This window comes from Rhizobium sp. LARHSG275 (genome assembly GCF_052871115.1).
The window spans coordinates 55,705-97,154 of record NZ_JBIXJN010000025.1; the positions used below are offsets into that span (position 1 = coordinate 55,705).

Consider the following 41,450-nt stretch of genomic DNA (forward strand, 5'->3'; position numbering starts at 1 on the left):
GTCGACTGCCTATACGGTGGCGGTGATCTTTTCCGTGCTCGGTGCCGCCCTTCTCTACATGATCCCGAAACCGGAGCAGAAGACGACGGGCGAAACCAAGAGCTGGGCGATGATCCTCGGCGGCTTCAGCTTCATCCGCGCCGAAAAGGTGGTGCTCGGGGCGATCTCGCTCGATCTCTTCGCCGTGCTGCTCGGCGGGGCGACGGCGCTGATGCCGATTTTTGCGCGCGATATCCTCACCCTCGGTCCCTGGGGGCTCGGGCTGCTGCGCGCCGCACCGGGACTTGGCGCCATCGTCATGGCGATCTTCCTTGCCGCCTATCCGCTCAAACATCGTGCCGGCATCTACATGTTCATCGGCGTCGCCTTGTTCGGCGTCGGAACGATCATCTTCGGCGTCTCGACCAATACCGAGGTCTCGATCGCGGCGTTGGCGCTGATGGGGGCGGCCGACATGGTGTCGGTCTATGTGCGCGAGAGCCTGATTGCGCTCTGGACGCCGGACCAGCTGCGCGGCCGTGTCAATGCGGTCAACATGGTCTTCGTCGGCGCTTCGAACGAGCTCGGGGAATTCCGGGCGGGCACGATGGCGGCGATCTTCGGCGCGGTGCCGGCGGTCGTCATCGGCGGGATCGGAACGCTTGTCGTGGCGGCGATCTGGGCATCGAGTTTCCCCAAACTGCGTGGGATCGATACGCTGGACGCGCCCACTGTATCGTCGGAATCGATTTAGAAACCGGTTATGCGCGAAGAGCGATAGAGGACGCCGCCTTCGCGGTTTTTCCCTCGAAGACGATGTCGAGGAATTCGGTGAGCCAGGCTCTCAGCGGCGCATCGAACAGCATGCGGCCTTCGAGATGTTCGCGGCCCTGCTGGGCGTTCGGCAGGATGAAGCGATGGGCGCCATGCACCACCCAGCGATGCATCATCACCCGGGTCAGTTCGGCATGGAACTGCAGCCCCCAGGCGTTGCCGTCGTAGCGGAAGGCCTGGTTCGGATAGGCATCGCCTTCGGCGAGCAGATCGGCGCCGCGCGGCAGCTCGAACCCCTCGCGATGGAAATGATAGACCATCTTCGGCCAGTGCATCAGCAGGCGGCCCCTCTCCGTCGGGTGCAGCGGATACCAGCCGATCTCGGTCGAGCCATCGGCATTCGGCTGCACCTTGCCGCCGAGATGATGCACCAGCATCTGCGCGCCGAGGCAGATACCGAGGTAGGGGCGCTTTTCCCGGAGCGGAATGTCGATCCAGTCGATCTCCTTCTTGACGAAGTCATCGGGATCGTTGGCGCTCATCGGCCCGCCGAAGACGACGGCGCCGGCATGGTCTTCAAGTGTCGTCGGAAGCGGCTCGCCGAGAACCGGGCGACGGATATCGAGGCGGTAGCCCTTTTCGATGAGCAATTGGCCGACACGCCCGGGGCTCGACCGTTCCTGATGCAGGACGATGAGGATCGGGCGCCCGTCGCGGTTCGGGTTTTGCTCAGTCGGCATCATCTTGCGCAACCTGGACATCCGTCACCCTGGCGGCGGCCTCCTGCCGCTTCTGGATGCGCTCGCGCGAGGAGACGCCGAGCAGATCGGCGATACGCCAGATCACATGGTCTTCCATCTCGCTGCGTTCGCCATCGGCATAGACGATGTCCCAGAGGACGCCGATCAGCTCGAGGCGTTGCTCGGTATTGAGATGGCGTTTCAGGTCGGCGGTGAAGCGATAATAGTCGACGGCGGAGCTTTCGGCCTCGAGGCCGGCTGCTATCAGAGCATCGAGCTGCTTGCCGTCTAGCGCATACTGCTCCTTCAGGAGCTTGCGCAGCCGCTTCTTCTCGCTGGTTTTGATCTGACCGTCGGCCTCCATGACCTGCATGCAGAGCGCTGCCACTGCGATGCGCGGATCATCGGGGGCAAAACCTTTCTTCGGGTGGTCGGCGGTGAGATTCTGGAAGAATGCCTGAAAGCGTTCGAACATGCGGTTTTCGTTCCATTTCAGAAAAGGCGGAGCCGTGTCTTGGGTTCCGGTTCCACCCTGGGATCGCGAACGCCGGGATCATCCGGCAATCCGCCAAAGAAAGGTTTTGTCTCGCTCGGCGCCGGCGCTTTATCGCCCGCGGTCGGTTCGACTGGTTTCGGTTTGGCCGACGCCGGTGCAGGTGCCGGCGTGGGGCGCACAGCCTCGGCAATCGTCGCGGCGCTTTCCAGCTCGATGATGCGATGGTCGTTGACGGGACTTTCCGGCCTGACGTCACGCAGCGGCGGCAATGTCTTCAAAGCCGTTTCGATCGAGGCCGGCGCCGAACCGTCTTCGAGCGGACCCTCGATCTGGCCGAAGGGCGCCTTCCATTCGAAGGCGTCGAGGCGGCCGGTCACGGGCGATACCGGCAGCCACTTGTCGGACACGAAGCCGTCTGCCACCCAAGCCGGATCGCGCGGCGCCTTGAGCGCCTGAGCCAGCCAGTGGCGCACGCGGCCCTGGTCACCGGTCTCGGCTTCTTCGATGTCGGCCAAAAGCAGGTAGGCGGCTTCACGCGGCTGCATGCGGGCCGCCGCCTCCGCCTTGGCGCGGGCCTTGGCGAATTCCTGCGCGTCGAGGGCTGCCTGGGCGACGACGAGAAGGGATTCGACATTGTTCGGGCGCTGCCCTTCCAGCCGCTCGGCACGCTTCAGTCGGTCGAGCGTGGAATCGCCGCTGCGGGCCCTGACATAGGCTTGGCCGATCTCGGGATGAGGCGCCAATTTCCATGCCTGTTCGAGGATCGAGGCGGCCTTGCGCACGCCGCCTTCGCGAAACAGCGCCTTTGCGGCAATGAGGGCTGCCGGAATGAAATCAGCGGCAAGCTTCAGCGCCTGCAGGGCGTCGTCGCGGGCACCGGTCGGGTTGCTTTCCAGCTTCTCGCCGGCGCGTGCCGTCAGGAGGACGGCGTGCAGACGGTTGGCTTCGGCCTTTTCGACGACGCGGGCGGCCTTCTGCTGTTCGAGCAGGCGGATCGCATCGTCCCAACGGCCGGCCTGGCTGCGATATTCGAGCGTCGCCTGTGCGGCCCAGGGAAGATAGGGCGCGTTGTCGGCAGCCTTTTCGGCATATTGGCGGGCGGCCTCGTTGGCGCCGAGACGGCGGGCTTCGAGATAGAGACCGCGCAGACCGAGCTCGCGTGTCTCGGGATCGTTTGCCATGGCCTCGAATTTGGCGCGCGCCTCATCATGGCGGCCTTCGATCAGGGCGGCCTGAGCCTCGAGCAGGTTGATCAGCGGTTCCTGATCGGCGCGGATCAGGCCGTGCGAGCGGGCGGCCATCTTGCGGGCGAGCAGCGCATTGCCGGCGCCGGCGGCGATCAGGCCGGTCGACAGCGCCTGATAACCGCGGTCCCGCTTGCGGGCGCGGAAATAACGCGTGACCGAATGCGGTGAGGTCCAGACCAGCCGGATGAACCACCAGGCGATCATCACGGCTGCAATGAGAGCGATGATCGCGCTGGCGGCGACGATCAGCTTCGTCTGGTAGATCTGGCCCTCCCAGATCAGCGAGAGGTCGCCGGGACGATCGGCGAGCCAGGCGAAGCCAAGGGCGAGAAGCATTACGAAGATGGCGAAGACGACAAGGCGGATCAGCATGGTCTTATCCTTCCTTGCCGGTGCCGGAAACCGCTTTCGACAGCGCCCCGCCAACCAGTTCCTCGACGCGGATGCGCGCTTCGAGCGATTGCTTGAAGGCGGCGGACGCCTGCTTGCCGGAAGCGGGCAGGCTGTTCCATTCGGCGGAGGCGCCTGGCAGGTCGCCGCTCTTCACCTTCTCCTCCATGCGGGCGGCAATGGCTTCGACGCTTTCGCCCTCGATATTGCCGACGGGGCGGACGCTCACCAGCGACTTGGCGCTCGACATCAGCCGATCCGACCAGCTCTGGTTCGGGTCCGGCTGGTTGACGGCTTCAACAATCGCGGTGGCGACATCGGGAACCTCGCGCACCAGCTCGGTGCGTGAGGGAATGCCCGTCTCAGCAAAGGTTCTAAGGTCGGCGACGGCTGGATCGTCGGGTGCGACGCCGGCGAAGGTGTCGAGTTCGGCCCGGAACGGGCCACCGCGATCGATCGCCGCCTTCAGGGCGGCAGCCGCGATCGCCCGGGCAACGGCGACATCCTCGCGCGGCTCGTTCAGCTTCTTTTCGGCCTCTTCCAGGCGCTTCGTTATATCGGCGCCGTTCGTCGTCTGCTGCTCGGATGACTGGGCAAGCGTCGAGCGCAGCTGGTCGACCTGACCGGTCAGTTCCGCAATCTTCTGGTTGAGTGCCTCGAAATTGGCAGCATCGGCCGGCGCACCGGCTGCGGGGGCCTTGGCAGTCGCTTCCAGCGCAGCAACGCGTTTTGCAAGCTCGCCGTTATCCGCGCTCGCCGGATTGGCGGCAAGATTGGCGATGGTCTGTTTCAGGCCGTCGATCTGGCCGGCAAGATCGGCCGTCTCCGGCGATGTCGTCTGCGGCGCAGACGAGCCAGGGAGGTAACCGGCATACTGGATGGCGCCGGCGCCAAGCAGCGCCACGAGGCCGCCAACGATGCCGGCGGCAATGAGGCCGGAGGTGCCGGCGCTCTTCGGCGCAGGCTGTTCGGGAGGAGAGGTGAAGGACGGTTCTGGAGCTGCCGGTTCCTCCGGCGCATCCATCACAGGCTTCTCTTCATGCGACGCAGTCTCGGTTTCGGGCGGCAGGCCGTCATCCGCGGCGGCGGTGCCGTCGGCCTCGCCAGCATCATTGTCTAGCGGCTTTTCCGTATCGGCTGCAGAGGCGAATTCCTGTGAATCGAGGTCGATCGTGACCGGCTCGTCGGCGCTCTTTGAATGGCGTGGCGGGTTTCCCGATACCATGAGGTCCTCTTTATCCTGCATTGCAACGAAACTAGACAGTGATGCCAGTTAAGGGAAGAGGTTAGATCAAATTTGGGTGGTTAGAGCCTTTCCCGGTCAGATTGCAGCATTCTGTTGGCTCAAACGGAGTCGGATGATCGACCGGCCGGCGCGCGTCGTAGCCAAGCTCTACGGCCAAGCCGGCCGGTCGATCAGCCGGCCCGTTTCAGCCAACCCGAAGGGCCGGGCATCTTTCCGCCAGGATCAGAGGCGATCGGCTCGGACGTACCAAAAGGTATGCCCTTCGCCAATCGCCTCTGCCCTGACGAAAACCTGCTCCGGCAGAATGCTTCAAGCTGACCAGGAAAGGCTCTAAAGCCTCAAAGCAGCGACAAAAGGCTTTTCTCATCCGTCATCGGTGAAATCGTTACGGCTTTTTTCAGAGCCGCCGGTATGGCTTGCGCCACCGCTTCGCTGAGACAGAGAAGGCGGATTCCACTGTGTTTCGGCACGGCTGATCGCAGTTCCGGCACGCGAAAGAAATCCTCTGCCGTCTGGCGGGAATAGAAGAGGATGGCGTGCGGGTAACCGCTAGCGAAGATAGCGCCGATCTCGGTGGGATCGGGGACGGCCGGTTGCATACGGTAGCATTCAGTGACGGAAAAACGGATGCCGAGTTCGCGCAATCTTCCTTCGAAAGTCTCGGCGCGCGGGGTGCCAGCGAGGTAGAGCAGCGTGCCCGGTTTCTCCACCGCGACGAGATCGGCGAGATCGCGGCCATTGCCCTGGGATGAAGCGACCGATCGGAAGCCGAGGCTGCGCGCCTCTTCTGCTGTCGTTTCGCCGACCGCAAAAAGCGGGCGGGCAAGATGCGGACGAAGTTTCTCCCCGAGAGCGGAGAGGACCCTGATGGCCTCGGCGCTGGTCACCGCGATTGCGCCGCTGGTGGCTGCGAGCGCGGCTGCTGCTGCGGCGCTGTCGTGCAGCGGCTGACGCAGCGGCAGCAGCAGCGGCTCGTGGCCCATATCGCGTAATCGTTGTGCGGTTCTAGTCGCCGAGTGCGCGGGGCGGGTGACGAGCACACGCATGGCCGCTTCAGTGCCAGTCGTCGAAAAAGGCGCTGCCGGCCCTTGCGCGCACGTCCTGGCCGGCGCGGGTGCCGAGCGCTGCCGCATCGCGGCGGTGACCGTCGGTCGTCACCGCATGCTGGTTGCGGCCGTCGGGAGTGATGATGAGGCCGGAGAAGCGGATCAGGTCGCCTTCGCAGACGGCATAACCGCCGATCGGCGTGCGGCAGGAGCCGTCGAGGGCGGCAAGGAAGGCGCGTTCGCAGGAGACGGTGTCGAAGGTCGCGATATCGTTGACCGGCGCCAGCAGATCGTCAATCCCCGTATCGCCGATGCGGCTTTCGATGCAGATCGCTCCCTGCGCCGGCGCTGGCGGGAAGGTGTCGGGATCGAGGATATCGGTCAGCACATCGACCTTGCCGAGGCGTTTCAGGCCGGCAAGCGCCAGCAGGGTCGCATCAACCTCGCCCTCCTCGAGCTTGCGCAGGCGCGTTTCGACAAGGCCGCGGAAGGTGACGACATTGATATCCGGCCGCATGCGGCGGATCAGTGCCTGGCGGCGGAGCGAGGATGAACCGACGGTGGCGCCATGCGGCAGGTCGATCAGTTTGCGCGCAGTGCGGCCGATGACGGCGTCGCGGATATCCTCACGCGGCAGGTAGGCGGAGAGATAAAGCCCCTCGGGCAGTTTCGTCGCCATGTCCTTGGTGGAATGCACGGCGAAATCGAGCTCGCCGGCGGCAAGCTTCTGTTCAAGTTCCTCGGTGAACAGGCCCTTGCCGCCGATATCGGCCAGCGACCGGTCGGTGATGCGGTCGCCCTTGGTCGAGAGAACGACGATCTCGAACATGTCCTCGGGCAGTTTATGCGCCGCCATCAGCCTGTCGCGGGCCTCATGCGCCTGGGCAAGCGCCAGCGGGCTGCCGCGCGTGCCGATCCGGAAAGGTTTTGTTTGCATCGGCTCTATTCCGTTGTTACCGGAGTTCTCGTAAACGGGTTTCCATCCCATCGCAATCAACGAACAGGCCTTATGGTTCCCTTTCTGCGCATCCTTGGCATCGAAACGAGCTGCGACGAGACCGCCGCGGCGGTCGTCGAGCGCGATGCGGAGGGGCATTCCAACGTGCTGTCGGATGTCGTGCTTTCCCAACTCGACGAGCATAGCGCCTATGGCGGCGTGGTGCCTGAGATCGCCGCCCGCGCCCATGTCGAAGCGCTGGACGAGCTGATCGAGGAGGCGCTGAAGCGCGCCAATGTGTCGCTCAACGATGTCGACGCCATCGCCGCCACGTCGGGGCCGGGGCTGATCGGCGGGTTGCTGGTGGGGCTGATGACCGGCAAGGCGATCGCCAGAGCCGCCGGCAAGCCGCTCTATGCGATCAACCATCTCGAAGGCCATGCACTGACGGCGCGGCTGACGGACGGGCTCTCCTTTCCCTATCTGATGCTGCTCGTCTCCGGCGGCCATACCCAGCTCATCCTGGTGCGGGGCGTCGGGCAGTATGAGCGCTGGGGCACGACGATCGACGATGCGCTGGGCGAAGCCTTTGACAAGACGGCAAAGCTGCTCGGCCTGCCCTATCCCGGCGGCCCGGCGGTGGAGCGGATGGCGCGGGACGGCAATCCCGGTCGCTTCGACTTTCCGCGGCCGCTGGTCGGCGAGGCAAGGCTCGATTTTTCCTTCTCCGGCCTGAAGACGGCGGTGCGGCAGGCGGCGCAGGATATCGCGCCGCTCAGCGATCAGGACGTGGCTGACATTTGCGCCTCGTTCCAGAAGGCGGTTTCGCGGACGCTGAAAGACCGCATCGGCCGTGGCCTGCAGCGGTTCAAGACGGAATTTCCCGCGACATCGCGAGCGACTGGCCCAGCGACTGGCGAACAGCCGGCGCTGGTCGTTGCCGGCGGTGTCGCCGCCAATCTCGAACTGCGCGGCACAATGCAGGCGCTGTGCGACAAGAATGGTTTCCGCTTCATTGCACCGCCGCTGCACCTCTGTACCGACAATGCCGTGATGATCGCCTGGGCGGGGCTGGAGCGGATGGCGACCGGCGCCGCGCCGGATACGCTCGACGTCCAGCCGCGCTCGCGCTGGCCGCTCGATTCCAATGCGGAAACGCTGATCGGTTTCGGAAAACGAGGGGCCAAGGCATGAGCGAAACCATCGCCGTCGTCGGATCAGGGGCTTTCGGCACGGCGCTTGCGGCCGTCATCGCCCTTGCCGGCCGCAGCGCCGTGACACTCGTCGGGCGCGATCCGTCACTGATTGCCGATCTGAAGGCCGAACGGCTGCATGATGCGGCGCTGCCCGGCATTCTCCTGCCCGATACGCTGGAATTTTCCGCCGAGGCGGATGCAATCACTGGTGCCTCCATCGTGCTTTTTGCGATGCCGTCGCAGGCGCAGGCCGATGCGGCGCGGCAATACGGCCCCTACCTTGCCAAGGATGCCGTAGTCGTCACCTGCGCCAAGGGCATCGAACGAGCGACGGGCAATCTTCTGACCGACATGCTGGAACGGGAACTGCCGGACCATTCCGTCGCCGTGCTCTCGGGCCCGGGTTTTGCTGCCGATATCGCCAAGGGCCTGCCGACGGCGATGGCGATTGCGGCAGCCGACATGGAGACCGCGGAGCGCCTCGCTCAGGCCATATCGGGCCGGACCTTCCGGCTCTACGCTTCCAACGACCGGATCGGCGTGCAGCTTGGCGGCGCGCTGAAGAATGTGCTGGCGATCGCCTGCGGCATTGTCGAAGGCCGCGGCATCGGCGATTCCGCGCGTGCGGCGCTGATTGCGCGCGGGCTTGCGGAAATGTCGCGTTTCGTCGTCGCCAAGGGCGGGCAGGCGGACACGGTGCGCGGGCTTTCCGGCCTCGGCGATCTGGTGCTAACGGCGACGAGCCATCAATCGCGAAACCTGCGCTTCGGCATCGCACTCGGGCGCGGCGAAAAGACCGATCCCCTGCATGGCGCGCTGGTGGAAGGCGCGTTTGCTGCCTCCGTTGCCTCGCGGCTTGCGGCGGAATTGAAGGTCAGCATGCCGATCACCGATGCCGTTTCCGCCATCATCGACGGCAAGCTCGATATATCAGAGGCGATAGAGCAGCTGATGACGCGTCCGATCACCACCGAATAGGAGACAGACATGCTTTTCGCCCTTCTCTGCAAGGACAAACCGGGACACTTGAACGTGCGCATGGATACGCGCCCGACGCATATCGAGCATCTGAACAGGCTGAATGCCGAGGGCACGCTGAAGATCGCCGGCCCGTTTCTCGATGACGACGGCAAACCCTGCGGCAGCCTGATCGTCGTCGAAGCGGAATCGAAAGAGGCGGCGCTTGCGCTTGCCGATGCCGACCCTTACGCCAAAGCCGGACTATTCGAAAGCGTTGACGTCAAGGCCTACAACTGGGTCTTCAACAAACCGGAGGCGTGACATGGCGCACTGGCTCTATAAATCCGAACCCGCCTCCTGGTCCTGGGAGCAGCAGAAGGCTGCCGGCGAAAAGGGCACGGAATGGACCGGCGTCCGCAACTATCTGGCGCGCAACAATATGCGGGCGATGCTGATCGGCGACAAAGGCTTCTTCTATCATTCCAATGACGGGCTGGAGATCGTCGGCATCGTCGAAGTCTGCGCCCTGTCGCATCCCGATTCTTCCGCCAAGGGCGATCCGAAGTGGGATTGCGTCGATATCCGCGCCGTCATGGACATGCCGAAGCCGGTGACGTTGAAGGACGTCAAGGCGAGCGAGAAGCTCGCCAAGATGGCGCTCGTCACCTCGATGCGGCTTTCGGTGCAGCCGGTCACCGAGGAAGAATATCTCGAAGTCTGCCGGATGGGCGGGCTGGACAATCCGCCGCGTTGAAGACCGATCCGCAAGCTTTCATCCGCGCCAATACCAGCCTGATGCCGCCGCCGCATGTGCCGGAGATTTCGCTCTATCTGGCAAGCGAGGCGCATGAGCTCTGGCTGAAGACGGAGGAGGAGCTGGAGGCAATCGGCCTGCCGCCGCCCTTCTGGGCTTTTGCCTGGGCGGGCGGCCAGGGACTGGCGCGCTACATCCTCGATCATCCCGAGACCGTGCGCGGCAAGCGCGTGCTCGATTTCGCCAGCGGTTCCGGCCTTGTCGGCATCGCGGCTGTGATGGCCGGTGCCCGGGAGGTCATGGCTAGCGATATCGATCCCTGGGCGGAGGCGGCAGTCCGGTTGAATGCCGAGGCGAATCGCGTCTCGCTCGGATTTATCGGCGCCGATCTGATCGGGAAGGCGGTCGATGCGGATATCGTACTTGCCGGCGACGTCTTCTACGATCGCGCTTTCGCCGATGCGCTCGTTCCCTGGTTCGCCAAGCTGGCAGCCGACGGCAATCGGGTGCTGATCGGAGACCCCGGACGCAGTTACCTGCCGCGGGATCGGTTGGAATTCTGCGCGGTTTATGAGGTGCCGGTAACGCGGGCGCTGGAGGACAGCGAAATCAAGAAGACGACAGTGTGGCGGTTCGCTTCCTAAGTTCGATCGACATTCAGGATTCGATCATTCGCAATCGCCCGGACCAAAAGACGTCAGCCGGCGATCAAGGCGGCCTCATACACCATCGTCGCGGCGGCAAGATCAGCCAACGCCGTTCCGACCGCTTTGTAGAGAGTGATCTCATCGTTGGACGTCCGCGCTGGAATATTCCGTCGACACAGTTCGTCAAGTGTCGCACGCACCGCATCTGCAGCAATGATGCCGGCCCTGATCGGCTGGACCAGATCGCCCGCTTCGTGAAGGGCTTCGTGCGTGTCGCTATAGACCGAGGAACGCCGAAGCGCCTCGTCATCGGCCTCGCGCATTGCCGGGGTGAAGCCGCCGATCAGGTCGACATGGGTGCCCGGCCGCAGCCATTCGCCGCGGATAAGCGGTGCTGTCGCCAGCGTCGCCGCGCTGACGATATCGGCTTGCCGCACTGCTGCTTCCAGATCCGTGACGGCAGCGGCCTGGAGCCCCTGTTGCCGGAGGTTCTGCGCCAGCCGTTCGGCGCTGGCGGGATCGATATCCCAGATATCGACATGCGCGATCGGCCGGACAGTGCGATAGGCATCAGGTATGAGGCTCGCGACGCGGCCAGCGCCGATTACCAGCAGGCGACGGGCGTCCTTTCGGGCAAGATAGTCCGCGGCAAGCGCCGATGCCGCTACCGTACGGCGCGTGGTGATGGTGTTTCCGTCAAGGAGCGCAAGCTGCATGCCGGTCCGAGCATCGTAGAGCATGTAAGTCGAGGTCAAACCGGGAATGCCGCGCAGCGTGTTGCCGGGAAAGACGGTGACGATCTTGATGCCAAGGTAGCGCTCTGACCGGTGCGTTTCATGCCAGGCCGGCATCAGAAGCAGCGTCGCATCCGGCTCGCCGCTGTTGGCTATCGTGTGGTGATGCCGTACCGGCACGACACAGCCTTGGCAAATGCTTGCCGCAAGGTCGCGACCAGCGCGCCGAAAGGCAGAAGCTCGCCCGTTGTGCGGGCATCGAGAATACGGATTTGTGTGTCGGTCATTGAAGCGATCTCTCAGGAAGTTCTAACTGCGGGATAAGGCGAGTTCTGTGTGATTGAACGAGAGCCGCGTCGCCGCCGCGCGGCGCACCGGCTTTTCAACCGGCATCGGCCTTTTGGGGAATGCAGAGCACTGAACACCATTCAGCCAAACGCCGCTTTCTTCTCCAGAATCCTGGCGTATTGCGTCAGCGGATAGCACAGGGCGAAGAAGATCACCGCGACGAGACCGTAGACCTTGAAAGGTTCGAAGGTCGCGTTGTTGATGGCGTTGGCGGTTTTCAGCAGTTCGTCGAAGCCGAGGATCGAGGCCAGTGCGGTGCTCTTGATCAACTGGACCAAGAACCCGACGGTCGGCGCGCGGGTGATGCGGAAAGCCTGTGGCAGGATGACGAGGCGAAGTTCGAGGAGACGATGCAAGCCCAGGCTGGCTGCGGCGTCCCATTGCCCGCGCGGCACCGCCTCGACGCCGCTCCGCCAGATTTCCGCAAGATAAGCGCTGGCATAGAACGTCAGGCCGCAGACGGCGGCGGTCCATGACTCGATCCGGAAACCAAGCATCGGCAGGCCGAAGAACATCAGAAAGAGCTGCATGAGCAGCGGCGTCCCCTGAAACAGGGCAATGTAGCCGGACGCGAAGCTGCGCGGCCAGCGTGTTTTCGATATCCGTGCAGACAAGATCGCCAGGCCAACGATGGCGCCGCCGGCAAAGGCTGCGAGCGAAAGCATAAGGGTCCAGCGTGCCGCGAAGACAAGATTGCGCAGAATGTCCCAGAAGGTGAACTCAATCATGCCAGACCGGCTCCCAGAAAACGGCGTTTCCCGGCGACGAGGAGCCGGCGAAGTGCGGCGGACATCGAAAGGTAGATCAACGTCGCCACCAGATAGGTCTCAAAGGAGCGGAAGGTGCGCGACTGAAGCAGATCGGCCTCCTGCGCCAGCTCGCGGACGGATATTTGCGAAACCACCGCCGATTCCAGCATCATGATGATGATTTGGCTCGTCAGTGCCGGAAAAATGATGGCGACCGCTTGCGGCAGGATGATCTTGAAGAACACCGGCCGAGGCCTCAGGCCGAGCGCCTGCGCCGCCTCCTTCTGGCCTCTCGGTATGGCATCGAGCCCGGCCCCGACCACCTCGATCGTGTAGGCGGCCATGTTGAGGGTCATGGCAAGCACGGCGGCAGTGACCGGATCGAGGCGAATGCCGAGGCTGGGCAAGCCAAAGAAGATGAAGAACAGCTGCACCAGGAACGGCGTATTGCGCATGATTTCCACATAGAGGCCGACGACCTTGCGCAGCCATGGATAAGGTCCCCGGCGCGCGGCCGCGCCGGGAATGCTGAGAACGATCCCGAGGACCGACGTGGAGGCCGTTAGGGCAAGCGTCGTACCCGCGCCATAAGCCAGAGCTCCCATTCCGTCCCAAAGCCAATTGAAATCGAGGCTGTATCTCATCGCATGTCCTTTGGAGCCGGATGATCTGGGCCGGGTCGCCCCGGAAATCTGGGTCCGCCTCTCAAGCAAAGAATTGGAGCATGATGCCACCGCAATCGCTTGCAGTTTTCGGCATCATGCTCTGGTGAGTGGGAGGCGTCCTCGTCAGTCCTTCAGGTTCTCAGGGTTGAGCGGCGCTTTCAGCCAGCTCTTCGAGCCGGCGTCGAGCGAACCATCGGCGATCATTGCGGCGACGCTGTCATCGACAGCCTTCTTCAGGCCATCCTCGCCCTTGCGGAGCGCAATGTGCGAGGGGGAGCTGAGGAGCTGGAACTTCTGCTCCGGCTTCAGGGCTTCCTGTCGTGCCAGAACCTGCGCGCCGACATCGTTGCCAACGACCATCAACTGGGTCTGGCCGGATATGAAGGCCTGGATGACCGAATTGTAGTTCTCGAAACGCTGGATCGCAGCCGAGCCGGGGGCGACAGCCGTCAGCGACGTGTCTTCGAGCGTCCCACGATTGACGGCAATTGACTTGTCGGCGAGGTCTTCCTTGCCGCTCACCTTCAGCGCCGCTGGTCCGATGACGGCGATATAGTAGGGGGCGTACGGAGCGGCAAAATCGATCACCTCGGCGCGCTCCTTCGAATAGCCGACGCTCATCAGCAGGTCGACGCGGTCGTCGTTCAGGTAGGCGATCCTGTTCTGGCCGGTAACGCTGACGAGATTGAGTTTCACGCCGAGCCCGTCGGCGATCTTCTGGGCGACGTCGACGTCATAGCCCTTGATGCTCATATCGGCGCTTGCCGAAGAGAAGGGCGGGAAATCGGAGAAGATGCCGATGTTGATCTCGCCTGCGGCTTTGATATCGGCAAGTTCGTCGGCCTGAGCGGCCCCCGCCAGGATGCCGAACACGGCAATTGCCGTAGTGGCGGTGTAGCGCAATTTCATAAGAGCAGTCATGTCGTTCCCCTTTTTGAGACGTGTTGTGCGACAGGTGATGGATGGCAGCGGGCATGAGGCGCGCTGCCGGTGTGGAGCTGGTTCTCAGGTCACCTTGGTCCTGACCGCGGGACTGAACATCGCGAGGCACAGGAGTTCGAACAGGACCTGCGCGGCGATCTGCGCGGTGTTGGTGGTGTTGTCGTATTGCGGTGCGATTTCCACGACGTCGCCGCCAACGAGGTTGATGCCCTTGAAGCCGCGCAACAGGGTCAGAGCCTCCCTCGGCTGAAGCCCGCCGACTTCTGGCGTGCCGGTTCCCGGAGCGAAGGCCGGATCGAGGCTGTCCACGTCGAAACTGAGATAGGTCGGACCGGCGCCGACAACCTCCAGAGCCTTTGCGATCACCGCCTTGAGGCCCATCTCCGCCACCTCTTCCGCGTGGATGACGGTCATGCCGGAGGCAAAGGAGAACTCCCAGAGATATTCGCCGCCGCCGCGGATGCCGATCTGGATCGTACGCTTCGGATCGAGCACACCGGCCAGAACCGCCTCGCGGAAGGGCGCGCCGTGGTGGAACTTGGAGCCCTCATAGGGACCGGCGGTGTCGCAATGAGCGTCGATGTGGATCATGCCGACCGGCTGGCTGGCCGCTAGGCCCTTGAGGATGGCGCCGGAGATCGAATGGTCGCCGCCGACCGACAGCGGGATAACCCCGGTTGCCGCGATCATCCGGTAGCAGGCCTCGATGTCGGCATGGCATTCGGCCAGGCCGAACCGGCTGCGCATCGGCACGTCGCCGACATCGGCGACCTTTAGCCCTCCCATCGGCGCGACACGCAGAACATGCTCGTAGGGGCCGATACGCTCGATCGCCCGGACGGCCCGCGGTCCCAGCCGCGCACCGGCGCGATTGGTGACGCCGAGGTCCATCGGCACGCCGATCAGAGCCACGTCAAGCGCCTCAAGCACCTCGGGCCGCAAGCCGTTCTCGATGAAACGGGCATCCAGAAAGGTCGCAGGATCGGCGAAAGGCCATTTGCGGCTGTCGCCGTCCTTGAACACGCTCGCCGCCACGGCGCGGAAGTGCGGATCTTCCATCTCCCCGCCTGCAGCGTTGCCGAAGCGCTTTCTCAAGTCTTCCAGAAAATCCCCGTCAATGGTCAAGGCAGGCTCCCACGGTATTGATGCTGCCATCATCATCGGCGCCGCCCACTTCTCTTGGAACCGCGAAAATTCGAGAGGGGATATAACGATTATTGATAGCTTGGATCCGACGAGGCTCCGCGATGCGGGTAGTGCGTCCATCAGTGCATTCAGAAAACTTTATAACCCTGCGAGAATTTTCCCACTACCGCGGTTGGCAACCTCCAATCAGTCTCCGATGCGAACGGTCCGGCAGAGGGCCGACAACAAAGGGAACCTACCATGTTGCACGATATGACACGCCGCCGCTTCCTCGGATCCGCCGCAGCCGCGGGGATTGCCGGCACGATGACCGGGTTTGCAAGATCCGCCGCAGCCGGCAGCGGCAATCTCACCGCCGTCGAATGGGGCGGTGATGTCGTTGAAGCGATGAAGCAGATTGCCGCCGACCAGAATGCGGCGACATTCAACTGGGTTCTTCACCAGGGCGGCGCGGGCGCGATCCTGCCAAAGATCAAGGCCGTCTGGCCGAATGTCGACTATGACTACGTCGCCGGCTGGGAAGGCTCGTTCAACAGCATGGTGAAGGAGGATTGGCTCGAGACCATCAATCCTGCCGATGTTCCCAACCTCGCGAATATTCCCGAGAAAATCATTATTCGTGATGGCAAGGGCAATATAAAAGCGGTGCCACGCGCAGTTGGCGGCATGTATTTCGGTGCCCGAACCGACACGGCTCCGATCGCCGTGAAGACCATCGATGATCTGCTGAACCCCGATCTCAAGGGCGCGATCTGCTGGCCAGGCCCGACACAGAGCATGATGCTCCAGATTGTCGCGCTCGCCCTTCACGCCGGCGGCAGTGAAACGAATATGGAACCCGGGTGGAAGCTCATGAAGGAATTGGCGAAATCCGGCAATATCGGCCGCGTCGCCGTCACCGATATCGATTTCACCAATTCGCTGACGTCTGGCGAGACCTCCGTCGGCTTCTTCGCCGAGCCCGGCTGGGCGGCGGTGGCGAAAAACTTCCCGGTTATGCGTTTCACCAAGGACAGCAACTTCAAAGCCTTCCTCTACCAGAGCGGCTTCGGCGTCCTGAAGAACAGACCGAACACCAAGGCAACGCTCGATTTCGTCAACTTCGCGATCAGCCCGGACATGAACTCGCTCTACGCCAAAGTGGCTGGCGAGGCGCCGTTGAACAGCAAGGCGGTTACGCCCGACAACCTCAAGCATCTCGCCTTCACGTCGGACGAGTTTTCGAGCTTCGTCTATGTGCCGGACTACAATGTCGTTCTCGAACAGCAGGATGCCTGGTCCAAGCGCTGGGAGCAAGATATCGCCCCGTTGCTGTAATACACCTCGCGGCAGGTTGTCGTAGGCGCGCTTCGACAACCTCCCTTTCTCATGGCCGCAAGGGCGAGGAAAAGGCTGTTTCATCATGACCAAGGTAAGGCGGCAACCCGTTGCCATTTCAATTCCGGATCGTCGAGATGCGGCCCTGACGCTCGGGCCAGCCCTGCTGGTGTTCGCATTCGGTTTTCTGTCACCGCTCATCAATCTGGCAATCGAAAGCTTGAAGGAGTTTACGCCGGGGCGCGTCGGCTCCGTGGAAAATGCCGCGGCAACGGTTCAGAACTATTACGAGCTTGCAAACCAGGCGTTTGCAAGCGTTCTGCTGACGACCTTCTGGATCGGTGGAGTTGCCGCGATCATCGGCCAGCTTGTGGCATTCCCGCTGGCCTATTTCATCGTGCGGCGCATTTCGCCGCGGATGCGCACGCTCACCCTCGGTTTTTTGATTACGCTTGTACTTTCCAGCGTCCTGATCAAGACGTACGCGATCGAACTGACCTTCGGGTCGGTTGGCATCCTCCGACCCTTCCTCTTGACACTGGGCCTTTCGCCCAACAGCCGCGAATATATCAATATCGTCGTTATTGCGGGTCTGGTTCACTCGATCATACCGGTCGCAACGCTGACGTTGATTGGCGCGATGCAATCGATCGATCCGCGTCTGCTCGATGCAGCCCAGTCGCTCGGCGCGCCAGGATGGAAAGCCCATTTGTCGATCACGCTTCCCCTGAGCTTCGCGGCGCTGATCTCAAGCACGCTTGTCTCGCTGACTTTCGCGATCAGCGCCTTCGTTATTCCCATGGTGCTCGGGAGGGGCCGGGTGCTTTTCATGTCGAACGTCATCTACACCCGGTTCAGCGATATCGCCAACTACCCGAGCGGCGCGGCGATCTCGCTCGTCATGCTTGCCGTGGCCTTGGCGGTCGTCGCTGTCATCACGTTTGCGCAGGCGCGGAGGGTTTCCCGATGAGCATGCAGTCTCTTGCAGCGCGAACCGGAGACCGGATTGCCGGTTCCCTTGCCTACGGTGTCATCGGCCTTGGATTGGCGTTCCTCGCCATCCCGCTGGTGATAACATGCGTCATGGCTTTCGACGCCAGGACCTACCTCGGCCCGATGCCGCCACCTGCCTTGTCGCTTCATTGGTTCGAACGGCTCGTCTCCCAGGCGGATATCCTTGCCAGCCTGCGCACCAGCTTCATCTTGGCGGTACTCACGACGGTTCTGTCCGTTACGATCGGAACTGCGGCGGCTGTCGGTCTTGCCCGGGGCAATTTTCCGGGAAAGGCAGCGCTGACTTCGGCCTTTCTCTCGCCACTCATCGTCCCGCCGGTCGTGATTGGATTCGGCCTGCTGCTTTTCCTTTCCAAGGCCGGTATCACAAATGGTATGGCGCGCCTGCTCCTCGGCCACGTGATCGTGACGTTGCCCTATTGCATAAGGACCAGTCTCGCCAGCCTTCTCGGCAGCGACCACCGATTGACGGAAGCCGCAATGGTTCTCGGCGCCACGGAGCGCCAGGCCTTCTGGACCATTACCCTGCCGCTGATGCGGACGGGCGTCGTCACCGGCGCGATCTTCGCCTTCGCAATTTCGATGGATGACGTATCGATCAGTCTCTTCCTGAGCGATCCGTCCGCAACGACCTTGCCTGTTACGCTGGTCAGCAATATGCGCGCGGCTTTCGATCTGACGATCGCTGCGGCGGCCGTGGTCCTGATTGCCGTCACCGCGTTGCTGATCGTCGTGCTGGACCGTGTCGTCGGCTTCGACACCGTCGTCGGTCAGGGTTTGTTTCGTTCATGAGGACAATACGATGATTTCTGCCGTGGAATTTCAAGGGGTCAGCAAGTGCTTCGGCGAAACGGTCGCCCTTGGCAATATCTCCTTTTCGGTGAACCCAGGCGAAACAATCGCACTGCTTGGACCGAGCGGTTGCGGCAAGACCACCATTCTTCGGCTCATTGCCGGATTCGAGCGGCCCGACAAAGGTTCGATCTTGATCGACGGCGAGCCGATGGCCGGATTGAAACCCTATGAGCGCAATGTCGGGCTGCTGTTCCAGCACTACGCTCTTTTCCCGCATATGACCGTCGAACAGAACATCGGCTACGGACTTCGCCATCGCAACCATCCGCCGGGGCAAATACCGCGCCGCATTGCCGAGATGCTTGAGCTCGTCCGGCTCGTCGGTTTCGGACAGCGGCGGCCGCACCAGTTGAGCGGCGGCCAGCAGCAGCGTGTTGCGCTTGCGCGGGCGCTCGCCACCCATCCAAGCCTCCTTCTTCTGGATGAGCCGCTGTCGGCCCTCGACGCCAAACTTCGCCACGAGCTGCGCACCGAATTGAAGGATGTGCTCGCCGCGGTCGGCTCGACCGCCATCGTGGTAACCCACGACCAGGAGGAGGCGATGAGCCTGGGAGAGCGGATATTCGTGATGAACCGTGGAGCAATCATGCAATCCGGCAAGCCGGATGATGTGTATTGGCGTCCAGACTCGCGTTTCGTCGCGGATTTCATGGGTCGGACGAATTGGATTCATGGCTCGATTTCGGCCGCGGGCGGAACGGCCGGCAAATTTCGCTCCGAATCCGGCTGGGAGTTCCCGGTCGCGTCCACGGCAAGTCTTTCAGGTGCCGCCGAGATTTGCGTGAGGCCGGAAAGCATCGAGATATCGTCCGGTGTTCCGGCTGCCGGAGCCATGCCCGGGCGCGTTGCCGACGTCGTGACACTCGGTGCCTTCAGGCATGTCGTTCTGGACCTCGCCACTGGCGACCGCATAATCTCGGCTTGCCCGAACCGTCCAGACATAGCCTTCGCTCGTGGGCAGGAGATCAGCGTTTCCATTCCCCCCGAGGCATGCGTTCTCTTTGCGCGATAAGCTGGCATGGATGGGGCGCAGCTTTGCACTGCGCCCGGGCTAAGGGTCACCAGTTGCCGGAAGGACATGGTTCGTCCAATATCCACTTACGGGCAGAGAGGCCTTCGGCTCTCGAGTGCCACAAAGTATGGAATGCGGCTTCTGATGCTTGATCTTGATTCTTATCTGCTTCGTGCATTTCTGACCGTCGCGGAAATCGGCACCGTCAATGGAGCAGCCGTCAAGCTGAACAGAACGCAGGCGGCCGTGAGCATGCAGATCCGCAAGCTGGAGGAGCTTGTCGGCGTTACGCTGTTTTCGCGTTCGTCAAAGGGCCTCGAGCTGACGAGCCATGGGCAGATCATGCTGGCTTATGCCCGCGAAATGGTCGCCCTCAGCGATGAGGTCGGGAAAAGGCTGACAGGCAAGATGATCGAGGACCGCATTCGCCTCGGCGTCGTCGAGGACTTCGCAGCCGGCCACCTGATCGACATTCTTAGTGCCTTCAGAGCCCAGAACCCGAAGGTCGAGATCGACATCATCGTCGAGCCGAATCGTCGCCTCGCCAGCCTGTTTGAAGACAGGAAGCTCGATCTCGTAGTTTGCGACATCACCTGCCTCGCGCGAAAACCGACCCTGATCTGGACCGAATATTTGATGTGGACGGTCAGATCCGACTTTGTGGCGGATACGGAAAAGCCGCTTCCCATCATCATGTTCGAGGAGGAGTGTCCCTGGACGCTTCCGACGATTGCGGCTCTGTCCCAGCGGAACATCAAGTGGAAGACGGCGTGCGTCGCATCGACGCTGGTGGCCATGGCGACCGCGGTTCGCGTCGGTATCGGTATCGCGCCAATGATGCTCAACACGAAACCGGAGGGCTGCCGGACGCTTGACAGATCGGCGGACCTGCCCGGTCCGGTGCGCATCGAGATCGGTCTGTATGCTCAGTCCGAGACGGCCGAAGGCGCGCGCTATCTTGTGGACTTCATTTCGCGGCATACGGCCATATTGTCCAGCTAGAGCATGATGCCGAAAAATGTGATCGGTTTCGGACGACATCCTGCTCCAACTCCTTCTGGGAGCGTTCACCTTCCATTATATCGGGTCAATTTAATTCCTCCTACCGGAATGGCGAGCGAAGCCCCACAGTGATCCATGAAGGGTCGACGGCCCAATCTCAAGCATACATGGAAGTCTGCGAATACGATGATGGGGCAAGCCAAAGTTGACGAAACTCTCCTCGCAGATGCCGCCTATCTGCCCGGCCAGGTCGCAAACCTGACGAGGGGAGCAAGCGTCACAGCGCAGACCAACGAAATACTGGAGCGCATCGATGACATGCTGCTGCGCGAAGGCACCGACAAGTCAGAGATCATTCTCGTCAACATCTGGCTCAGGGACCTTGCCTCATTCGAGGAAATGAACAGAGCTTGGGATGCTTGGATGCCGGATAGCGGAACGCCACGGCGGGCGACGTTTGAGGACAAGAATCTGCCGCCGATGTGCGCCATCCGTATTGACGTGGCCGCGTCGCGAAAGAGTAGGGCCGGGCAAATTTGAGCCGCCTGCGCTCGTCATCCTCATAGCCTTGTCAGCGAAGCCGAGCGGAATTCCGCACTTTTGGCATCATGCGCTAAGGCCGGATGACACAGACCTTGGCCTCGTAGGCGCAGGGATCATCCTGCACCGCGATATCGATGACTTTCGCCTTCGGTGCCAGTTGCTCAGGCTGTGCTGTGGGATAGAAGCCATAGCCGTCGCCGCCGACATAGGTTCCGCCATCAGCCTGATAGACATAAGAAGAGCCGGCATAGGTGCCGCCGTCACCACCCTGCGCCTGGGGCACGACGACGAGCAGATTGCTGCGGGCGAAGCGATTGGTTGCCGGCGATGAAAACTGTTTCAGGAACGGCATCCGTGCTTTGCGGTTCCGATATCGATAGGCGTTGTCGAAAAGGATGCCGCGATCGCGCCAGCCGATACGTTCGCCGAGGAATAATCCACCGTGGAAATCGTGACGGTGGCCGGGAAAGCGATGATCGTCGCGGCGGTCACCGGCTTCGGCGGGAAGTGCAGCAAGCGCGGACAGGGCAAGCAGGGCGAGTGCGGACAGACTGCGAAACATGGGTGGCCGGCCTCCGGAATTCCGATCCCTAACAAATCGTTAACGCCAGATTGCGCCAAAATCCGGAGCATGTCCATTCAGGTCGGACAACCGGCACAAAATTTGAGCGGAAGAGACCAGTTTCTTTAGCCTGCAAACTTCCCAGTAACGCGAATCGATTAAATTAAAAGCAGACAGCGATTGTGCTTGTCGTCGGCGTTCCCGGTGATTAAACGTCGCAATTGATGCAACGCACACAGAGAATTTTGTCATTCGTGTGGTTGACTGAGCATGCTCCGAAATCCGGGAGCGCAGAGAAGCTGCCGCGAGGTTCTGATGGCGAATGTGACAAATAACCGGCCCCTATCGCCGCATCTGCAGATTTACAAACCTATTCCCACCATGGTCATGTCCATCGTTCACCGCATCACCGGTAGTGCGCTCTACGTCGGCACGCTGCTCGTCGCCTGGTGGCTGATCGCGGCGGCGAGCGGCCAGGGCTCCTACGACTGGGCCAACTGGGTGCTCGGCAGCCTTCTCGGCAAGCTCGTGCTTCTCGGCTACACTTGGGCGCTGCTGCACCACATGCTCGGCGGCTTCCGCCATCTCATGTGGGATCTCGGCTATGGCCTCGAGAAAGAATTCTCGACCAAGCTCGCCATCGCCAACATCATCGGGTCGCTCTGTCTGACCGTGCTGGTCTGGGTGATCGGCTTCCTCATTCGCTTCTGAAGGTCCTCTCATGGATATGCGCACCCCCCTCGGCAAGGTTCGCGGGCTCGGCTCCGCCAAGGAAGGCACGGGCCATTTCTGGCGTCAGCGGCTGACCGCAGTCTCCAATATTCCGTTGATCCTCTTCTTCGTCATCTTCATGATCGCCTATGCCGGCGCGCCCTATGCGGATGTGGTTCGCGCGCTGTCGAACCCGTTTGTAGCGGTCGTCATGGGCCTGATGGTAATATCTGGCGTCATCCATATGAAGCTCGGCATGCAGGTCATCATCGAGGACTACGTGCATGGCGAGTTCGGCAAGATCGCTCTCCTGATGCTGAACACGTTCTTTGCGATCGTGATCGCCGGCCTCTGTCTCTTCGCCATTCTGAAAATCGCATTCGTAGGATAAGCTGACATGGCACCGATTTCCCCCGCCCAGAACGGCAAGGCCTACAAGTATGTCGATCACTCCTACGACGTGATCGTCGTCGGCGCCGGCGGCGCGGGCTTACGCGCGACGCTCGGCATGGCCGAGCAGGGTTTCCGCACGGCCTGCATCACCAAGGTATTCCCGACCCGTTCGCATACGGTCGCGGCCCAGGGCGGCATCGCCGCTTCGCTGCGCAACATGACGCCGGATAGCTGGCAGTGGCACCTCTACGACACCGTCAAGGGTTCCGACTGGCTCGGCGACGTCGACGCCATGCAGTATCTCACCATGGAAGCGCCGAAGGCGGTCTATGAGCTCGAGCATTACGGCGTGCCGTTCTCGCGCAACGAGGAAGGCAAGATCTATCAGCGCCCGTTCGGCGGCCATATGCAGAATTACGGCGAAGGCCCGCCGGTCCAGCGCACCTGCGCCGTTGCCGACCGCACCGGCCACGCCATCCTGCATACGCTCTACGGCCAGTCGCTGCGCAACAATGCCGAATTCTTCATCGAGTATTTCGCGCTCGACCTGATCATGTCGGAAGACGGCAGCCGCTGCACCGGCGTCATCGCCTGGTGCCTCGACGACGGGACGATCCATCGCTTCGCCGCCAAGATGGTGGTGCTGGCGACCGGCGGCTACGGCCGCGCCTATTTCTCGGCAACATCGGCCCATACCTGCACCGGCGACGGCGGCGGCATGGTGGCGCGTGCCGGCCTGCCGCTGCAGGACATGGAATTCGTTCAGTTCCACCCGACCGGCATCTACGGTTCGGGCTGTCTGATCACCGAAGGCGCGCGCGGCGAAGGCGGTTACCTCGTCAACTCCGAGGGCGAGCGCTTCATGGAGCGGTACGCGCCTTCGGCCAAGGACCTTGCCTCGCGCGACGTCGTTTCGCGCTGCATGACGCTTGAGATCCGCGAGGGCCGCGGTGTCGGCAAGGCGAAGGACCACATCTTCCTCCATCTCGACCACCTCGATCCGGCCGTTCTTCATGAACGCCTGCCGGGGATTTCCGAGAGCGCCAAGATCTTCGCCGGCGTCGACGTCACGCACGAGCCGATCCCGGTTCTGCCGACCGTTCACTACAATATGGGCGGCATTCCCACGAATTATTGGGGCGAAGTGCTGAACGCCGACGGTGCCAATCCTGAACGGATCATCCCCGGCCTGATGGCTGTGGGTGAAGCCGGCTGCGCCTCGGTGCACGGCGCCAACCGCCTCGGCTCCAATTCGCTGATCGACCTGGTGGTCTTCGGCCGCGCCGCGGCGATCCGCGCCGGCGAGGTGATCGACCGCGCCGCGCCGATCCCGCATCTCAATGTCGCCGCCTGCGACAAGATCATGGACCGTTTCGACGGTCTTCGCCACGCCAGCGGCGGCACGCCGACGGCGGAGCTGCGCGAGAAGATGCAGCGCGCCATGCAGGAAGACGCCGCCGTCTTCCGCACGCAGGAATCGCTGGAATCCGGCTGCCGGCGTATCTCGGCAATCTGGGGCGAGATGAAGGACATCAAGGTCACCGACCGCTCGATGATCTGGAACTCGGATCTGGTCGAGACGCTGGAGCTGCAGAACCTGATGGCCAACGCCATCACGACGATCTACGGCGCTGAGGCCCGCAAGGAGAGCCGCGGTTCGCATGCACGCGAGGACTATACCGAGGGTGCATTCGCCGGCCGCGACGACGTCAACTGGCGCAAGCACACGCTCGCCTGGGTGAACGAGGCAGGCGACGTGAAACTCGATTACCGGCCGGTCCACACCGATCTGATCGCGGAAGGCATCGATCCGCATAAGATCGAGCCGAAGGCTCGCGTATACTGATCTCAAGAGGAACCGGACATGGTTGAACTCGCTCTCCCCAAGAATTCTCAGATGCGCGAAGGCAAGGTCTGGCCGAAGCCGGCGGGTGCCAAGAACACCCGCGAGTTCCGCGTCTACCGCTGGAGCCCGGACGATGGTCAGAACCCGTCGATCGATACCTTCTATATCGATGTCGACGATTGCGGGCCGATGGTGCTCGACGGTCTGCTCTACATCAAGAACAAGATCGATCCGACGCTGACGCTGCGCCGCTCCTGTCGCGAGGGTATCTGCGGCTCCTGCGCGATGAATATCGATGGCACGAACACGCTCGCCTGCACCAAGGGCCTCGACGATATCAAGGGTGCGGTGAAGATCTATCCGCTGCCGCATCTGCCCGTCGTCAAGGATCTGGTTCCGGACCTCACCAACTTCTATGCCCAGCATCGTTCGATCGAGCCATGGCTGAAGACGGTGTCGCCGGCGCCGGCCAAGGAGTGGAAGCAGAGCCACGAGGACCGGCAGAAGCTCGACGGCCTTTATGAATGCATCCTCTGCGCCTGCTGCTCGACCTCCTGTCCGAGCTACTGGTGGAACGGCGACCGCTATCTCGGTCCGGCCGTTCTGCTGCAGGCCTATCGCTGGCTGATCGATTCCAGAGACGAGGCGACCGGCGAGCGCCTCGACAATCTCGAAGACCCGTTCCGCCTCTATCGCTGCCATACGATCATGAACTGTGCGCAGACTTGTCCGAAGGGTCTTAACCCGGCCAAGGCAATCGCCGAAATCAAGAAGATGATGGTCGAGCGCCGGGTTTGATCAGCATGCATACCGATGGCGGAATCGACGGCTTCGATCCCGAAGCCGTCACGGAGATCAGGTCGCGGCTTGCATCGGTGCGCGAACAGGGCATCCGCATCGGTTTTGCGATCGAAAGTGGCAGCCGCGCCTGGGGCTTTCCATCTCCCGACAGCGATTATGATTGTCGCTTTGTCTACATCCGTCCCGTCGAACATCATCTTGCTCTTGTTTCGGCGCGCGATGTCATCGAGTTCCCGATCATTGGCGATATCGATACAGGCGGCTGGGATCTCAGAAAGGCGTTGCGGCTCGCGCTCAAGGGAAACGCCGTGGTGGTTGAATGGCTGAAATCGCCGATCGCCTACGAAGAGGAAGCTGGTTTTCGCTCCCGTCTCGGCGCGTTTCTTGATCACGTCATGGTGCCGGAGAAGGTCGCTGCGCATTATGTCGGACTTATGCGGCGGCATTTTCAAAGCCATGGCGAAGACGTGATCAAGCTGAAGACGCTGCTCTATGCCCTGCGTCCGGCCATCGCGCTCGAATGGATGCGGCAGCGTTCATATCGCGTGCTGCCGCCGATGAATATGCTGGAATGCCTTGAGACGATCTCCATCGCGCCGGAACTTCGGGCGGCGATACTCGATCTCGTGCATGTCAAGAAGCAGACGCGCGAAATGGGTGTGGGCCTGCCACCGGCACTGGTGCAAGTGTTCCTGCAGGGTGCACTGGAGCGCTATTCCGAGACATTGCGCGAGTTCGACAGGGATCCTGACAGAGATGAACGCGGGCAACACCTTGCTGACAAATTCTATGTGCAGGAAGTTTTGCAGCGGGACAGTTGAACTGTATCGTTTTTCGGTTAGGTGTTGTCGCGGGCAATTTATGCCGCCCGACTTGATTAACCAAAGCGAATTACGATAATCGGACTTGTCTCACGCCCGTTTCTCTGCGGCGATGGCCGAATTCAGGAGTATGATGATGCAGTTGCGATATGCGATGACAGGTCTGGTGGTGGCTCTCGCGCTAGCCGGTTGTGATCGGACGGCATATAATTACAACTCCAGCTCAAACTCGGTGCCGACGCCGTTGACGGCGCAACCGGTGCCCTCCGTACAGGGCGGGCAGCTTCCGCCGCCGACCGGCAGCTCGCAGTTTCCGGCCGCACCAGCGTCGGCGTCGCCGATGCCGGGCGCTCAGCCTGGCGGAATGGGCGCGAATGCGCTCGATATCACCAAGGAATCGATGGTTGGAAGCTGGCGTGTCAACGGCAGCTGCGACATGTTCCTGACGCTCACCAATCTCGGCAGCGGTTCGCGCGGCGGCACGCGTGGCTGCGTCGGCGAGCTGACGGCGATGGGCTCCTGGGAGGTCGCCGGCAAGCAGGTGCTGCTCAAGGACCGCTCGGGCAACCAGCTCGGCAGCGTCTACAAGACGGCCGACAACCGCTTCCAGGGACAGACGAGCACGGGCCAGTCGATCAGCCTCAGTCGGTAAACTAACTGGCGTGGTAAACGAACCGGCGGGTCAGCGCCATTGACTGACAGGCGGATATGCGCTCATGCAACCAATGCCGGATTATGCGCTCAGCGTCTGCGAACAGCTTAAAGCGCTGACCGCATCGGGCGCCCTCCAGGTCGATTCTGCCCAATTGGACGTGGCAAAGAGCCTCGACCGGGTGCTCGCCGGGCTGAAGCAGCGGCTGCCGGCGGCAAAATCGAGCGCGCTCGGCTGGCTGTTTGCCGCCAAGAAGAAATCCACAGACGGCATCAAGGGGCTTTATATCCACGGCAGCGTCGGGCGCGGCAAGACCATGCTGATGGACATGTTCTTCGCGATGGCGCCGTGCAGGAAGAAGCGCCGGGCGCATTTCCACGAATTCATGGCGGATGTGCACAACCGCATCGCGGCGCACCGGCTGAAGCTCAAGAACGGCGAGACGAGACAAGCCGACCCGATGCCGCCGGTCGCCGCAGCGCTTTACGACGAGGCAGAACTGCTCTGCTTCGACGAGTTCACGGTCACCGACATCGCCGATGCGATGATCCTGTCGCGGCTGTTCTCCGAGCTTTTCGCGCGCGGATGCGTGCTGGTCGCGACCTCGAACGTCGAACCCGACAATCTCTACACGGATGGTCTCAATCGCAGCCTGTTCCTGCCCTTCGTTGCCCTGCTCAAGCAGCATGTCGATGTCGTCACCCTGGATTCGCCGACCGACTACCGGATGGAGAAGCTGAGCAGCCAGCCGGTCTATCTGGTGCCGATCAACGACCATAACGACATGGCGATGGATGCGTCCTGGACGCAGGCGCTGCATGGGCGCAAGGCGCAGCCGCTGGATATTCCGATGAAGGGGCGCCACATCCATGTGCCGCTCGCCGTCGACCGCATGGCGCGGTTCTCTTTCGCCGATCTCTGCGACAAGCCGCTCGGGGCTGTCGACTTCCTGGCGATCGCCGAGCGTTTCGATACGGTCTTCGTCGATCACATTCCCTTGCTCGGGCCGGAAAAGCGGAACCAGATCAAGCGGTTCATCATTATGGTCGATACGTTCTACGATCATGCCGTGCGGCTTTACATTTCCGCGGCGGCCATGCCGGAGGAACTGCTGCTGCAACGCCGGGGCATCGAGGGCTTCGAATTCGACCGCACGGCTTCGCGCCTGTTCGAGATGCGCAGTGCGGAATATCTTGCGCTGCACCATGAGAAGCGCGCCGCAGAGTAACAATTCGGTGACAGAATATCTTACGTTTACGTAAGTATTTTTGTATCTAAACGATTGAAAACGCTGCATCAAAAATAATGGATTGCCATTTTTAGGCTTTGGGTCTATGCGATTGCGTCATTGGGCGGTGCCTTGGCGTCCGTTCGACGAATTTGATCGCAAAGGAAACAGCGAAATGGCGCGTAACAAGATCGCACTCATTGGTTCTGGCATGATTGGTGGCACGCTGGCACACCTCGCCGGCCTGAAGGAACTGGGCGACATCGTTCTCTTCGACATCGCAGACGGCATTCCCCAGGGCAAAGGTCTCGATATTTCCCAGTCGTCGCCGGTCGAAGGCTTCGACGTCAATCTGACGGGTGCCAGCGACTATTCCGCGATCGAGGGCGCCGATGTGTGCATCGTCACGGCAGGTGTCGCCCGCAAGCCCGGCATGAGCCGCGACGATCTTCTCGGCATCAACCTCAAGGTCATGGAGCAGGTCGGCGCCGGCATCAAGAAATATGCCACGAACGCTTTCGTGATCTGCATCACCAATCCGCTCGACGCCATGGTCTGGGCGCTGCAGAAGTTTTCCGGCCTTCCCGCCAACAAGGTCGTCGGCATGGCCGGCGTTCTCGACTCCTCGCGCTTCCGCCTCTTCCTCGCCAAGGAATTCAACGTATCCGTCCAGGACGTCACGGCTTTCGTTCTCGGCGGCCACGGCGACACGATGGTGCCGCTCGCCCGCTACTCGACGGTTGGCGGCATTCCGCTCACCGACCTCGTCACCATGGGCTGGGTCACCAAGGAACGTCTCGAAGAGATCATCCAGCGCACCCGTGACGGCGGCGCCGAAATCGTCGGCCTGCTGAAGACCGGCTCGGCCTATTATGCGCCGGCCGCCTCAGCGATCGAGATGGCCGAATCCTACCTCAAGGACAAGAAGCGCGTGCTGCCCTGCGCTGCCCACCTCTCCGGTCAGTACGGCGTCAAGGACATGTATGTCGGCGTTCCCACCGTCATCGGCGCCGGCGGCGTCGAGCGCATCATCGAGATCGATCTCAACAAGACCGAGAAGGAAGCCTTCGACAAGTCCGTCGGCGCCGTCGCCGGTCTCTGCGAAGCCTGCATCAACATCGCGCCTGCCCTGAAGTGATTGGCGCTGAAGTAATCGAAATAGGGATACACCCATGAACATTCATGAATATCAGGCCAAGGCTCTGCTGAAGGGCTATGGCGCCCCGGTTGCCGAGGGTGTGGCTATTCTCAAGGTTGAAGAAGCCGAAGCTGCCGCCAAGTCGCTTCCCGGTCCGCTTTACGTGGTCAAGAGCCAGATCCATGCCGGCGGCCGCGGCAAGGGCAAGTTCAAGGAGCTGTCGCCGGAAGCCAAGGGCGGCGTGCGTCTCGCCAAGTCGATCGACGAAGTCGTCGCCCATGCCAAGGAAATGCTCGGCAACACGCTGGTGACTGCGCAGACCGGCGAAGCCGGCAAGCAGGTCAACCGCCTTTACATCGAAGACGGCGCCGACATCGCTCGCGAGCTTTATTGCTCGCTGCTGGTCGACCGCTCGGTCGGTCGCGTGGCTTTCGTGGTCTCCACCGAAGGCGGCATGGATATCGAAGCTGTCGCCCACGATACGCCCGAAAAGATCCAGACGATCGCCATCGATCCGGAAGCCGGCGTGACGGCTGCTGACGTTGCTGCAATCTCCAAGGCTCTCCAGCTCGACGGCGCTGCCGCCGAAGACGCCAAGGCGCTTTTCCCGGCGCTCTACAAGGCCTTTGGCGAGAAGGACATGGCTCTGCTGGAGGTCAATCCGCTGATCGTCATGAAGGATGGCCATCTGCGCGTCCTCGATGCCAAGATGTCTTTCGACGGCAATGCGCTCTTCCGTCACGACGACGTCAAGGCGCTGCGCGACGAGACCGAAGAAGACGCCAAGGAAATCGAGGCCTCGAAGTGGGACCTCGCCTATGTCGCGCTCGACGGCAATATCGGCTGCATGGTCAACGGCGCGGGCCTTGCCATGGCAACGATGGACATCATCAAGCTCTACGGCAAGGAGCCGGCTAACTTCTGCGACGTCGGCGGCGGTGCCGGCAAGGAGAAGGTTGCTGCTGCTTTCAAAATCATTACCGCAGACCCCAAGGTCGAAGGCATTCTCGTCAACATCTTCGGCGGCATCATGAAGTGCGATGTCATTGCCGAGGGCGTGATTGCCGCGGTCAAGGAAGTCGGCCTCAAGGTTCCGCTCGTCGTGCGCCTTGAAGGCACCAATGTCGAACTCGGCAAGAAAATCCTGAACGAGTCGGGTCTGGCGATCACGGCGGCTGACGACTTGGACGATGCGGCCAAAAAGATCGTCGCGGCGATCAACGGCTGATCATGACCTTCCAGTCCACGCCCTCCGCTGCTCATTTCCGCCTCAACGCCTTCGCCGGCGTGTGGGAAGGGGACGAGCGTGTCGCGGCGTCGGCGTGGACGAGTGAAGGCAAGGCCAGTGCCGAATTTTCCGGTGAGGCGTTGTTCGGCGGGTTCTTTCTCGAGCAGCGCTATCGCCAGACGCGCGATGGTACTGTTTCGTTCGAGGCGCGAAATGTTTTCGGCTTCGATGCTTCGGACCAGACCTATAAACTCTATCAGTTCGACACCGCAGGTTTTGCGCCGCCCGTGCCGGCGTCCGGCGAGTGGAACGGCAATGAGCTTGTGCTGATGAAGACTTCGCCGCGCGGCAGCCAGCGCACCGTATTCACATTTGAAAATGAAGACTGCTACCGGATGGGCGTCAGCTTTTCGCCTGCAGGCAGCGATACTTGGCAGGAGGTCGTCAGCGGCGTCTATCGTCGCGCGTCCTCCACGTCTTCCAACCTCTCCTAAACAAAGGCCTCGCATGTCCATTCTCGTCAACAAAGACACCAAGGTTCTCGTTCAGGGCCTAACCGGCAAGACCGGCACGTTCCACACCGAACAGGCGCTCGCTTATTACGGCACCCAGATGGTCGGCGGTATCCACCCGAAGAAGGGCGGCGAAACCTGGACCGGCGCAAAGGGCGAAAGCCTGCCGATCTTCGCAACCGTTGCCGAGGGCAAGGAAAAGACCGGCGCCAACGCGACCGTCATCTATGTTCCGCCGGCAGGAGCCGCCGATGCGATCATCGAGGCGATCGGCGCCGAGATCCCGTTCATCACCTGCATCACCGAAGGTATTCCGGTCATGGACATGGTGCGGGTCAAGGCTCGCCTCGACCGCTCCAAGTCGCGCCTGCTCGGCCCCAACTGCCCGGGCATCCTGACGCCGGAAGAATGCAAGATCGGCATCATGCCGGGCTCGATCTTCCGCAAGGGTTCGGTCGGTATCGTTTCCCGCTCGGGCACGCTGACCTATGAAGCCGTGTTCCAGACCTCCAATGAAGGTCTCGGCCAGACGACGGCCGTCGGCATCGGCGGCGACCCGGTCAAGGGCACCGAGTTCATCGACGTCCTGGAAATGTTCCTGGCCGACGAAGCCACCCAGTCGATCATCATGATCGGCGAAATCGGCGGTGCGGCTGAAGAAGACGCAGCCCAGTTCCTCAAGGACGAAGCCAAGAAGGGCCGCAAGAAGCCGATGGCTGGCTTCATTGCCGGGCGTACGGCCCCGAAGGGCCGCACCATGGGCCATGCCGGCGCCGTGGTTTCCGGCGGCAAGGGCGATGCGGAATCGAAGATCGCGGCGATGGAATCGGCAGGCATCAAGGTGTCGCCATCCCCGGCCCGCCTCGGCAAGACGCTGGTTGAAGTCCTCAAGGGCTAAGCCACCTATAGACCGGGCGGAGGAACGGCATCTGCGCTCCCGCCCGGCCTCGACGACACGACACCAGCAGATGCGCCGCGGACAGGCGGCAATCGGAATGCGGCAGCCGGCCATCAAGCCGGCAAATTCATCAAAGTCAGGAGGCGGACGGAAGCGTCCGCATATCACCATGGCACGGCAAGAAGCCAACGAGCAGTTTCAGATCACCTCGTTTCTGGATGGCGCCAATGCTGCCTATATCGAGCAGCTTTATGCGCGATATGAAGAGGACCCGGCATCGGTCGACGATCAGTGGCGGTCCTTCTTCAAGGCGCTGGAGGAGGATCCCAGCGATGTGAAGAGGGCGGCCAAGGGCGCTTCCTGGCGCAAGAAGAACTGGCCGATTCCGGCCGGCGGCGATCTGGTATCGGCTCTCGATGGCGACTGGGGCATCGTCGAGAAGGTGATCGAGACCAAGGTCAAGGCCAGGGCCGAAGCTCAGGGCAAGCCTGCCGATAGCACCGAGGTCCTGCAGGCGACGCGCGATTCCGTGCGCGCCATCATGATGATCCGCGCTTACCGCATGCGTGGCCACCTGCATGCCAAGCTCGACCCGCTCGGCATCGCCGCTCCCGTTGACGACTATCACGAACTTTCGCCGGAGAATTACGGTTTCACGGCCGCCGATTACGATCGCAAGATCTTCATCGACAACGTGCTCGGCTTGGAATACGCGACCATCCGCGAGATGATCGAAATCCTCGAGCGCACCTATTGCTCGACGCTCGGCGTCGAATTCATGCATATCTCCAATCCTGAAGAGAAGGCCTGGATTCAGGAGCGCATCGAAGGACCGGACAAGGGTGTGGCCTTCACGCCGGAAGGCAAGAAGGCGATCCTTGCCAAGCTCGTCGAAGCCGAAGGCTACGAACAGTTCCTCGACGTCAAGTTCAAGGGCACGAAGCGTTTCGGCCTCGACGGCGGCGAATCGCTGATCCCGGCGCTGGAGCAGATCCTCAAGCGCGGCGGTCATCTCGGCCTCAAGGAAGCCGTGTTCGGCATGGCCCATCGCGGCCGCCTGAACGTGCTCTCCCAGGTCATGGGCAAGCCGCACCGGGCGATCTTCCACGAGTTCAAGGGCGGTTCGGCCGCTCCCGACGAGGTCGAGGGCTCAGGTGACGTCAAGTACCATCTCGGCGCCTCCTCCGACCGCGAATTCGACGGCAACAAGATCCACGTTTCGCTGACGGCGAACCCGTCGCATCTCGAAATCGTCGATCCCGTCGTCATGGGCAAGGCCCGCGCCAAGCAGGATATGAACGCAACCGTCTGGGACGGCGACATCATCCCGCTTTCCGAACGCGCCAAGGTGCTGCCGCTGCTGATCCATGGCGACGCGGCCTTTGCCGGCCAGGGTGTCATTGCCGAAATCCTCGGCCTTTCCGGTCTGCGCGGTCACCGCGTCGCCGGCACCATGCATGTGATCATCAATAACCAGATCGGCTTCACCACCAACCCGGCCTTCTCGCGCTCGTCGCCTTATCCGTCCGACGTCGCCAAGATGATCGAGGCGCCGATCCTGCACGTCAACGGCGACGATCCGGAAGCGGTGGTCTATGGGGCCAAGATCGCCACCGAATTCCGCATGAAGTTCCACAAGCCCGTTGTGCTCGACCTTTTCTGCTACCGCCGCTACGGCCACAATGAAGGCGACGAACCGTCCTTCACGCAGCCGAAGATGTACAAGGTGATCCGCGCCCATAAGACCGTGCTGCAGCTCTATGCGGCCCGCCTCGTCGCCGAGGGTCTGCTCACGGACGGCGAAGTCGAGAAGATGAAGGCCGATTGGCGCCTCCATCTCGAACAGGAATTCGAGGCCGGCCAGCAGTACAAGCCGAACAAGGCCGACTGGCTTGATGGTGAGTGGTCGGGCCTGCGCACGGCCGACAATGCCGACGAGCAGCGCCGCGGCAAGACCGCCGTGCCGATGAAGACGCTGAAGGAGATCGGCCGCAAGCTCTCGGAGATCCCGGCGGGCTTCAACGCGCACCGGACGATCCAGCGCTTCATGGAAAACCGCGCCAATATGATCGCCACCGGCGAGGGTATCGACTGGGCGATGGCGGAAGCGCTCTCCTTCGGTGCGCTCTGCGTCGAAGGCAGCAAGATCCGACTCTCCGGTCAGGATTGTGAGCGCGGCACCTTCTCGCAGCGCCACTCCGTTCTCTACGATCAGGAAACCGAAGAGCGCTACATCCCGCTCGCCAATCTTTCGCCGACGCAGGGGCGCTACGAAGTCATCAATTCGATGCTTTCGGAAGAGGCCGTGCTCGGTTTCGAATATGGCTATTCGCTCGCCCGTCCGAATGCGCTGACGCTCTGGGAAGCGCAGTTCGGCGATTTCGCCAACGGCGCGCAGGTGGTCTTCGACCAGTTCATCTCGTCGGGCGAACGCAAGTGGCTGCGCATGTCGGGCCTCGTCTGCCTGCTGCCGCACGGCTATGAGGGCCAGGGTCCGGAACACTCCTCGGCCCGCCTCGAGCGTTTCCTGCAGCTTTGCGCGGAAGACAACATGCAGGTCGCCAACGTCACGACGCCGGCGAATTACTTCCACATCCTGCGCCGGCAGCTGAAGCGCGACTTCCGCAAGCCGCTGATCCTGATGACGCCGAAGTCGCTGCTGCGCCACAAGCGGGCGGTCTCGACGCTTGCCGAAATGGCCGGCGAATCTGCCTTCCATCGCCTGCTCTGGGACGATGCCGAAGTGATCAAGGACGGCCCGATCAAGCTGCAGAAGGACAACAAGATCCGCCGTGTCGTCATGTGCTCCGGCAAGGTCTATTACGATCTTCTCGAAGAGCGTGAAAAGCGCGGCATCGACGACGTCTATCTCTTACGCGTCGAGCAGCTCTATCCGTTCCCGGCAAAGGCGCTGATCAACGAGCTGTCGCGCTTCCGCAATGCCGAGATGGTCTGGTGCCAGGAAGAGCCGAAGAACATGGGCGCATGGTCGTTCATCGACCCCTTCCTCGAATGGGTGCTCGCCCATATCGACGCGAAGTACCAGCGCGTCCGCTATACCGGCCGTCCGGCCGCCGCCTCGCCGGCGACGGGCCTGATGTCCAAGCATCTGTCGCAGCTCGCCGCATTCCTCGAGGATGCATTGGGCGGTTAAAACAAGGGGGGGCGCAATGGCTTATTTCTTTCTGAGATTACAGCCGCCGCGCCCCACTTTCCCGCATGACGGGACCGGGGAGGAAATGGCGGCGATGAAACGCCATGCCGAATACTGGCATCGGAACGCCCTTGCGGGATCGGCAATCGTCGTCGGCCCGGTCTTCGAGGGTGAAGGCGCCTGGGGCATGGCGATCGTCGAAGTCGAGGATCAAGCAGCGGCACAGCTTCTTGCCGACGGCGATCCTATCATCGCTTCCGGTTTCGGTTTCCGCTTCGATATCCTGCCGATGCCCTCGATCATCTCGCGGCCGCCCGCCGTCTGAAACGCATAAACGAAAACACACGAAATCAGGATCTGAACAATGGCCACAGAAATCCGCGTTCCAACTCTCGGTGAATCCGTCAGCGAGGCAACCGTCGGCACCTGGTTCAAGAAGGTCGGCGACGCCATCAAGGTCGACGAGCCGATTCTCGAGCTTGAAACCGACAAGGTGACCATCGAAGTTCCGGCACCGGCCTCCGGCACGCTTTCGGAAATCGTCGTTGCTGCCGGCGAGACCGTCGGCCTCGGCGCGCTGCTCGGCCAGATCGCCGAAGGTGCTGCCGCTGCGGCCGCGCCGGCTGCTGCCGCACCGGCCGCCGCGCCTGCGCAGCCAGCCCCGGCGGCGGCTGCCCAGCCAGCGCCAGTTGCCGCTGCTGCGTCGTCGTCGAGCGCCTCCGTCTCCACCATGCCGCCGGCCCCGGCGGCTTCGAAGATGCTTGCCGAAAACAATCTTTCCGCTGATCAGATCGACGGTAGCGGCAAGCGCGGCCAGGTGCTGAAGGGCGACGTCATCGCCGCCGTCGCCAAGGGCATTTCCGCTCCGGCGGCCGCACCCGCGGCAACGCCTGCCGCCGCGCGCGGCCCGTCGACGGTCGAGGATGCCTCGCGCGAAGAGCGCGTGAAGATGACGCGCCTGCGGCAGACGATCGCCAAGCGCCTCAAGGACGCGCAGAACACCGCCGCCATGCTGACCACCTACAACGAGGTGGACATGAAGGCAGTCATGGATCTGCGTAACAAGTACAAGGACATTTTCGAGAAGAAGCATGGCGTCAAGCTCGGCTTCATGGGCTTCTTCACCAAGGCGGTGACGCATGCATTGAAGGAATTGCCGGCTGTCAACGCCGAAATCGACGGCACCGACGTCATCTACAAGAACTACTGCCATGTCGGCATGGCCGTCGGCACGGACAAAGGTCTCGTCGTTCCTGTCATCCGTGACGCCGACCAGATGTCGATCGCCGAAATCGAGAAGGAGCTCGGCCGTCTTGCCAAGGCGGCCCGTGATGGCTCGCTGTCCATGGCTGACATGCAGGGCGGCACCTTCACCATCACCAATGGCGGCGTCTACGGTTCGCTGATGTCTTCGCCGATCCTCAACGCGCCGCAGTCCGGCATTCTCGGCATGCACAAGATCCAGGAGCGGCCGGTTGCGATCGGCGGCCAGGTGGTCATTCGCCCGATGATGTATCTGGCGCTGTCCTACGATCACCGCATCGTCGACGGCAAGGAAGCGGTCACCTTCCTCGTGCGCGTCAAGGAAAGCCTGGAAGATCCGGAACGTCTGGTTCTCGATCTCTAGAGTATTTCCGTTTTTCTTCGAATCACGGAAATACTCTAACTATTTGTTTTCACGCAATTCCGAACGCAAAACCGCTGCACACTTTTGCTGGAATTGCTCAAGGGGAGCGCTTTCGATGCGGAACCGGATCATGCGAGCGGCGCGCCTTCTTCTTTGCGCTGCCGCCGCGCATGTCCCAGTCTCCGCCTCGGCTGCCTTATGCGCTGCACCGACCTGTTGCCCGCAAAAAGGGCAATGTCGCAGTGTTCTGGAGCGGCTGGGGCGACGGTCTCTATCCGGTTTTCTGGGGGCTCGACAGGGACGGCCGCGCGCTGGTGCTGCTGACGGATATCAGCGTCGGGAATGCCGACGGGCGGAAGGAGCCGAAGCTGCAATGAGCGGAAGGATCGTGATCTCGACGAGACGGAAAGGCGTGACTGCAATCGCAGCCGTTGCATTTTTCGGCGTTCCGGCGTCCACGTTCGGTGCGGCATGCAAGCAGGAACGGGCGGTCTACCTCGATCGTGACGGTGCCTATGAATTGCGCTTTGCGCCGCTGAATTCACCGTCGGCCGCCGCCAGCAACCAATTCAAGGTCAGCGCGCTGAAGACACCCGTCGTGATGGACGGTTATGTCATGCCATCGGAAGATCCGGTGCGCGCCATCGGCATCCTGATGTTCAACTGCCCCGAGGGGGATGCGACCGGCGCCGACCTCGATGCCTGCACGGTGTGGCAGGGCGCCGTCTACGGCATCGACGCCGATGGCGAGATGGACAATCTGCAACCGGATGGTGCTGAGGCAGCCGAGAAGCTCGTGCTTCCCGGCCTTGGTCCCGCCATCCGCGAATCCAGCGCTTGGGGCGAGGGCAAGGCCGTGGTGGCACCCTGGGACGTGCTGACATTTAAGGAGTGTGCGACATGAGCGATGCACCTGTGGTTCTCATTACCGGCGGAAGCCGGGGTATCGGCGCCGCGGCTTCACGGCTTGCCGCGCGTCAGGGCTGGCGTGTCGCGGTGAACTACGCCGCCAACCGTCAAGCCGCGGATGCCGTCGTGGCTGCGATTGTCGAGGATGGCGGTGAGGCCGTGGCGATCCAGGGCGATGTCGGCAAGGCTGCGGATATCGTCTCGATGTTTGCTGCGGTCGACCGGCATTTTGGCCGGCTCGACGGGCTCGTCAACAATGCCGGCGTCGTCGATTATCCCAAACGCGTCGACGAGATGTCGGTAGAGCGGATCGAGCGCATGCTGCGCGTCAATGTGACCGGGTCGATCCTCTGCGCCGCAGAGGCCATACGTCGCATGTCGAGCCGGCATGGCGGGAAGGGCGGCGCGATCGTCAACATCTCGTCGATGGCGGCGGTCCTCGGTTCGGCGACGCACTATGTCGATTATGCCGCGTCGAAGGCGGCGATCGATACGCTCACCGTCGGGCTGGCGCGCGAGGTCGCAGCCGAGGGTATCCGCGTGAATGCGATAAGGCCCGGCGTCATCGAAACCGACCTTCATGCCTCCGGCGGCCTGCCGGATCGGCCGCGAGAGCTGGCGCCGTCGATCCCGATGCAGCGCGCGGGCACGCCCGAGGAGGTGGCCGATGCGATCCTCTATCTTCTGTCGCCTTCGGCCTCCTATATCACCGGCGCGATCCTCAATGTGAGCGGCGGCCGCTAGAACGACTGGGAAAACAGCCTGCAATATATTCTCGAGTTCCTCGGCCTGATGTCGCACGCGGCCGATTAAAACGAAATCCAAAGGGAAAGAAGCAATGTCCTACGATGTGATCATTATCGGAACCGGCCCGGGTGGCTATGTCTGTGCCGTCAAGGCGGCCCAGCTTGGCCTCAAGGTCGCCGTCGTTGAAAAGCGGGCGACCTATGGTGGCACCTGCCTGAACGTCGGCTGCATTCCGTCGAAGGCGCTGCTGCATGCCTCCGAAATGTTCCATCAGGCCGGCCACGGGATGAGCGCACTCGGTATCGACGTCCCGGCGCCGACGCTCAATCTCGGCAATATGATGGCCCACAAGGATGCGACGGTGAAGTCGAATGTCGACGGCGTCGCTTTCCTCTTCAAGAAGAACAAGATCGACTCCTTCCAGGGTACCGGCAAGATCGTCTCGGCCGGCAAGGTCTCCGTCACCGCCGATGACGGCAAGGTGCAGGAGATCGAAGGCAAGAACATCGTCATCGCCACCGGCTCCGACGTCGCCGGCATTCCCGGCGTGCAGGTCGAGATCGACGAAAAGACCATCATCTCGTCCACCGGCGGCATCGCACTGGAGAAGGTGCCGGAAACGCTGATCGTCGTCGGCGGCGGCGTCATCGGCCTCGAGCTCGGTTCCGTCTGGTCGCGCCTCGGCGCCAAAGTCACCGTCGTCGAATATCTCGACACCATCCTTGGCGGCATGGACGGCGAAGTCTCCAAGCAATTCCAGCGCATGCTGGCCAAGCAGGGCATCGAATTCAATCTCAGCTCCAAGGTTACCGGCGTCGAAAAGGGCGACAAGGGCGCCAAGGTCACTTTCGAGCCCGTCAAGGGCGGCGACAAGGTGACGCTCGACGCCGAGGTCGTGCTGATCGCCACCGGCCGCAACCCCTATACGGCCGGTCTTGGCCTCGAAGAAGCCGGTGTGACGCTCGACAACCGCGGCCGTGTCGAGATCGACGGTCACTTCAAGACCAATGTCGCAGGCATCTATGCGATCGGCGATGTGGTCAAGGGTCCGATGCTGGCGCACAAGGCGGAAGACGAGGGCGTGGCGCTTGCCGAAATCCTCGCCGGACAGCATGGCCATGTGAACTACGAGGTCATTCCGAGCGTCGTCTACACCCAGCCGGAAATCGCTTCCGTCGGCAAGACCGAGGAAGAGCTGAAGGCGGCAGGCGTCGCCTACAAGGTCGGCAAGTTCCCTTTCACGGCGAACGGCCGGGCGCGCGCGATGCTGGCAACGGACGGCTTCGTCAAGATCCTTGCTGACAAGGAAACCGACCGGGTGCTCGGCGGCCATGTCGTCGGCTTCGGCGCCGGCGAGATGATCCACGAGATCGCCGTGCTGATGGAGTTCGGCGGTTCGTCGGAAGATCTCGGCCGTACCTGCCACGCGCATCCGACAATGTCGGAAGCGGTAAAAGAGGCTGCGCTCGCAACCTTCTTCAAGCCGATCCATATGTAATCTTACATATTCGTAACAAAGCATACAGCCGCTTGCCGGAAGGCAGGCGGCTGTTTTAGTTGTTGCGTATCGTTGAGTTCAGCATTCGCGAAGGTCCAGAAATGCAGCAGCCGTCCATCATGAGTTACAGCCTGAGCCAGCGTTTTCTTCACTGGGCCATAGCGCTGCTGATCTTCTTCAACCTGCTGTTTCCCGATGGCATGAATATCTGGCATCGCCTCATGCGCAGGGGCCAGGTGCCGACGCCCGAGCAGATTTCATCGGCAAATATCCATGCCTATGTCGGCATCGCCATTCTGGTGCTTGCTGCGCTCAGGCTCGGGCTGCGTTTTACCAACGGCGTTCCGGATGAGATCGCGCAGGAGCCGGCGATCTTCCGTCTTGCAGCAAGGCTTGCCCATGCCGGCCTTTACATCCTGATCTTCGCGATGCCGCTTTCCGGCATCGCCGCCTACTATTTCGGTATCGATGCCGCCGGTTCGTTCCACGCGGATGTGCTGAAAATCATTCTCTGGGCGCTGATCGTGGCGCATGTCGCCGGCGCCCTCGTCCATCAGTTCTATTGGAAAAGCAATGTTCTGCGCCGAATGACGCTCGGCTGAGCGCCGACGGGCTCAGTTTACCGCGGTCACGGTGAAGCCCTGCTGGCGCAGCAGCTCGATAACGCCTTCCTTGCCGGGCAGGTGCAGGGCGCCGACGGCCATGAAGACGTTGCCGCTGTCGAGAATGGGCGCGGCGCGCTCGGCCATCACCTTGTTGCGGTCGAGGATGACGCGCTGTTCGAAGGCGGCATAATCGCTGTTTTCGCCTTCCTCCTCCGGTGTCACGGTTTTCAGCATCGGCATGGTCATGCCGATATCGCCGGAGAGGTAGAGGTCGGTCATCGTCTCGACGACATCGCTCATCTTGTCGCCGAGTTCCAGCGTCTCGATCAGCGATTTCAGATGGAATTCGACCGGCAGATCGGCCATGGCCTGGATCTGTTCGGCAAGCGTCTCCAGCCCCTTGACCTGCTTGCCCTGAGCAACGGCGTCGGTGGCGATCTTCTGGTCGAGGAACTGCCCGCCTTTCGCCTTACGGGCGATTTCGCAGGCCGGAAGCGCGACGGCGCTGGAAATCATCCAGGGCCGCATCCGGGAAACGGCGCTGATCGGGATGCCGCGCTGTTTGAGGCCGGTCTCGAGGCGCTTGTAGTCCTCGGGGGAGAGCAGCTTATCGATCGTCGTGCCGTCGATGAACATCGTCAGCTCTGGCTTTGCGAGCAGGGCGGCGGTCGCCTTCCGCTCATCGAGGATCTCGTCGGATTCGATGATGATGGTGTCGGCGGCGTCATGGGCTGCCTGGGCGCGCGGCGGCAGGGCAAGCACGCGCGGATCGGTGACATGCATGCTGCCGAGCAGCCACGAGGGTGCAAGTCCCGGCTTCTCGATCTTCCAGAAGATGCCCTTGCCGTTCGGCGTGGCGTCGGCTTCCTTCAGCGCCTCGGCATAGCGGGCAGGGTCGCTCTGCTGCAGTTCGACCATCAGGTTGCGGCCGGTGCAGGCGACATCTTCGGCCGCCGCCGGCCTTGCCGTCAGGAAGGCGGCAAACAGGGCGGCAAGAAGCAGCATGTGAAAGGCTGCGATCAGCCAGAGCAACAGATTGGCCGGCACTGCGAGGTAAGACGTCCGGCGGCCGATTGATGTCGTCATGATGGGTGTTCCGATCACATGCTCCGTAGGCTTCATGCTCTACGCTCGGCTTGCGCATATTCCTTTAAGAGAAGGCCTTAACGAAAGCTTAAAGCGCCTCACATTCAATTGGATCGATGCCATGCGCTTTAACACTTTCAATCTGCGCGTCGTACTTCTCCGATGCGCTAGAGCGGTTCATCGCTTCTCGGAATCGCTAGATTCTCGAATCAGCAAATATGTGATTCCTGATGGGTACTGGAAAGGAGGCCAGTATCCATGACACGACCATATTCCAATGATCTTCGTGAAAGAG

The 41,450-nt window shown here is 62.0% G+C and carries 42 protein-coding genes and 2 pseudogenes (1 of these 44 running past the window's edge); 31 read left to right on the forward strand and 13 right to left on the reverse strand.

The genetic code is table 11. From position 1 onward, the window contains the following. On the forward strand, window positions 1-733 hold the 3' portion of the coding sequence (locus tag ACIPSK_RS27910; RefSeq protein ID WP_162116882.1) for an MFS transporter. The gene continues 518 nt to the left of window position 1, outside the view; the window shows 733 of its 1,251 coding nt (coding positions 519-1,251); its start codon lies off the left edge, out of view; it ends in the stop codon at window positions 731-733. Window positions 734-740: 7 nt separating this feature from the next. On the opposite strand, the gene ACIPSK_RS27915 is transcribed toward ACIPSK_RS27910, so the two are convergent. The 6 genes from ACIPSK_RS27915 to hemC all read right to left on the reverse strand — a co-directional run bounded on the left by ACIPSK_RS27915 (window position 741) and on the right by hemC (window position 6,855). Continuing rightward, window positions 741-1,514: a glutamine amidotransferase gene (locus tag ACIPSK_RS27915; RefSeq protein ID WP_162116881.1), complete on the reverse strand. Its 774-nt coding sequence runs from the start codon at window positions 1,512-1,514 to the stop codon at window positions 741-743. Further along, complete coding sequence (locus tag ACIPSK_RS27920) at window positions 1,483-1,968, reverse strand: tellurite resistance TerB family protein (protein ID WP_017966226.1); 486 nt, start codon at window positions 1,966-1,968, stop codon at window positions 1,483-1,485. Before ACIPSK_RS27920 ends, ACIPSK_RS27915 begins: the two co-directional genes overlap by 32 nt. A 17-nt stretch (window positions 1,969-1,985) precedes the next feature. Then, a complete protein-coding gene (locus ACIPSK_RS27925; RefSeq protein ID WP_162116880.1) occupies window positions 1,986-3,608 on the reverse strand; it encodes a heme biosynthesis protein HemY in 1,623 nt (540 codons plus the stop codon). A 4-nt stretch (window positions 3,609-3,612) separates the two neighbouring features. Next, a complete protein-coding gene (locus tag ACIPSK_RS27930) occupies window positions 3,613-4,872 on the reverse strand; it encodes a COG4223 family protein (RefSeq protein ID WP_162116879.1) in 1,260 nt (419 codons plus the stop codon). A 338-nt stretch (window positions 4,873-5,210) separates the two neighbouring features. After that, the gene (locus ACIPSK_RS27935) at window positions 5,211-5,918 is read right to left on the reverse strand and encodes a uroporphyrinogen-III synthase (protein WP_162116878.1); all 708 of its coding nucleotides are present in this window, start codon (window positions 5,916-5,918) and stop codon (window positions 5,211-5,213) included. Between the two features lie 7 nt (window positions 5,919-5,925). Beyond that, window positions 5,926-6,855 (reverse strand): hydroxymethylbilane synthase, encoded by a 930-nt coding sequence (gene hemC, locus ACIPSK_RS27940; RefSeq protein ID WP_162116877.1) that lies wholly within the window; start codon window positions 6,853-6,855, stop codon window positions 5,926-5,928. A 72-nt stretch (window positions 6,856-6,927) separates the two neighbouring features. Between hemC and tsaD the strand changes: the two genes are divergently transcribed. Genes tsaD through ACIPSK_RS27965 form a run of 5 tightly spaced genes read left to right on the forward strand, consistent with a single transcriptional unit; the run spans window position 6,928 to window position 10,409 of the window. Further along, window positions 6,928-8,049, forward strand: a complete 1,122-nt coding sequence (tsaD, locus tag ACIPSK_RS27945; protein ID WP_162116876.1) for a tRNA (adenosine(37)-N6)-threonylcarbamoyltransferase complex transferase subunit TsaD — start codon at window positions 6,928-6,930, stop codon at window positions 8,047-8,049. After that, a complete protein-coding gene (locus tag ACIPSK_RS27950; protein WP_162116875.1) occupies window positions 8,046-9,029 on the forward strand; it encodes an NAD(P)H-dependent glycerol-3-phosphate dehydrogenase in 984 nt (327 codons plus the stop codon). Before tsaD ends, ACIPSK_RS27950 begins: the two co-directional genes overlap by 4 nt. A 9-nt stretch (window positions 9,030-9,038) precedes the next feature. After that, complete coding sequence (locus tag ACIPSK_RS27955; protein WP_162116874.1) at window positions 9,039-9,332, forward strand: YciI-like protein; 294 nt, start codon at window positions 9,039-9,041, stop codon at window positions 9,330-9,332. A gap of 1 nt (window position 9,333) precedes the next feature. After that, window positions 9,334-9,765, forward strand: a complete 432-nt coding sequence (locus ACIPSK_RS27960) for an EVE domain-containing protein (RefSeq protein ID WP_162116873.1) — start codon at window positions 9,334-9,336, stop codon at window positions 9,763-9,765. Next, window positions 9,762-10,409 carry a class I SAM-dependent methyltransferase gene (locus ACIPSK_RS27965; protein ID WP_162116872.1) on the forward strand — a complete coding sequence of 216 codons (648 nt, stop codon included), beginning with the start codon at window positions 9,762-9,764 and terminating at the stop codon, window positions 10,407-10,409. Before ACIPSK_RS27960 ends, ACIPSK_RS27965 begins: the two co-directional genes overlap by 4 nt. 53 nt (window positions 10,410-10,462) lie before the next feature. On the opposite strand, the pseudogene ACIPSK_RS27970 reads toward ACIPSK_RS27965, so the two are convergent. From ACIPSK_RS27970 to speB, 5 genes and pseudogenes are all read right to left on the reverse strand, one after another. Then, a pseudogene (locus ACIPSK_RS27970) lies at window positions 10,463-11,433 on the reverse strand (ornithine cyclodeaminase family protein). A 141-nt stretch (window positions 11,434-11,574) separates the two neighbouring features. After that, window positions 11,575-12,222: an amino acid ABC transporter permease gene (locus ACIPSK_RS27975; protein WP_162116871.1), complete on the reverse strand. Its 648-nt coding sequence runs from the start codon at window positions 12,220-12,222 to the stop codon at window positions 11,575-11,577. Next, complete coding sequence (locus tag ACIPSK_RS27980) at window positions 12,219-12,887, reverse strand: amino acid ABC transporter permease (RefSeq protein WP_162116870.1); 669 nt, start codon at window positions 12,885-12,887, stop codon at window positions 12,219-12,221. The genes ACIPSK_RS27975 and ACIPSK_RS27980 overlap by 4 nt, the downstream gene beginning before the upstream one ends. Before the next feature lie 144 nt (window positions 12,888-13,031). Further along, complete coding sequence (locus ACIPSK_RS27985; protein WP_162116869.1) at window positions 13,032-13,829, reverse strand: transporter substrate-binding domain-containing protein; 798 nt, start codon at window positions 13,827-13,829, stop codon at window positions 13,032-13,034. An 84-nt stretch (window positions 13,830-13,913) separates the two neighbouring features. After that, on the reverse strand, window positions 13,914-14,975 hold the full coding sequence (speB, locus tag ACIPSK_RS27990) for an agmatinase (protein WP_210254179.1): 1,062 nt from the start codon (window positions 14,973-14,975) through the stop codon (window positions 13,914-13,916). Between the two features lie 261 nt (window positions 14,976-15,236). Here speB and ACIPSK_RS27995 point away from each other — a divergent pair, with 261 nt between their 5' ends. The 6 genes from ACIPSK_RS27995 (at window position 15,237) to ACIPSK_RS28020 (ending at window position 20,736) form a co-directional block, all read left to right on the forward strand. After that, window positions 15,237-16,313 (forward strand): extracellular solute-binding protein, encoded by a 1,077-nt coding sequence (locus ACIPSK_RS27995; protein ID WP_162116867.1) that lies wholly within the window; start codon window positions 15,237-15,239, stop codon window positions 16,311-16,313. An 85-nt stretch (window positions 16,314-16,398) separates the two neighbouring features. Next, window positions 16,399-17,283, forward strand: coding sequence for an ABC transporter permease (locus ACIPSK_RS28000; RefSeq protein ID WP_017966241.1), 885 nt, complete (start codon window positions 16,399-16,401; stop codon window positions 17,281-17,283). Then, on the forward strand, window positions 17,280-18,119 hold the full coding sequence (locus tag ACIPSK_RS28005) for an ABC transporter permease (RefSeq protein WP_017966242.1): 840 nt from the start codon (window positions 17,280-17,282) through the stop codon (window positions 18,117-18,119). Before ACIPSK_RS28000 ends, ACIPSK_RS28005 begins: the two co-directional genes overlap by 4 nt. Window positions 18,120-18,129: 10 nt before the next feature. After that, on the forward strand, window positions 18,130-19,194 hold the full coding sequence (locus tag ACIPSK_RS28010) for an ABC transporter ATP-binding protein (RefSeq protein ID WP_162116866.1): 1,065 nt from the start codon (window positions 18,130-18,132) through the stop codon (window positions 19,192-19,194). A 132-nt stretch (window positions 19,195-19,326) separates the two neighbouring features. Then, a complete protein-coding gene (locus ACIPSK_RS28015; RefSeq protein ID WP_017966244.1) occupies window positions 19,327-20,196 on the forward strand; it encodes a LysR family transcriptional regulator in 870 nt (289 codons plus the stop codon). A gap of 186 nt (window positions 20,197-20,382) precedes the next feature. After that, entirely contained in the window at window positions 20,383-20,736 is a 354-nt protein-coding gene (locus ACIPSK_RS28020; protein ID WP_017966245.1) for a RidA family protein, read from the forward strand. 73 nt (window positions 20,737-20,809) lie between these two features. Here ACIPSK_RS28020 and ACIPSK_RS28025 read toward each other — a convergent pair whose 3' ends face one another. Next, window positions 20,810-21,301 (reverse strand): hypothetical protein, encoded by a 492-nt coding sequence (locus ACIPSK_RS28025; protein ID WP_162116865.1) that lies wholly within the window; start codon window positions 21,299-21,301, stop codon window positions 20,810-20,812. A gap of 315 nt (window positions 21,302-21,616) precedes the next feature. Here ACIPSK_RS28025 and sdhC point away from each other — a divergent pair, with 315 nt between their 5' ends. The 19 genes and pseudogenes from sdhC (at window position 21,617) to ACIPSK_RS28120 (ending at window position 40,066) form a co-directional block, all read left to right on the forward strand. Next, window positions 21,617-22,012 carry a succinate dehydrogenase, cytochrome b556 subunit gene (gene sdhC, locus ACIPSK_RS28030; protein WP_017966247.1) on the forward strand — a complete coding sequence of 132 codons (396 nt, stop codon included), beginning with the start codon at window positions 21,617-21,619 and terminating at the stop codon, window positions 22,010-22,012. Between the two features lie 10 nt (window positions 22,013-22,022). Next, complete coding sequence (gene sdhD / locus ACIPSK_RS28035; protein WP_017966248.1) at window positions 22,023-22,403, forward strand: succinate dehydrogenase, hydrophobic membrane anchor protein; 381 nt, start codon at window positions 22,023-22,025, stop codon at window positions 22,401-22,403. 6 nt (window positions 22,404-22,409) lie between these two features. Further along, entirely contained in the window at window positions 22,410-24,251 is a 1,842-nt protein-coding gene (gene sdhA, locus ACIPSK_RS28040) for a succinate dehydrogenase flavoprotein subunit (RefSeq protein ID WP_162116864.1), read from the forward strand. Window positions 24,252-24,269: 18 nt separating this feature from the next. Further along, a complete protein-coding gene (locus ACIPSK_RS28045) occupies window positions 24,270-25,049 on the forward strand; it encodes a succinate dehydrogenase iron-sulfur subunit (RefSeq protein ID WP_003567268.1) in 780 nt (259 codons plus the stop codon). 5 nt (window positions 25,050-25,054) lie between these two features. After that, window positions 25,055-25,873 (forward strand): nucleotidyltransferase domain-containing protein, encoded by an 819-nt coding sequence (locus ACIPSK_RS28050; RefSeq protein WP_162116927.1) that lies wholly within the window; start codon window positions 25,055-25,057, stop codon window positions 25,871-25,873. 136 nt (window positions 25,874-26,009) lie between these two features. Next, window positions 26,010-26,525 (forward strand): protease inhibitor Inh/omp19 family protein, encoded by a 516-nt coding sequence (locus ACIPSK_RS28055; protein ID WP_162116863.1) that lies wholly within the window; start codon window positions 26,010-26,012, stop codon window positions 26,523-26,525. A 64-nt stretch (window positions 26,526-26,589) separates the two neighbouring features. Then, complete coding sequence (gene zapE, locus ACIPSK_RS28060) at window positions 26,590-27,753, forward strand: cell division protein ZapE (protein ID WP_162116862.1); 1,164 nt, start codon at window positions 26,590-26,592, stop codon at window positions 27,751-27,753. Between the two features lie 175 nt (window positions 27,754-27,928). Next, on the forward strand, window positions 27,929-28,891 hold the full coding sequence (mdh, locus tag ACIPSK_RS28065; protein WP_162116861.1) for a malate dehydrogenase: 963 nt from the start codon (window positions 27,929-27,931) through the stop codon (window positions 28,889-28,891). 34 nt (window positions 28,892-28,925) lie between these two features. Next, window positions 28,926-30,119, forward strand: coding sequence for an ADP-forming succinate--CoA ligase subunit beta (gene sucC / locus ACIPSK_RS28070; RefSeq protein ID WP_017966254.1), 1,194 nt, complete (start codon window positions 28,926-28,928; stop codon window positions 30,117-30,119). 2 nt (window positions 30,120-30,121) lie between these two features. Continuing rightward, on the forward strand, window positions 30,122-30,613 hold the full coding sequence (locus ACIPSK_RS28075; RefSeq protein ID WP_017966255.1) for a DUF1579 family protein: 492 nt from the start codon (window positions 30,122-30,124) through the stop codon (window positions 30,611-30,613). Window positions 30,614-30,626: 13 nt separating this feature from the next. After that, entirely contained in the window at window positions 30,627-31,529 is a 903-nt protein-coding gene (sucD, locus tag ACIPSK_RS28080) for a succinate--CoA ligase subunit alpha (protein ID WP_162116860.1), read from the forward strand. A 169-nt stretch (window positions 31,530-31,698) separates the two neighbouring features. Then, complete coding sequence (locus ACIPSK_RS28085) at window positions 31,699-34,683, forward strand: 2-oxoglutarate dehydrogenase E1 component (protein ID WP_162116859.1); 2,985 nt, start codon at window positions 31,699-31,701, stop codon at window positions 34,681-34,683. Between the two features lie 16 nt (window positions 34,684-34,699). Further along, complete coding sequence (locus ACIPSK_RS28090; RefSeq protein WP_017966258.1) at window positions 34,700-35,008, forward strand: YciI family protein; 309 nt, start codon at window positions 34,700-34,702, stop codon at window positions 35,006-35,008. Between the two features lie 39 nt (window positions 35,009-35,047). Further along, complete coding sequence (odhB, locus tag ACIPSK_RS28095) at window positions 35,048-36,310, forward strand: 2-oxoglutarate dehydrogenase complex dihydrolipoyllysine-residue succinyltransferase (protein WP_162116858.1); 1,263 nt, start codon at window positions 35,048-35,050, stop codon at window positions 36,308-36,310. A gap of 197 nt (window positions 36,311-36,507) precedes the next feature. Further along, a pseudogene (locus ACIPSK_RS28100) lies at window positions 36,508-36,687 on the forward strand (DUF4241 domain-containing protein); the annotation flags it as partial. After that, entirely contained in the window at window positions 36,684-37,214 is a 531-nt protein-coding gene (locus tag ACIPSK_RS28105) for a hypothetical protein (protein WP_162116857.1), read from the forward strand. The pseudogene ACIPSK_RS28100 and the gene ACIPSK_RS28105, both read left to right, overlap by 4 nt. Then, window positions 37,211-37,963, forward strand: a complete 753-nt coding sequence (locus ACIPSK_RS28110; RefSeq protein ID WP_162116856.1) for an SDR family oxidoreductase — start codon at window positions 37,211-37,213, stop codon at window positions 37,961-37,963. Before ACIPSK_RS28105 ends, ACIPSK_RS28110 begins: the two co-directional genes overlap by 4 nt. 94 nt (window positions 37,964-38,057) lie before the next feature. Next, complete coding sequence (lpdA, locus tag ACIPSK_RS28115) at window positions 38,058-39,464, forward strand: dihydrolipoyl dehydrogenase (protein ID WP_017966263.1); 1,407 nt, start codon at window positions 38,058-38,060, stop codon at window positions 39,462-39,464. Window positions 39,465-39,565: 101 nt separating this feature from the next. Further along, window positions 39,566-40,066 (forward strand): cytochrome b, encoded by a 501-nt coding sequence (locus ACIPSK_RS28120; protein WP_162116855.1) that lies wholly within the window; start codon window positions 39,566-39,568, stop codon window positions 40,064-40,066. A gap of 12 nt (window positions 40,067-40,078) precedes the next feature. On the opposite strand, the gene ACIPSK_RS28125 is transcribed toward ACIPSK_RS28120, so the two are convergent. Then, window positions 40,079-41,155 (reverse strand): TraB/GumN family protein, encoded by a 1,077-nt coding sequence (locus tag ACIPSK_RS28125; RefSeq protein WP_162116854.1) that lies wholly within the window; start codon window positions 41,153-41,155, stop codon window positions 40,079-40,081. Window positions 41,156-41,450 lie beyond the last annotated feature (295 nt).

What these genes read in the sequence shown, in the direction of transcription:
- ACIPSK_RS28025 (WP_162116865.1), bottom strand. Translation starts at nt 21,301, where the DNA reads ATGTTTCGCAGTCTGTCCGCACTCGCCCTGCTTGCCCTGTCCGCGCTT.
- ACIPSK_RS28055 (WP_162116863.1), top strand. Translation starts at nt 26,010, where the DNA reads ATGCAGTTGCGATATGCGATGACAGGTCTGGTGGTGGCTCTCGCGCTA.
- ACIPSK_RS27975 (WP_162116871.1), bottom strand. Translation starts at nt 12,222, where the DNA reads ATGATTGAGTTCACCTTCTGGGACATTCTGCGCAATCTTGTCTTCGCG.
- sdhA (WP_162116864.1), top strand. Translation starts at nt 22,410, where the DNA reads ATGGCACCGATTTCCCCCGCCCAGAACGGCAAGGCCTACAAGTATGTC.
- ACIPSK_RS27955 (WP_162116874.1), top strand. Translation starts at nt 9,039, where the DNA reads ATGCTTTTCGCCCTTCTCTGCAAGGACAAACCGGGACACTTGAACGTG.
- sdhC (WP_017966247.1), top strand. Translation starts at nt 21,617, where the DNA reads ATGGCGAATGTGACAAATAACCGGCCCCTATCGCCGCATCTGCAGATT.
- ACIPSK_RS28000 (WP_017966241.1), top strand. Translation starts at nt 16,399, where the DNA reads ATGACCAAGGTAAGGCGGCAACCCGTTGCCATTTCAATTCCGGATCGT.
- ACIPSK_RS27995 (WP_162116867.1), top strand. Translation starts at nt 15,237, where the DNA reads ATGTTGCACGATATGACACGCCGCCGCTTCCTCGGATCCGCCGCAGCC.
- lpdA (WP_017966263.1), top strand. Translation starts at nt 38,058, where the DNA reads ATGTCCTACGATGTGATCATTATCGGAACCGGCCCGGGTGGCTATGTC.
- sucD (WP_162116860.1), top strand. Translation starts at nt 30,627, where the DNA reads ATGTCCATTCTCGTCAACAAAGACACCAAGGTTCTCGTTCAGGGCCTA.
- zapE (WP_162116862.1), top strand. Translation starts at nt 26,590, where the DNA reads ATGCAACCAATGCCGGATTATGCGCTCAGCGTCTGCGAACAGCTTAAA.
- ACIPSK_RS27950 (WP_162116875.1), top strand. Translation starts at nt 8,046, where the DNA reads ATGAGCGAAACCATCGCCGTCGTCGGATCAGGGGCTTTCGGCACGGCG.
- hemC (WP_162116877.1), bottom strand. Translation starts at nt 6,855, where the DNA reads ATGCAAACAAAACCTTTCCGGATCGGCACGCGCGGCAGCCCGCTGGCG.
- sdhD (WP_017966248.1), top strand. Translation starts at nt 22,023, where the DNA reads ATGGATATGCGCACCCCCCTCGGCAAGGTTCGCGGGCTCGGCTCCGCC.
- ACIPSK_RS27915 (WP_162116881.1), bottom strand. Translation starts at nt 1,514, where the DNA reads ATGTCCAGGTTGCGCAAGATGATGCCGACTGAGCAAAACCCGAACCGC.
- ACIPSK_RS27935 (WP_162116878.1), bottom strand. Translation starts at nt 5,918, where the DNA reads ATGCGTGTGCTCGTCACCCGCCCCGCGCACTCGGCGACTAGAACCGCA.
- ACIPSK_RS27960 (WP_162116873.1), top strand. Translation starts at nt 9,334, where the DNA reads ATGGCGCACTGGCTCTATAAATCCGAACCCGCCTCCTGGTCCTGGGAG.
- ACIPSK_RS28105 (WP_162116857.1), top strand. Translation starts at nt 36,684, where the DNA reads ATGAGCGGAAGGATCGTGATCTCGACGAGACGGAAAGGCGTGACTGCA.
- ACIPSK_RS28120 (WP_162116855.1), top strand. Translation starts at nt 39,566, where the DNA reads ATGCAGCAGCCGTCCATCATGAGTTACAGCCTGAGCCAGCGTTTTCTT.
- ACIPSK_RS28045 (WP_003567268.1), top strand. Translation starts at nt 24,270, where the DNA reads ATGGTTGAACTCGCTCTCCCCAAGAATTCTCAGATGCGCGAAGGCAAG.
- ACIPSK_RS28075 (WP_017966255.1), top strand. Translation starts at nt 30,122, where the DNA reads ATGACCTTCCAGTCCACGCCCTCCGCTGCTCATTTCCGCCTCAACGCC.
- ACIPSK_RS28110 (WP_162116856.1), top strand. Translation starts at nt 37,211, where the DNA reads ATGAGCGATGCACCTGTGGTTCTCATTACCGGCGGAAGCCGGGGTATC.
- ACIPSK_RS28020 (WP_017966245.1), top strand. Translation starts at nt 20,383, where the DNA reads ATGATGGGGCAAGCCAAAGTTGACGAAACTCTCCTCGCAGATGCCGCC.
- ACIPSK_RS27930 (WP_162116879.1), bottom strand. Translation starts at nt 4,872, where the DNA reads ATGCAGGATAAAGAGGACCTCATGGTATCGGGAAACCCGCCACGCCAT.
- ACIPSK_RS27985 (WP_162116869.1), bottom strand. Translation starts at nt 13,829, where the DNA reads ATGACTGCTCTTATGAAATTGCGCTACACCGCCACTACGGCAATTGCC.
- mdh (WP_162116861.1), top strand. Translation starts at nt 27,929, where the DNA reads ATGGCGCGTAACAAGATCGCACTCATTGGTTCTGGCATGATTGGTGGC.
- ACIPSK_RS28010 (WP_162116866.1), top strand. Translation starts at nt 18,130, where the DNA reads ATGATTTCTGCCGTGGAATTTCAAGGGGTCAGCAAGTGCTTCGGCGAA.
- ACIPSK_RS27980 (WP_162116870.1), bottom strand. Translation starts at nt 12,887, where the DNA reads ATGAGATACAGCCTCGATTTCAATTGGCTTTGGGACGGAATGGGAGCT.
- ACIPSK_RS28090 (WP_017966258.1), top strand. Translation starts at nt 34,700, where the DNA reads ATGGCTTATTTCTTTCTGAGATTACAGCCGCCGCGCCCCACTTTCCCG.
- ACIPSK_RS28015 (WP_017966244.1), top strand. Translation starts at nt 19,327, where the DNA reads ATGCGGCTTCTGATGCTTGATCTTGATTCTTATCTGCTTCGTGCATTT.
- ACIPSK_RS27925 (WP_162116880.1), bottom strand. Translation starts at nt 3,608, where the DNA reads ATGCTGATCCGCCTTGTCGTCTTCGCCATCTTCGTAATGCTTCTCGCC.
- ACIPSK_RS28125 (WP_162116854.1), bottom strand. Translation starts at nt 41,155, where the DNA reads ATGACGACATCAATCGGCCGCCGGACGTCTTACCTCGCAGTGCCGGCC.
- odhB (WP_162116858.1), top strand. Translation starts at nt 35,048, where the DNA reads ATGGCCACAGAAATCCGCGTTCCAACTCTCGGTGAATCCGTCAGCGAG.
- ACIPSK_RS28085 (WP_162116859.1), top strand. Translation starts at nt 31,699, where the DNA reads ATGGCACGGCAAGAAGCCAACGAGCAGTTTCAGATCACCTCGTTTCTG.
- tsaD (WP_162116876.1), top strand. Translation starts at nt 6,928, where the DNA reads ATGGTTCCCTTTCTGCGCATCCTTGGCATCGAAACGAGCTGCGACGAG.
- ACIPSK_RS28050 (WP_162116927.1), top strand. Translation starts at nt 25,055, where the DNA reads ATGCATACCGATGGCGGAATCGACGGCTTCGATCCCGAAGCCGTCACG.
- ACIPSK_RS28005 (WP_017966242.1), top strand. Translation starts at nt 17,280, where the DNA reads ATGAGCATGCAGTCTCTTGCAGCGCGAACCGGAGACCGGATTGCCGGT.
- ACIPSK_RS27920 (WP_017966226.1), bottom strand. Translation starts at nt 1,968, where the DNA reads ATGTTCGAACGCTTTCAGGCATTCTTCCAGAATCTCACCGCCGACCAC.
- sucC (WP_017966254.1), top strand. Translation starts at nt 28,926, where the DNA reads ATGAACATTCATGAATATCAGGCCAAGGCTCTGCTGAAGGGCTATGGC.